Annotated in this window: 52 protein-coding genes, 1 tRNA gene and 8 pseudogenes (2 of these 61 running past the window's edge); 31 read left to right on the top strand and 30 right to left on the bottom strand. The window is 70.8% G+C overall.

Annotated features, from left to right (window positions below; genetic code table 11):
- Together OIU81_RS08595 and OIU81_RS08590 are read right to left on the bottom strand one after the other, a co-directional pair.
- A protein-coding gene (locus OIU81_RS08595; protein WP_329145520.1) for a PaaX family transcriptional regulator crosses the window boundary here: on the bottom strand, nucleotides 1-367 show its 5' portion. Its footprint begins 476 nt before the window's first position; only the first 367 of its 843 coding nucleotides appear in the window; it begins with the start codon at nucleotides 365-367; the stop codon falls past the left edge of the window.
- Between the two features lie 9 nt (nucleotides 368-376).
- Nucleotides 377-1,978 (bottom strand): AMP-binding protein, encoded by a 1,602-nt coding sequence (locus tag OIU81_RS08590; RefSeq protein WP_329145518.1) that lies wholly within the window; start codon nucleotides 1,976-1,978, stop codon nucleotides 377-379.
- A 207-nt stretch (nucleotides 1,979-2,185) separates the two neighbouring features.
- Between OIU81_RS08590 and OIU81_RS08585 the strand changes: the two genes are divergently transcribed.
- Together OIU81_RS08585 and OIU81_RS08580 are read left to right on the top strand one after the other, a co-directional pair.
- A complete protein-coding gene (locus OIU81_RS08585; protein ID WP_329145516.1) occupies nucleotides 2,186-3,319 on the top strand; it encodes an acyl-CoA dehydrogenase family protein in 1,134 nt (377 codons plus the stop codon).
- 162 nt (nucleotides 3,320-3,481) lie between these two features.
- Nucleotides 3,482-4,285, top strand: a complete 804-nt coding sequence (locus OIU81_RS08580; RefSeq protein ID WP_329145514.1) for a VOC family protein — start codon at nucleotides 3,482-3,484, stop codon at nucleotides 4,283-4,285.
- Between the two features lie 192 nt (nucleotides 4,286-4,477).
- Here the strand turns inward: OIU81_RS08580 and OIU81_RS08575 are convergent, their stop codons facing one another.
- Nucleotides 4,478-4,825: a transcriptional regulator gene (locus OIU81_RS08575; RefSeq protein ID WP_329145512.1), complete on the bottom strand. Its 348-nt coding sequence runs from the start codon at nucleotides 4,823-4,825 to the stop codon at nucleotides 4,478-4,480.
- A complete protein-coding gene (locus OIU81_RS08570) occupies nucleotides 4,822-5,346 on the bottom strand; it encodes a hypothetical protein (protein ID WP_329145510.1) in 525 nt (174 codons plus the stop codon). The genes OIU81_RS08575 and OIU81_RS08570 overlap by 4 nt, the downstream gene beginning before the upstream one ends.
- A 237-nt stretch (nucleotides 5,347-5,583) precedes the next feature.
- Here OIU81_RS08570 and OIU81_RS08565 point away from each other — a divergent pair, with 237 nt between their 5' ends.
- The 4 genes from OIU81_RS08565 to OIU81_RS08550 all read left to right on the top strand — a co-directional run bounded on the left by OIU81_RS08565 (nucleotide 5,584) and on the right by OIU81_RS08550 (nucleotide 9,961).
- Nucleotides 5,584-6,273 (top strand): response regulator transcription factor, encoded by a 690-nt coding sequence (locus tag OIU81_RS08565; protein ID WP_329145509.1) that lies wholly within the window; start codon nucleotides 5,584-5,586, stop codon nucleotides 6,271-6,273.
- A 76-nt stretch (nucleotides 6,274-6,349) separates the two neighbouring features.
- Complete coding sequence (locus OIU81_RS08560) at nucleotides 6,350-7,012, top strand: DUF4255 domain-containing protein (protein ID WP_329145507.1); 663 nt, start codon at nucleotides 6,350-6,352, stop codon at nucleotides 7,010-7,012.
- Nucleotides 7,013-7,059: 47 nt separating this feature from the next.
- Nucleotides 7,060-9,129 (top strand): ATP-binding protein, encoded by a 2,070-nt coding sequence (locus OIU81_RS08555; RefSeq protein ID WP_329154965.1) that lies wholly within the window; start codon nucleotides 7,060-7,062, stop codon nucleotides 9,127-9,129.
- A gap of 139 nt (nucleotides 9,130-9,268) precedes the next feature.
- On the top strand, nucleotides 9,269-9,961 hold the full coding sequence (locus tag OIU81_RS08550) for a DUF5701 family protein (RefSeq protein WP_329145505.1): 693 nt from the start codon (nucleotides 9,269-9,271) through the stop codon (nucleotides 9,959-9,961).
- 10 nt (nucleotides 9,962-9,971) lie between these two features.
- On the opposite strand, the gene OIU81_RS08545 is transcribed toward OIU81_RS08550, so the two are convergent.
- Complete coding sequence (locus OIU81_RS08545) at nucleotides 9,972-11,324, bottom strand: RICIN domain-containing protein (RefSeq protein ID WP_329154963.1); 1,353 nt, start codon at nucleotides 11,322-11,324, stop codon at nucleotides 9,972-9,974.
- Between the two features lie 365 nt (nucleotides 11,325-11,689).
- On the opposite strand from OIU81_RS08545, the gene OIU81_RS42310 reads away from it, so the two are divergent.
- From OIU81_RS42310 to OIU81_RS08485, 12 genes are all read left to right on the top strand, one after another.
- Nucleotides 11,690-12,163 (top strand): hypothetical protein, encoded by a 474-nt coding sequence (locus tag OIU81_RS42310; RefSeq protein ID WP_443073945.1) that lies wholly within the window; start codon nucleotides 11,690-11,692, stop codon nucleotides 12,161-12,163.
- A 56-nt stretch (nucleotides 12,164-12,219) separates the two neighbouring features.
- Entirely contained in the window at nucleotides 12,220-13,797 is a 1,578-nt protein-coding gene (locus OIU81_RS08535) for a phage tail sheath family protein (RefSeq protein ID WP_329145502.1), read from the top strand.
- A 76-nt stretch (nucleotides 13,798-13,873) separates the two neighbouring features.
- Nucleotides 13,874-14,317 (top strand): phage tail protein, encoded by a 444-nt coding sequence (locus OIU81_RS08530; RefSeq protein WP_329145501.1) that lies wholly within the window; start codon nucleotides 13,874-13,876, stop codon nucleotides 14,315-14,317.
- The gene (locus tag OIU81_RS08525) at nucleotides 14,317-14,829 is read left to right on the top strand and encodes a hypothetical protein (RefSeq protein WP_443073944.1); all 513 of its coding nucleotides are present in this window, start codon (nucleotides 14,317-14,319) and stop codon (nucleotides 14,827-14,829) included. The genes OIU81_RS08530 and OIU81_RS08525 overlap by 1 nt, the downstream gene beginning before the upstream one ends.
- Nucleotides 14,826-14,984: a DUF6760 family protein gene (locus OIU81_RS08520; RefSeq protein WP_189096418.1), complete on the top strand. Its 159-nt coding sequence runs from the start codon at nucleotides 14,826-14,828 to the stop codon at nucleotides 14,982-14,984. The genes OIU81_RS08525 and OIU81_RS08520 overlap by 4 nt, the downstream gene beginning before the upstream one ends.
- Nucleotides 14,985-18,375: 3,391 nt before the next feature.
- A complete protein-coding gene (locus OIU81_RS08515) occupies nucleotides 18,376-18,813 on the top strand; it encodes a phage tail protein (RefSeq protein WP_329145495.1) in 438 nt (145 codons plus the stop codon).
- Nucleotide 18,814: 1 nt separating this feature from the next.
- Nucleotides 18,815-19,597, top strand: coding sequence for a CIS tube protein (locus OIU81_RS08510; RefSeq protein WP_329145493.1), 783 nt, complete (start codon nucleotides 18,815-18,817; stop codon nucleotides 19,595-19,597).
- Nucleotides 19,594-21,513, top strand: coding sequence for a VgrG-related protein (locus tag OIU81_RS08505; RefSeq protein WP_329145491.1), 1,920 nt, complete (start codon nucleotides 19,594-19,596; stop codon nucleotides 21,511-21,513). The genes OIU81_RS08510 and OIU81_RS08505 overlap by 4 nt, the downstream gene beginning before the upstream one ends.
- 47 nt (nucleotides 21,514-21,560) lie before the next feature.
- Complete coding sequence (locus OIU81_RS08500) at nucleotides 21,561-21,983, top strand: GPW/gp25 family protein (RefSeq protein ID WP_329145489.1); 423 nt, start codon at nucleotides 21,561-21,563, stop codon at nucleotides 21,981-21,983.
- The gene (locus OIU81_RS08495) at nucleotides 21,983-23,992 is read left to right on the top strand and encodes a putative baseplate assembly protein (protein WP_329145487.1); all 2,010 of its coding nucleotides are present in this window, start codon (nucleotides 21,983-21,985) and stop codon (nucleotides 23,990-23,992) included. Before OIU81_RS08500 ends, OIU81_RS08495 begins: the two co-directional genes overlap by 1 nt.
- Nucleotides 23,989-24,537, top strand: a complete 549-nt coding sequence (locus OIU81_RS08490) for a phage tail protein (protein ID WP_329145485.1) — start codon at nucleotides 23,989-23,991, stop codon at nucleotides 24,535-24,537. The genes OIU81_RS08495 and OIU81_RS08490 overlap by 4 nt, the downstream gene beginning before the upstream one ends.
- Before the next feature lie 49 nt (nucleotides 24,538-24,586).
- Nucleotides 24,587-25,849, top strand: a complete 1,263-nt coding sequence (locus tag OIU81_RS08485) for an NADase-type glycan-binding domain-containing protein (RefSeq protein ID WP_329145483.1) — start codon at nucleotides 24,587-24,589, stop codon at nucleotides 25,847-25,849.
- A 2,378-nt stretch (nucleotides 25,850-28,227) separates the two neighbouring features.
- Here OIU81_RS08485 and OIU81_RS08480 read toward each other — a convergent pair.
- Entirely contained in the window at nucleotides 28,228-28,749 is a 522-nt protein-coding gene (locus OIU81_RS08480) for a DUF5994 family protein (protein ID WP_329145481.1), read from the bottom strand.
- Nucleotides 28,750-29,144: 395 nt separating this feature from the next.
- A pseudogene (locus OIU81_RS08475) lies at nucleotides 29,145-29,597 on the bottom strand (PP2C family protein-serine/threonine phosphatase); the annotation flags it as partial.
- A 1,025-nt stretch (nucleotides 29,598-30,622) separates the two neighbouring features.
- On the opposite strand from OIU81_RS08475, the gene OIU81_RS08470 reads away from it, so the two are divergent.
- Nucleotides 30,623-30,949, top strand: coding sequence for a MerR family transcriptional regulator (locus tag OIU81_RS08470; protein ID WP_329145479.1), 327 nt, complete (start codon nucleotides 30,623-30,625; stop codon nucleotides 30,947-30,949).
- 12 nt (nucleotides 30,950-30,961) lie between these two features.
- On the opposite strand, the pseudogene OIU81_RS08465 reads toward OIU81_RS08470, so the two are convergent.
- Nucleotides 30,962-31,309: pseudogene (locus tag OIU81_RS08465) on the bottom strand (hypothetical protein); the annotation flags it as partial.
- A 69-nt stretch (nucleotides 31,310-31,378) separates the two neighbouring features.
- Here OIU81_RS08465 and OIU81_RS08460 point away from each other — a divergent pair.
- The 3 genes and pseudogenes from OIU81_RS08460 to OIU81_RS08450 form a co-directional block, all read left to right on the top strand.
- On the top strand, nucleotides 31,379-32,059 hold the full coding sequence (locus OIU81_RS08460; RefSeq protein WP_329145476.1) for an HdeD family acid-resistance protein: 681 nt from the start codon (nucleotides 31,379-31,381) through the stop codon (nucleotides 32,057-32,059).
- 86 nt (nucleotides 32,060-32,145) lie between these two features.
- On the top strand, nucleotides 32,146-33,072 hold the full coding sequence (locus OIU81_RS08455) for a diacylglycerol/lipid kinase family protein (RefSeq protein ID WP_329145475.1): 927 nt from the start codon (nucleotides 32,146-32,148) through the stop codon (nucleotides 33,070-33,072).
- A gap of 2 nt (nucleotides 33,073-33,074) precedes the next feature.
- Nucleotides 33,075-33,317: pseudogene (locus tag OIU81_RS08450) on the top strand (tyrosine-type recombinase/integrase); the annotation flags it as partial.
- A 284-nt stretch (nucleotides 33,318-33,601) separates the two neighbouring features.
- Here OIU81_RS08450 and OIU81_RS08445 read toward each other — a convergent pair.
- Both OIU81_RS08445 and OIU81_RS08440 read right to left on the bottom strand, forming a co-directional pair.
- Nucleotides 33,602-34,420 carry an SDR family oxidoreductase gene (locus tag OIU81_RS08445; RefSeq protein ID WP_329145472.1) on the bottom strand — a complete coding sequence of 273 codons (819 nt, stop codon included), beginning with the start codon at nucleotides 34,418-34,420 and terminating at the stop codon, nucleotides 33,602-33,604.
- A gap of 239 nt (nucleotides 34,421-34,659) precedes the next feature.
- Entirely contained in the window at nucleotides 34,660-35,313 is a 654-nt protein-coding gene (locus OIU81_RS08440) for a peroxiredoxin-like family protein (protein ID WP_329145470.1), read from the bottom strand.
- A 125-nt stretch (nucleotides 35,314-35,438) separates the two neighbouring features.
- Here OIU81_RS08440 and OIU81_RS08435 point away from each other — a divergent pair, with 125 nt between their 5' ends.
- On the top strand, nucleotides 35,439-36,041 hold the full coding sequence (locus OIU81_RS08435; protein ID WP_329145468.1) for a TetR/AcrR family transcriptional regulator: 603 nt from the start codon (nucleotides 35,439-35,441) through the stop codon (nucleotides 36,039-36,041).
- 336 nt (nucleotides 36,042-36,377) lie between these two features.
- Nucleotides 36,378-36,701, top strand: a complete 324-nt coding sequence (locus OIU81_RS08430; RefSeq protein ID WP_329145466.1) for a DUF1330 domain-containing protein — start codon at nucleotides 36,378-36,380, stop codon at nucleotides 36,699-36,701.
- A 96-nt stretch (nucleotides 36,702-36,797) separates the two neighbouring features.
- Here OIU81_RS08430 and OIU81_RS08425 read toward each other — a convergent pair whose 3' ends face one another.
- Entirely contained in the window at nucleotides 36,798-36,971 is a 174-nt protein-coding gene (locus OIU81_RS08425) for a hypothetical protein (protein WP_329145463.1), read from the bottom strand.
- A gap of 155 nt (nucleotides 36,972-37,126) precedes the next feature.
- On the opposite strand from OIU81_RS08425, the gene OIU81_RS08420 reads away from it, so the two are divergent.
- Nucleotides 37,127-37,954, top strand: coding sequence for an alpha/beta fold hydrolase (locus tag OIU81_RS08420; protein WP_329145461.1), 828 nt, complete (start codon nucleotides 37,127-37,129; stop codon nucleotides 37,952-37,954).
- Nucleotides 37,955-38,545: 591 nt separating this feature from the next.
- Here the strand turns inward: OIU81_RS08420 and OIU81_RS08415 are convergent.
- Nucleotides 38,546-38,622: transfer RNA gene (locus OIU81_RS08415), tRNA-Gly, on the bottom strand.
- A 58-nt stretch (nucleotides 38,623-38,680) separates the two neighbouring features.
- Nucleotides 38,681-38,803, bottom strand: a pseudogene (locus OIU81_RS08410) (pyridoxal-phosphate dependent enzyme); the annotation flags it as partial.
- Nucleotides 38,804-39,052: 249 nt separating this feature from the next.
- On the opposite strand from OIU81_RS08410, the gene OIU81_RS08405 reads away from it, so the two are divergent.
- Together OIU81_RS08405 and OIU81_RS08400 are read left to right on the top strand one after the other, a co-directional pair.
- A complete protein-coding gene (locus OIU81_RS08405; RefSeq protein WP_329145459.1) occupies nucleotides 39,053-39,961 on the top strand; it encodes a LysR family transcriptional regulator in 909 nt (302 codons plus the stop codon).
- 217 nt (nucleotides 39,962-40,178) lie between these two features.
- Nucleotides 40,179-40,427, top strand: a complete 249-nt coding sequence (locus tag OIU81_RS08400) for an aminotransferase class I/II-fold pyridoxal phosphate-dependent enzyme (protein ID WP_329145457.1) — start codon at nucleotides 40,179-40,181, stop codon at nucleotides 40,425-40,427.
- A 232-nt stretch (nucleotides 40,428-40,659) separates the two neighbouring features.
- Here OIU81_RS08400 and OIU81_RS08395 read toward each other — a convergent pair whose 3' ends face one another.
- The 3 genes from OIU81_RS08395 to OIU81_RS08385 form a co-directional block, all read right to left on the bottom strand.
- Entirely contained in the window at nucleotides 40,660-40,947 is a 288-nt protein-coding gene (locus OIU81_RS08395) for a hypothetical protein (protein WP_329331001.1), read from the bottom strand.
- Nucleotides 40,948-41,091: 144 nt separating this feature from the next.
- Complete coding sequence (locus tag OIU81_RS08390; RefSeq protein ID WP_329145454.1) at nucleotides 41,092-41,895, bottom strand: tyrosine-protein phosphatase; 804 nt, start codon at nucleotides 41,893-41,895, stop codon at nucleotides 41,092-41,094.
- A 52-nt stretch (nucleotides 41,896-41,947) separates the two neighbouring features.
- On the bottom strand, nucleotides 41,948-42,385 hold the full coding sequence (locus OIU81_RS08385) for a VanZ family protein (protein WP_329145452.1): 438 nt from the start codon (nucleotides 42,383-42,385) through the stop codon (nucleotides 41,948-41,950).
- 529 nt (nucleotides 42,386-42,914) lie between these two features.
- On the opposite strand from OIU81_RS08385, the pseudogene OIU81_RS42305 reads away from it, so the two are divergent.
- A pseudogene (locus tag OIU81_RS42305) lies at nucleotides 42,915-43,133 on the top strand (transposase); the annotation flags it as partial.
- Nucleotides 43,134-43,202: 69 nt separating this feature from the next.
- Here OIU81_RS42305 and OIU81_RS42300 read toward each other — a convergent pair.
- Nucleotides 43,203-43,478, bottom strand: a complete 276-nt coding sequence (locus OIU81_RS42300) for a hypothetical protein (RefSeq protein WP_443074187.1) — start codon at nucleotides 43,476-43,478, stop codon at nucleotides 43,203-43,205.
- Here OIU81_RS42300 and OIU81_RS08375 point away from each other — a divergent pair.
- The 3 genes and pseudogenes from OIU81_RS08375 to OIU81_RS08365 all read left to right on the top strand — a co-directional run.
- A pseudogene (locus tag OIU81_RS08375) lies at nucleotides 43,434-43,919 on the top strand (GTP-binding protein); the annotation flags it as partial. The gene OIU81_RS42300 and the pseudogene OIU81_RS08375 sit on opposite strands and share 45 nt — an antisense overlap.
- A gap of 57 nt (nucleotides 43,920-43,976) precedes the next feature.
- Nucleotides 43,977-44,219 (top strand): 30S ribosomal protein S18, encoded by a 243-nt coding sequence (gene rpsR / locus OIU81_RS08370; RefSeq protein WP_329145448.1) that lies wholly within the window; start codon nucleotides 43,977-43,979, stop codon nucleotides 44,217-44,219.
- Nucleotides 44,220-45,718: 1,499 nt separating this feature from the next.
- Nucleotides 45,719-46,648, top strand: coding sequence for a C1 family peptidase (locus tag OIU81_RS08365; protein ID WP_329145446.1), 930 nt, complete (start codon nucleotides 45,719-45,721; stop codon nucleotides 46,646-46,648).
- A 288-nt stretch (nucleotides 46,649-46,936) separates the two neighbouring features.
- Here OIU81_RS08365 and OIU81_RS08360 read toward each other — a convergent pair whose 3' ends face one another.
- The 13 genes and pseudogenes from OIU81_RS08360 to OIU81_RS08300 form a co-directional block, all read right to left on the bottom strand.
- Nucleotides 46,937-48,109, bottom strand: a complete 1,173-nt coding sequence (locus OIU81_RS08360; protein ID WP_329145445.1) for a GTP-binding protein — start codon at nucleotides 48,107-48,109, stop codon at nucleotides 46,937-46,939.
- A 6-nt stretch (nucleotides 48,110-48,115) separates the two neighbouring features.
- Entirely contained in the window at nucleotides 48,116-48,286 is a 171-nt protein-coding gene (rpmF, locus tag OIU81_RS08355; protein WP_329145443.1) for a 50S ribosomal protein L32, read from the bottom strand.
- A gap of 139 nt (nucleotides 48,287-48,425) precedes the next feature.
- Complete coding sequence (locus tag OIU81_RS08350) at nucleotides 48,426-49,268, bottom strand: metal ABC transporter permease (RefSeq protein WP_329145441.1); 843 nt, start codon at nucleotides 49,266-49,268, stop codon at nucleotides 48,426-48,428.
- Nucleotides 49,265-50,167, bottom strand: a complete 903-nt coding sequence (locus tag OIU81_RS08345) for a metal ABC transporter permease (protein WP_329145439.1) — start codon at nucleotides 50,165-50,167, stop codon at nucleotides 49,265-49,267. Before OIU81_RS08345 ends, OIU81_RS08350 begins: the two co-directional genes overlap by 4 nt.
- On the bottom strand, nucleotides 50,164-50,982 hold the full coding sequence (locus OIU81_RS08340; RefSeq protein ID WP_329154962.1) for a metal ABC transporter ATP-binding protein: 819 nt from the start codon (nucleotides 50,980-50,982) through the stop codon (nucleotides 50,164-50,166). Before OIU81_RS08340 ends, OIU81_RS08345 begins: the two co-directional genes overlap by 4 nt.
- A gap of 95 nt (nucleotides 50,983-51,077) precedes the next feature.
- Nucleotides 51,078-52,034 carry a metal ABC transporter solute-binding protein, Zn/Mn family gene (locus tag OIU81_RS08335; protein ID WP_329145437.1) on the bottom strand — a complete coding sequence of 319 codons (957 nt, stop codon included), beginning with the start codon at nucleotides 52,032-52,034 and terminating at the stop codon, nucleotides 51,078-51,080.
- Between the two features lie 149 nt (nucleotides 52,035-52,183).
- Nucleotides 52,184-52,521: pseudogene (locus OIU81_RS08330) on the bottom strand (ArsR/SmtB family transcription factor).
- A gap of 88 nt (nucleotides 52,522-52,609) precedes the next feature.
- Complete coding sequence (locus tag OIU81_RS08325; RefSeq protein WP_329145435.1) at nucleotides 52,610-53,008, bottom strand: (2Fe-2S) ferredoxin domain-containing protein; 399 nt, start codon at nucleotides 53,006-53,008, stop codon at nucleotides 52,610-52,612.
- Nucleotides 53,009-53,066: 58 nt separating this feature from the next.
- A complete protein-coding gene (locus tag OIU81_RS08320) occupies nucleotides 53,067-54,101 on the bottom strand; it encodes a WD40 repeat domain-containing protein (RefSeq protein ID WP_329145433.1) in 1,035 nt (344 codons plus the stop codon).
- Nucleotides 54,098-55,123, bottom strand: a complete 1,026-nt coding sequence (locus OIU81_RS08315) for a CobW family GTP-binding protein (RefSeq protein ID WP_329145431.1) — start codon at nucleotides 55,121-55,123, stop codon at nucleotides 54,098-54,100. Before OIU81_RS08315 ends, OIU81_RS08320 begins: the two co-directional genes overlap by 4 nt.
- Nucleotides 55,120-55,419 carry a hypothetical protein gene (locus tag OIU81_RS08310; protein WP_329145428.1) on the bottom strand — a complete coding sequence of 100 codons (300 nt, stop codon included), beginning with the start codon at nucleotides 55,417-55,419 and terminating at the stop codon, nucleotides 55,120-55,122. Before OIU81_RS08310 ends, OIU81_RS08315 begins: the two co-directional genes overlap by 4 nt.
- Nucleotides 55,371-55,829: a Fur family transcriptional regulator gene (locus tag OIU81_RS08305; protein ID WP_329145426.1), complete on the bottom strand. Its 459-nt coding sequence runs from the start codon at nucleotides 55,827-55,829 to the stop codon at nucleotides 55,371-55,373. Before OIU81_RS08305 ends, OIU81_RS08310 begins: the two co-directional genes overlap by 49 nt.
- Nucleotides 55,826-55,914, bottom strand: a pseudogene (locus OIU81_RS08300) (HAD family hydrolase); its annotated part runs 588 nt beyond the window's last position; the annotation flags it as partial. The gene OIU81_RS08305 and the pseudogene OIU81_RS08300, both read right to left, overlap by 4 nt.

Raw genomic sequence — 55,914 nt, 5'->3', positions numbered from 1 at the left:
GTTTGTGCCGCTCCTCCTCGGGGACGGAGAAGACGGCGAGCACCCAGCCGTCGGACAGCCGCGCGGCCGGCCGGCCGAAGATCCGGCGGTCGCCGTCCTCCAGGAGCTGGCGGGCGTCGTCGGACAGCCCGTAGGCCGCCGCCCCGGTGTCCGTGCGCGCGGGGACCAGCAGTCCGCGCCGCTTGAGCCGGGAGACCGCGGAGCGCACCGACGGCGGATCCACCCCGAGCGCGCCGAGCAGCCGGATCAGGGCGGCGACCGGCACCGGAGCGGCCCGGCCCGCGCCGCCGGGCTCACCGCGGCCGTAGGCGCCGTAGAACGTCACGATCAGGGACCGTGGGGTGCGCTGCGTCTGCTGGTCGTTCACCGGGTCACTCTAGAGGGGGTCGCGCAGCCGGAAGCGCTGGAGCTTGCCGGTCGGGGTCCGCGGCAGGGAGGTGCAAAAGACGATCTCGCGCGGGCATTTGTAGGGCGCGATCCGGGTCTTGGTGAAGGCGCGCAGGGCCGCCACCGTCCCGTCGTCGTGGGCGACGCCCGCCCGGAGCACGACATGGGCGACGACCACCTGCCCGCGGTGCTCGTCGGCCCGCCCGACCACCGCCACCTCGGTCACATCCGGGTGCCGCAGCAGGGCGTCCTCCACCTCCGGACCTGCGATGTTGTAGCCGGCCGAGATGATCATGTCGTCCGCGCGGGCCACATAGCGGAAGTAGCCGTCGGGCTCGCGGACGTAGGTGTCGCCGGTGATGTTCCAGCCGCCCCGGACGTACTCGGTCTGCCGGGCGTCCGCGAGATAGCGGCAGCCGGTCGGTCCGCGGACGGCCAGCAGCCCCGGTTCACCGTCCGGCAGCGGGGTGCCGTCCGCGTCCACCACCCGCGCCTGGAAGCCCGGTACCGGCAGGCCCGTCGTGCCGGGCCGGATGGCCTCGTCGGCGGCCGAGATGAAGATGTGCAGCAGCTCCGTGGCGCCGATGCCGTTGATGATCCGCAGACCGGTCGCCTCGTGCCAGGCCTGCCAGGTCGCGGCGGAGAGGTTCTCGCCGGCCGAGACACAGCGGCGCAGGGAGGAGACGTCGTGCCCGGCGAGCTTGGGGAGCATCGCGCGATAGGCGGTCGGCGCGGTGAACAGCACCGAGATCCGGTGCGCGGCGATGTCGCCGAGCAGCCGCTCCGGCCCGCCCCAGTCGGCGAGATGGGCCGAGGCACCGGCTCGCAGCGGGAAGATGACCAGCCCGCCGAGGCCGAAGGTGAAGCCGAGCGGGGGGCTGCCGGCGAACACGTCGTCCGGCTCGGGGCGCAGCACCTGCGCCGAGAAGGTGTCCGCGATGGCGAGCACATCGCGGTGGAAGTGCATACAGCCTTTGGGGCGCCCGGTGGTGCCCGAGGTGAAGGCGATCAGTGCGACGTCGTCGGCCGCGGTCGGCACCGCCGGATACGGTGCCCCGCCCGGCCGGGCGAGCTGCCGCAGGTCGTCCGGGCCGTCCCCGCCGAAGGGGGTGATCCGCAGCTCCGGGACCCCGGCCTTGGCGAGATCGTCGACCGAGCGGACATCGCACAGCGCGAACCGCACTCGGGCGATCTCACAGATCGTGGCCAGCTCCTCGGGGCGCTGCGCGGCCAGCACGGTCACCGCCACCGCCCCCGCCTTCATCACGGCGAGCCAGCAGGCGGCCAGCCACGGCGTGGTGGGGCCGCGCAGCAGCACACGGTTGCCGGGCCGCACCCCCAGCGGGCCGGTGAGGGCGTGGGCGATGGCGTCGACCTGGGCCCGCAGCTGGCCGTAGGTCCACACCGGCCCGTCGGCGTCACGGATCGCGGGCCGGTCGGGGCCGAGCCGCGCGATGGTGGTGTCCAGCAGCTCGGCGCCGCAGTTCAGGCGGTCGGGATAGCCCAGATCGGTGAGCTGCGGCCACTGGTCGGGCGGCGGCAGCCGGTCGCGCGCGAAGGTGTCGGCGTGCGCCGAGGACCGTAGCTCCATGGCGGGTGCCCCCTTGGGCGGGTGGCCGACGGGCGGCCGGGGGTGGGAGGGGGGACTGTGGAGGCCGGTACGGAACCGGTGGGAAGGCTCGGGTGACTGCTCGTTCTGCGGGTCGCATACTGCCGTTCGGATCCGTCGTCAGCGTAACGTGTTCGTGACGGCAGTCAACAGACCGCGATAGAGGACCGTGAGCAGGGGAGCCGCCTCGTGACCGTATTCGCGCTGGGACCGGATGAGCGGAAATGGTGTGCCGAACTGCGCGCACTCACCGCCGAACGGCTGCGGCCGCTGGCGGAGAAGGGCACCGAGGGCCGGGTCAACCGCCCGCTCGTCGCCGCCCTCGGCGAACTGGGCCTGCTGCGACGCCTGTTCCCCGCCGACGGGGCCCTGCGCGCCCTGGACCTGTGCCTGCTGCGGGAATCCCTCGCCCAGGAGTGCACGGAGGCGGAGACCGCGCTGGCGCTCCAGGGGCTGGGGGCCTATCCGGTCGTGCAGTCCGGGACGGCGGAGCAGCGCGCGCGCTGGCTGCCGGAGGTCGGCGCGGGCCGGGCGGTCGCGTCCTTCGCGCTCAGCGAGCCGGGGGCCGGTTCGGACGCCGCCGCGCTGTCCCTGGCGGCCGAGCCGGACGGACCGGACGGCTGGCGGCTGACCGGCGAGAAGTGCTGGATCTCCAACGCCCCCGAGGCCGACTTCGCCACCGTCTTCGCCCGCACGGGCGGCGGGGCGGGCGCGCGCGGCGTCACCGCCTTCCTCGTCCCCGCCGACCGTCCCGGACTGACCGGCGAGCGCCTGGACATGCTCAGCCCGCACCCCATCGGCACCCTCGTCTTCGACGGCACGCCGGTGACCAGGGCGGACGTCCTGGGTGAGGTGGACGCCGGGTTCGCCGTGGCGATGGCCACGCTGAATCTCTTCCGGCCCAGCGTGGGCGCCTTCGCGGTCGGCATGGCGCAGGCCGCGCTGGATGCGGCACTGGCACACGCCGGCGCGCGCACCGCGTTCGGCGGCCCGCTGCGAGACCTCCAGTCCGTCGGCCACCAGCTCGCCGAGATGGCCACCCGGGTCGAGTCCGCCCGGCTCCTGGTGTACGCGGCGGCCTCCGCGTACGACACCGGGGCCCCGGACATCGCGCGCCGTTCGGCCATGGCCAAGCTGCTGGCGACCGAGACCGCCCAGTACGTCGTCGATGCCGCCGTGCAGATCCACGGCGCCCGCGCGCTGCGCCGCGGACACCTGCTGGAACACCTCTACCGGGAGGTCCGTGCGCCGCGCATCTACGAAGGCGCCACGGAGGTGCAGCGCTCGATCATCGCCAAGGAGCTGTACCGGGAGCGGACCTGAACCGCGCGCCGGCTGCGTACTGGCTCTCCCGTGGCCCTCTGGCCCTGTGGCCCTGTGGTGACCCTGTGATCCGGCCCCGAGGGGCCGGATCCCGGCCGACGGGCGAGTGTCAGTGCCGGATGTCAGGCTGAACAGCAGAGAGGATCCGCGAAGGGAATCGCCATGATCACTACCGACTTCGTCCCCGGCTCCCCCTGCTGGCTCGATCTCGGCGCCCCCGATGTCGAGGTCGCCACGGCGTTCTACCGAGCCGTGTTCGGCTGGCAGTCCGCGTCGCACGGTGGCCAGGAGGCGGGCGGCTACACCCTCTTCCGACTCGACGGCAGCGCCGTCGGCGCGGTGGGTCCGCTCACCGAAGGCGGCGCCCGCTCCGCCTGGACGCTCTACTTCCAGACCCCCGACGCGGACGCCACGGCCAGGGCGGTGGAGCGGGCCGGCGGCACAGTCCGCGTGGCCCCCGTCGAAGTCGGCGCGGACGACGGCCGGTTCGCCCAGCTCACGGACCCGCAGGGGGCCGAGTTCGCCGTCTGGCAGCCCCTGAAGGACCCGGGCCTCGAAGCCGCGGACACACCGGGCACGCTGTGCTGGACCGAGCTCTACACCACCGACTCGGCCGCCGCGCAGACCTTCTACTCCACCGTCTTCGGCTGGACCACCCAGGACATGCCGCTCCCCGGCGGTGGCGGCACCTACACCCTGCTCGCCCCCGCGAACTGCGGCGAGGACCGGACGCACGGCGGCCTCATGGAGGTCCCGGCGGATCTCCTCGGCCCCGGCGGAACGCCGTACTGGCACCCGGTGTTCTGCTCGAGGGACTGCGATGCCACCGTCGGCCTGGTGACGGGCAACGGCGGCACCCTGTCGATGGGTCCGGAAACCGCCGAGGGCGTCGGCCGCCTCGCCGTCTGCACGGACTCTGCGGGCGCGGAGTTCGTGGTGCTGACGCCGGAGGAGACGACGCAGTGAGGGGGACGGCGCAGGAAAGAGGCAGTCGCACATCTGACGGCCCATCATTCGCCAGTCCCTGCTGCCCGGTTCACACGGCCATCGGACGCAACCGGGCCGGACGCAACCGGGCCGGACGCAACCGGGCCGGACGCAACCGGGCCGGACGCAACCGGGCCGGACTCAACCGGGCCGGACGCAACCGGGCCGGACTCAACCGGGGAGGGCGGGCGGCTCGCTGCCGGTGTGCTCGTCGTCGTGAATGTGCCGCGCCGACCGGTCGGCTACGTCCTGCAGGGCCGCGAGATGGGCCTGCAGTGCGAGGTGGCCGGTGCGGCTCAGGTTCAGCCAGGTGCGCGGGACCTTGCCCACATGTCCCTTTTTGACCTGGACGTACTCGCGTTTGCTCAGCGTGCTGATCTGCTTGGACAGGGCCGAATCCGACAGGCTCAACGAGTCGCGGACGAACTTGAACTCGGCCCACCGCGTCGCTGCCAGCAGTGCCGTGATCGACAGCCGGGTGGGATCGAGCAGCAAGGGGTCGAACTCGGGAGTGGTCACGCGCGTGCGCCCTTTCTGTTCAGCCGCTGGAGCCACTGGAACCGCCGGGGAGAAGGGAACGCCATCGACAGCCCCAACGCGAGCCCCAGCAGCAGCCGCCAGCCGGGAACGTACGACAGCAGCCAGGCACTCAGTGCGCTCACGGCTCCCACCACGCCCACCACGAGGAGGAATCCGGCCCAGAGGTAGTGCCGCCCGGCCGATCCCGGCGCCCCCACGGGAAGGAACCCCCGTGGCCGCAGCTCCGGCGCCAGGCCGAACAGGACGCGTCCCCGCCGGGTGAACTGGCCGAGGAGAAGCACCACGGTCAAGGGTCCGAGGATCCCCATCCACCACGCGCTCCACCGCTCCAGGTGGAGCAGGGGCAGCAGGTCGGGCGTGGCGAAGGTCAGGAAGAGGTCGGCACCCCAGACGATCGAGAACCACCGGGGCGGGCGTTGCGCCGCTATCGCCTGGCAGCGCCGGTGCTGGACGTCCGCCAGTGCGCGGGCCGCCTGCTCGGCGTCGGGTTCCTGGGGCATGGGTTACCTCCTGGTTGTCGCGGAGGGCAAGCGGAAGCACTTGCCTGAGAAGAAAGTACCCACTCTTTTCTGCTCGGGCAAGTGCTTGCCTCTGGGGGAAGGGGGTGGTCGCGGGGCCGGTCCGCTGCCTCTGGGCGGGGGCGGGCCGGGGCGCGTTGATCGTCCGGTAAGTGATTGTTGATCGCTTTCCGGCACTCTGCGGCTGTCCGCCAACGGGGGATGAGATGAGGAACGCGAATGCCGCAGAAACGTGTCACGGTCACCGTGCATGCCTCTGACCCGCTCAGCCGGGCCGGTGTGGTCAGCCACTTGCAACTGGAGCCCTCCGTCGAGATCGTCCAGGACCGGGTCGGTGCGACGGACGGGGGATGGGCTGAAGGAGGAAGAGGGCAGGAGGGCGGGGAGACGGTCGGGGCCGTGGCCGTCACGCTCGTCGACCGGTTGGACGAGTCCGCCTCGGCCGAGCTGCGGCGCCTGGTACGCGGTGGCGAGCAGCGGGTGGTGCTGATCGCGCGGGATCTGCGCGAGCCGGAGCTGATGACCGCCGTAGAGTACGGCGTGCGGGCCATTCTCTGGCGCCACCAGGCCACCCCACGGCGGCTGTTACGGGCGGTGCAGAGCGCGGCGCGCGGTGAGGGGCATCTGCCGCCGGACCTGATCAGCAGGCTGCTCACGCAGGTGGGGCAGCTCCGGCGGTCCGCGGGGGCCGCCGCCTCTGTCGCGCTGACGCCGACGTTCGGAATGACGCCGCGCGAGGTCGATGTGCTGCGGCTCATCGCCGAGGGGCTGGACACCCGGCAGATCTCCGAGAAGCTCTCCTACTCCGAACGTACCGTCAAGAACGTTCTGCACGGCCTGATGACGCGGCTGCACCTGCGCAATCGCGCGCACGCCGTCGCCTACGCACTACGAGAGGGATACATCTGATGCGCTCCGGAGCGGAAGCGGAAGCAGGGCGGAAGGCAGGCGTCGCGTACGTGCGCCCGCGGGCGGGGGCGCGGGCGTGATGCACGAGGTCGACGAGGCGTTGCGGCGGGTGCTGCGCGGCGGGGCGCTGCCGGACGGCTCGGGGGACGTCGCGTTCGAGGCGCCGAGCCGCGACTGGGCGGCGCGGCGCAACACCCCCACGCTCAACGCCTATCTCTACGACATACGTGAGGACGTGGCCCGCCGCGAGCGCGGGGCGATCGCGGAGCGGGATGCGCGCGGCGTGGTGGTGCGCAGACGTCAGCCGCCGCGGTGGTTCCGGCTGTCCTACCTGGTCACGGCGTGGACCAGCCGCCCGGAGGACGAGCACCGGCTGCTGTCGGCCGCGCTGGGCTGCCTGCTCGGGCAGGAAACTCTGCCCCCGGCCGCGCTGACGGAGGCACTCCGGGCACTGGAGGTGACCATCCCGATCACGGTCGCGGTGCCACCCCCCGAGTCGCGCTCGATCGCCGACATCTGGTCCGCGCTCGGCGGCGAACTCAAACCGTCCCTGGACGTGGTGATCACCGTGCCCTTCCCGGTCAGGCCCTCGTACGAGGTGGCGCCCCCGGTCACGGAGGGTGCGGCGGTGGTCGTCCGGGGCGTGGACGGCACGCCGGACGACTCCCGGCTCCGCATGCTCCGGCCGGCTCCGGATGCCGTGCCGTCCGGGACGGGCTCTCGTGCGGGTGAGCGGTGAGCGACACGACGGTGCGTGGTGAGACGGCGGTGCGTGGTGAGACGGCGGTGAAGGGTGCGGCGGCGGGTGTGGACGCGAGTGGTGCGCTGCTCGGGCGGCTGGCGCAGCTGCGTGAGCGGGTGGCCGGGCTCGTCGAGCGGCGCAGCGACGGCGATCCCACGGCCTCGGACCCGCTGCGGGGGCTGTATGTGACCCCGGAGACGGCCCGACGGCTGGCCGCCCAGCCTGCGGAGTTCGGTACGGGGGAGGCGCGCGACGACGAGGTGTGTGCGGGGGAGGCGGCCGGGGGGACAGCGGATCGATCCGGGGCGCTCGCCCGGCGGTTCGGGCTGTCCGCCCTGGACCTGTCCCTCCTCCTGGCGGCGCTCGCCCCCGACGTCGACCGGCGCTTCGAGCCGCTCTACGGCTACCTCAACGACGATGTCGGGCGCCGGCGTGCCACCGTCGCCCTGGCGCTGGAGCTGGCGGGCACCGGCCCGCACGAGCCGTCGGCGCGCGCCCGTTTCCACCCCGCCGCGCCGCTGCTCGCCGGTGGGCTGCTCGTCCTCGAGGACGAGGACCGGCCGCTGCCCGGCCGCGCGCTGCGGGTGCCGGAACGGGTGGTGGCCCATCTCCTGGGGGACGACGGACTCGATCCGGAACTGTGCGGTGGTGGCGTGGAGTTGCTGCTGCCCCGGGAGTGCCGGGACGGCGACGGGCGGGCGTTCTTCGGGCGGCTGGCCGCCCTCGCGGGGCAGCGGCCGATCGCCGCACATCTGCGGGAGCGCCGGCCCGGTGCGGCCGCCGGGCCGGTGACCGATGCGCTGCGGGGCGCCGGTCTGCCCGTGCTGCGGTACCGGCCGGACGACAGCCAGGGCGACAGCCAGGACAGCCGCCGGGGCAGCCGCCAGGACGGCGGTGCGGGGCCGGTGGGCGCGCTGCTGCGTGAGGCGCGGCTGCGGCGGGCGGCGATCGTCGTGGGGCCGCTGCCGGAGCGGGCCGGAGGGCTCGTACGGGCGCTGGCGGGCCGGGAGGTGCCGGTGGTGTTCTTCGGGAGCGAGCCGTACGACCCCGGGTGGGCCCCCGACGCGGGGCTGCTCGCGCTGGACGCACCGGACGGCGCGGTGGCGGCGGCCGAGGTGTGGCACGACGAACTTGGCGCAGGGGAAACCGACTTCGATCTCGGTGCGGCCGTGGCGCCCTACCGGCTGGCCGCCGGGCAGATCCGACGGGCGGCCCGCGCGGCCACCGCCCTCGCCGCCTTCGACGGGACGCCGCTGACCGCCGCCCATGTCCAGCGCAGCGCGCGCCAGCAGTCCGCCCCGCTGCTGGACCGGCACGCCCGCCGCGTCCGGCCGGCCGTCGGCTTCGACGGGCTGGTCCTGCCGCCCGAACCGCTGGCGCTGCTGCACGAACTGGTGCAGCGGGCCCGGCACCGGGAGCAGGTGCTCGGTGACTGGGGGCTGCGTACCGGCGGCGGGCGCGGCAGGGGCGTGGTGGGCCTGTTCGCCGGGGAGTCCGGCACCGGAAAGACGCTCTCCGCCGAGGTCGTGGCCGGGGAACTGGGCCTGGACCTCTACGTGGTGGAGCTGTCCGCGGTGGTCGACAAGTACGTGGGGGAGACGGAGAAGAACCTGGAGCGGATCTTCTCCGAGGCGGACCGCACGGACGCCTTGCTGCTCTTCGACGAGGCCGACGCCGTCTTCGGCAAGCGCTCGGAGGTCAAGAGCTCACACGACCGCTACGCGAACCTGGAGAGCGCGTATCTGCTGCAGCGGCTGGAGTCCTTCGACGGGATCGCCGTGCTCACCACCAACCTGCGGGCCAATATCGATGACGCGTTCACCCGGCGGCTGGACCTGGTGGTCGACTTCCCGTTCCCGGACACCGAGCAGCGGATCGCGCTGTGGCGTTCCTGTCTGACGGCCACGCCCTGTGCGGACGACCTCGGACTGGACGCCTGCGCAAAGGAGTTCGAGCTGTCCGGCGGGGCGATCCGGTCGGCCGCGGTGACCGCCGGATATCTCGCCGCGGGCCGTGGCGCGCCGGTCTCGGCCGAGGACATACGGGCCGGAGCGCGGCGCGAGTACCGCAAGATGGGGCGGCTGGTGCCGGACGCCTCGCCGTTGTGGGACTGAGCCTCGGGGGCGGCGCCATCAGGGCGTGTACGGAGCGAGCCGCGCGCACGGGGCGGAGCGGGGCGGCAGCGGCGGGAATGTTCCGGCGGGGCGCTTCGTTGGCCCTGAGCCCGTCCACGCCGCCGTCCCTGGGAGCATCGTGCACGACATCACGCCCGCCACCCCCACCGCTCTCCCCGTCCTCCCGGCGCTGCCCGCACAGGCCGAGCGCCTGATCGAACGGGGAGTGCACAAGATCGCCGGGCTGTCCGCCGCCGAGCTGCATGCCTTCGCCGAGGCCGCCGAGACCGCCGAGGCTCCTGCGGGCGGCGGACGCGGCGGCGCTCTGCTCGCCGTCCACCCGGACCACGCCCCGGCCTCCGCCCTCGCGCCGCTGCTCCGCCGCGAGGGCACACCGGGCTTCGTCGTCACCGACATGCAGGACGTCGACCTCTTCACGCCGCTCGACACCCTCGCGCTGCCGGACGCGCCGCTCTATCTCGTCACCGGCCTCGACCGCGGCGACGCGATGGCCAACTGGAGCCCGAACGAGGCGCTGCCCGCCCTCACCGCTCAGGCCCGCACCCCGTTGCTGCTCACCGAGGGCGTCCACTGGGTGCTGCAACAGCCCGCCGTCCTGGCCCGCAACCACTGCTTCATGACCATCGGCTCCCGGCTGCGCAAGGCCAACGGCGCCCTGGACGCCCGCACCCCGGCGGTCTGGATCAGCAACGGCACCGGGCGGGACGGTCGCGAGCGCCGCAACGCCCCCAAGGTCGGCTGGTGCTGGGCGGGCAACCGGCACACCTGGCTGGGCTTCGCCTCCGCGACGGGCCGCCGCGGAGGGAACTGAGCGAACGGGCTCACTGCCCGTCGGAGATCTTCCAGTCCTGCCGGTCGTTGGGCCCGTCGCTGCACGCCCAGGTGATCGCACCCTTGTCGTTCTGCATATCGGTGAGGCACTCGTTGTTGGCCGTGTTGACGATGCGGGTGCGACCGTTGTCCGTGTCCACCAGCCGCCACTTCTGGTTCGGGGGCAGCTGGCCCGAAACGAGGTTCTCCGCGGAGACGGCCTCGATCTGGACCTGGTTGGTGTCGGCCTTCACGTCGACGACGCTGCCCGGGGCGCTGGCCGCCTCCAGGGCGACCGTGTTGTTCTCGGGGAAGTGGTGGACGACCCACCACTGGTTGCGGCCGAACTCGTCACCCGTCCACTTGGGGTTCTGGCCGACCTGTGTGCCGTCGGTCTGATCACCCTGGTTGACCTGGAGGTACCAGCCGCCATTGGCGGCGTCCCGGATGGTCTGCGCCTGCGGGCCCTCGTCCTTCTTGTCGTCGCCGCCCCCGGGCGCCTTGTCCGCGGGCTCCTGCTTGGGCGACGGGGCCTGCGACGGCTGCACGGACGGCGCCGGGGGCGCCGGCTTCTTGGGAGGGTCGATCGGGCGTGCGGTCGCGCCGGGCTTCTCCTTCGCGGCGGTGGTCACCGAGGGCTGGGCCGTGAACCACAGCGCCACGAACGCCAGCGCCGCCGCCATCAGCAGCGAGCACACCGCCATCGCCCAGCGCGGCAGCACGGACAGCTGAAGGTAGGTGCCGTGCAACTCCGTCGGCTCCGGCACGCCGGCGCGCTGCGCCGAGACGGTGAAGGGGTGCTTGTTGGTGCCGCCGATCCAGCTGACCGTACCGGGACGGATGTGGAGCTGCGCGAAAGCGGCGCGTCCCGGGGCGACCTGCACCGAGCTCGGCTGCGCCTCGACGCTGAGGGCGTCACCGTTCTCCCGGCCGGAGAGCGAGACCGTCAGCGGCTGGTTGCCGAGATTGTCGACGGCGACCGCCGCCTTGGCGCGCCATCGGCCGCGTACGGCCAACGGGACCAGCTCGCAGCGGAGTTCGGTGAACGGTCCGACCGTGACCTGTCCCTCGACCACATCGCGGATCTCCGGGTGCTCGGCCGGCTCGACGCGGATGCCGAAGGGCGTCGGCCCGGCCACGGCGTCCGGTGTCCGCGGGGGCGCGAAGGTGACCTGCGCGGTGCCCTCGGCCCCCGGGTACAGCCGCAGCACCTCCGGCTCCACCCGCGTCCATCCCGCGGGGTCGCCGGCCGGCCGCAGCCGGTATTCCTCGACGGTGTCGCCGGTGTTGCGGATGCGCAGCCGTACGCTCGCGGCGGCACCCGGGTCAACGGTGATCGCGGCCGGTTCCAGTGAAGTCCACATACTCACCCAGGCAGTCAACCCGCCCGGCGGACGCGGGGCAGTGTCCGCGAGGGCAGAGCAGGGGGCAGAGCTGGGTGTCCCGACGGCCGGGAGAGGCGGCGGCACTCCGGCCGGAGTGGGGGAGCGCCGCCCCGGGCCCCGAGGCACCAACAGCCCCGGCCGCCTCCGGACGTGGCCCCCGCCGCCCCCGGCCACGCGTCAGGTGGCGCCCTCGTGACCGAACGGGCAGCATGCTCTGCCCCCGGCGGCGCCCGTTCGTCTCTACAACGGGGCCCGCCCGGCCGCCAGGATCGGGAGAGAACGAATGGGAGCAGTGACCAGCGAGGACCAGCGCTGGTCGGCAGTGAGCGGGACGGGGGAATGCCATGGGGTCGCATGACCGGCGGCCGGAGTCCGGACGCGAGCACGCGGGGGCGGCTCCCGTGGCGCGTACGACGGCCCCGACCGTGGCCGAGGCTGCCCGCCGGACGGCGGCGACCGGGCATGCCGCACCGTCCGTGCAGCGCTCGCCCGTCGAGGACGTACCGCGCACTCCCGGCCGTTCGCCCGACGACTCGGTACGGGCCGACAGGAAGTCACGGCTCGGCGCCGACTTCTCCGACGTGCGCGTCCATCTCGACGCCGCGGTCCATGAGCTGACCCATGTCATCCAGCAGCGCTCCGGGCCGGTCGCGGGCACCGGCCGGGGCGACGGAACCAGGGCCTGCGACCCCGCCGACCGGTTCGCGCACCCTGCATGTGCGACCTACCTCCTCGAGCACTTGCTGGGGCCGCAGGCCACGCTGCCGAATGCGGCACGGATCGCCGAGGAAAACATTCCGTACCACGTTTCCACCTGAGCGCGATGGCCCCTCCATCCCAGTGACACCCCCATGCCGACTAGGAGCAATGTTCCATGCCCAACTACCTGTCGCCCGGCGTATACGTCGAGGAGGTCGCCAGCGGATCCCGGCCCATCGAGGGCGTGGGAACTTCCGTCGCGGCCTTTGTCGGTCTGGCGCCCACCGGCCCGCTGAACGAGCCGACGCTGGTGACGAATTGGTCCCAGTACGTGGCCGCCTTCGGCGAGTTCACGGAGGGGTACTACCTGGCGCATTCCGTGTACGGCTTCTTCAACAACGGCGGGACGGCGGCGTACGTCGTGCGCGTGGGCGGCGCCGCCGACGGCCCGCAGTCCGCCGGGGCCACGGAAGCGGCGCCCAGGGCGCTGACCGCCGGGGAGCCGGTGGCGCTGGGCACCTTCAAGGTCGCCGCGATCGCGGCCGGTTCCGCCGCCGGCGGTGCGCTCACCGTCGAGGTGCAGGAGCCCGAGGGTGAGGGCGGCGCCGACCGGTTCAAGCTGGTCGTCAAGGACGGCGACAAGGTCGTCGAGAGCTTCGACGTCAGCGCGAAGAAGAGCGCCCGGAACTATGTCGTCGCGCAGGTGAAGCAGCGGTCCAAGGTGATCGTCGTCGAAGAGGCCGTCGCGGCCGCACAGCTGGCGAAGCCGGACGCCCAGAGCGTCACGCTGACCCCGCCCGCCCCGGCGCCCGCCACCCCCGTCGCGCGCGGCGCCGTCGAGCGGCTGGACTCCGGCCGGTTCATCGGTGACTCCGCGGACCGCACCGGATTCGGCGGCCTGGAGGCGCTCGACGAGGTCAACATGGTCGCCGTGCCGGACCTGATGGCCTGCTACCAGCAGGGTCTCATCGACGAGGAGCAGGTCAAGGCCGTCCAGCTCGGGCTCATCGCGCACTGCGAGCTGATGGGCGACCGGATGGCCGTCCTCGACCCGCCGCCCTCCCTGAACGCCCGCGACATCCGTAAGTGGCGCCAGGAGATCGCCGGTTACGACTCCCGCTATGCCGCGCTCTACTACCCGTGGCTCAAGGTCTTCGACCCGACCTCCGGCCAGTCGCGCGTCGTCCCGCCGTCCGGCCACATGGCCGGCATCTGGGCCCGTAACGACTCCGAGCGGGGTGTCCACAAGGCGCCGGCCAACGAAGTCGTCCGTGGGGCGGTCGATCTGGAATTGCAGATCACCCGCGGTGAGCAGGACCTGCTCAATCCGGTCGGCGTGAACTGCATCCGGTCCTTCCCCGGACGCGGAATCCGGGTGTGGGGCGCGCGGACCCTGGCGTCCGATCCGGCGTGGCGCTATCTGAACGTCCGACGCTACTTCAACTACCTCGAGGAATCGATCCTCATCGGGACGCAGTGGGTGGTGTTCGAGCCGAACGACGAGGCCCTGTGGGCCCGTATCCGGCGCAACATCTCGGCGTTCCTGGTCAACGAGTGGCGCTCGGGCGCGTTGTTCGGCCAGCGGCCCGAGGACGCGTTCTACGTGAAGTGTGACGCGGAGGTCAACCCCGTCGAGTCCGTCGACCTGGGAAGGGTCATCTGCGAGATCGGTATCGCCCCGGTCAAGCCCGCCGAATTCGTGGTCTTCCGACTGGCGCAGTTCTCCGGAGGCGGCGGGGAACTGGAGGAGTAACCATCCTCCCCCTTCTCCCTCCTCTCCCCTCCTCTCCAGAACCGACATCCTCTTACCACAACAGGAGTGAACGCTCGTGGCCTTTCAGCCCGGTGACGCAATCGCCTCACACAATTTCGGCCTGCAGATCGACGGAGTCATGGTCGAATATCTGCAGGAGGTCAGCGGTCTGACCATGGAGCAGGACGTCATCGAATACCAGCAGGTATCGGCGGCCGGAAAGCCCGTCGTGAAGAAGATGCCCGGCACGAAGAAGGCCGGTGAGTGCACGGTGATCCGCGGTATGACGGAGAGCGCCGCGTTCAGCGAATGGATCAACAAGTCCATTGCGGGTGACATGGGTTCGGCCCGCAAGAACGCCACCATCATGATGATGGACTACCAGAATAACCCGGTGAAGCGTTACAACATGCGCAATGCCTGGTGCAGCAAGGTGGAGACCAGCGGGGTCAAGGCGGGCGACGCGGCCGCACTGACCGAGCAGGTCACCATCGTCTTCGAAGAGCTGGTCATCGAATAATGCGGCGCGCAGGCCCGGGGGTACGGACGGCCGCCTCGGCGAATACGGCACAGGCGGCGGAAGCTGCACGGGCAGCAGAGACGGCGGGCGCGGCAGCTGCGTCCCATGCGGCGGCTCCGTCCCGTGCGGCGGTGCGTGAACCGTTGCGGACGGAGTTCGAGTTCGAGCTGCCGCGCGGATTCGTCGACGAGTCCGGCACCGTCCACCGCAATGGCGCGATGCGTCTGGCGACGGCACGGGACGAACTGATTCCGCTGCGGGATGTGCGCGTACGCGAGAACCCGGCATATCTGTCGGTCGTGCTGCTCGGCCGGGTCATCACCCGGCTCGGCACGCTCGGGTCCGTGCACGACGGCACGGTGGAGAACATGTTCGCCTCCGACCTGGCCTTTCTGCAGGACTTCTACCGGCAGATCAACGCCGAGGGGCACACCCGCGCCGCCGTGGCCTGCCCGCATTGCGAGGAGTCCTTCGAGGTGGAGCTGGCCGGGAGCCGCCTGGGGGAATCGTGACGTACGCGGCTGGTCGCATCGAGGAGGAAGTCGCCTATCTGGCCTACCACTTCCACTGGGGGCTGGACGACATTCTCGACCTCGAACACGCCGACCGGCGCGCGTACGTGGCGCAGAGCGCGGCCCTGGTCGAGCGGGCCGAAGGGAAGCAGTGACGGGGGATGGGCTTGTTGGGGTGGCTGCGGGGGCCGCGGAGTGCGCGGGGCGCGGAGCGTGCGCAGGAGCCGGAGGCCGGGGCGTCGGTGGACGCCGCTGTCAGGAGTGAGGGGAGCCGGGCGAGTCAGCGGGCCCAGGGGAGCGGCCGGGCGGGTGGCTGGGCTGCCGTGCCTCCCGTCCAGCGGATCCTGGGGGCGCCGCGCACCGTCTCGGAGGCCGGCTTCGCCGCGTCGCTGAGCGCGCATCGCGATCCGTCCTTCGGGGGCGAGCTGGGGCACGACGTACGCGCCTCGGCACCTGGCGGGATGCTCCGCGGCGTCCTCACCCCCATTCCGGCAACCGGCGCGGCGGCCCCGGTCGGCCTCGACCTGCCGGCTTTGCGACTGCCGGTGGTGGGGCGGAGCGGGGAGGAGACAGAGGCTGAGGGCGAGGCGGGAGCGTCCGGTGAGGTGGGCGGGGGTGGGCTGTTCTCCGGGGGCGGTGTAGGGCCGACACGTACGGCTTCGAAGCGGTCCGTGAACGTGCAGCGTGTGTCGTCTGCCTCGTCTGCCTCGTCTGCCTCGTCTGCCTCGTCTGCCTCGTCTGCCTCGTCTGCCTCGTCTATGCCGTCTATGCCGTCTATGCCGTCTGTCTCGGCTGCTGCGTCTGCGCCCTCGGGGTCGTCCGCGTCGGCAGTCAGGGCGCGGGAGTCGGCACGTCCCGCGTTGATGTCGGCGCCAAGGGTGGCCGGCCTGCCGGTGCGCCGGGTGACGGCGGTGGGCGCAGGCAAGGCGGCCTCTGCTGTGCCCGCACCTTCGGCGCCGGTTGCCGCAGCGCCGACACCGGTTGCCGGGGAGCCGGCATCGGTTGCCGGGGAGTCGGCACCGGTTGTCGCCGAGCCGACGCCCGTGGTTGATGCCCGGCCCACAGCTGTCCCGGGCCCGATTCCCCCGCCGGGACCCGGGACATCCGCCGCGCCCTCCGGGAAGGCGGCGGTGACGCCGGCGCCCGTCGCAGTACGGCCTGATACTCCCGTGCGGGCCTTACAGCGACGGGCGGCCGTGCGCCGGGTACAGAAGGACGCACCGGAATCGGGAGGTGTCCCCGCGGTCGTCCCCGAGGCGAGTGGTCCTGGCCGTGGCCCGGATCCCGTGAGCGCGTCGCCGAGCAGGCCAGGCGGTGGGGGTGCGCCTGCGCCGGCATCCGAGCCTGCGGCGGAGTCTGCGCGTGTGTCGGTGTCCGGGCCTACGTCATCGCCCGCGCCTGGGACCGTATCCGCGCCCACCGCGGCACCCCCCTCCATGCCCATGCCCATGCCCAGGCCGATGTCCCCGTCCCCGTTCCCGTCGAAGTCCGTCCCCACCGTTCGGTCAGGCGCGCACGAGTCGCGGACGGAGCTGCCTCAGACGGGCAATGTCGTGCAGCGGTCGACGCCACCGCACAGTTCTCGGCCGGGACTTGGGGCGCCGATTCAGTCTTCCGGCAAGCCCGACGAGCCGGGAAGGCTGCCCGAGACCGGCGGCCCAGAGGTCACGACCTCACGCAGCGAGGTACGGACGCGGGCTACGGCTCAGGGAAACGTCACTGCCCCCGCACCCGCCGCCCCGAGCACGGACTCCACCCGTAACCCGATGAGCGTCGCGCCGGGGGAGGAGCGTCGGGTGGTGCAACGGTCGGCGAGCGCCGGTTCGTCCTCTGAACCCGCGCGCAGTGCCGAGAGGAACACCCCGCCCACAGCGCCCACAGCGCCTACCGGTCGCCGGCGCCCACTGATCGGCGCACCGTTCGTACCCCGTGAGCCGTCGGAAGGTGCGACAGCTCCGACACTCGTCCAGCGCGCGAGTGCACCGTCGGCCACGCCCTTGCGTGCCCCGGTGCCCCCGTCCGCTGTCTCCGAGGCCGGGTCGACGCCTGCTCAGCGCGTGAAGGTGTCGTCGCCTACGTCGCCTACGTCGCCTACGTCGCCTACATCGCCGCGTGATGCGGCGCCGCCGTCCGCCGTCTCCGAAGTGGCGGCGGCGCCTGTTCAGCGTGCGAGCGCACCGCCGGCCGAGACGCCGCGCGACGCCGCCGTCTCGGCCGCTCCCACCGAAGTCGGTCCCGCACCCGTGGGGCCGACACCGGATACGTCCAGCCGGGCCGTCGTACAACGTGTCGCCGCACGCACCGCACCACGCACCGCACCACGACCCGCACACCTAGAGGTAGCGGGGGACGCGTCGTCGCCGCAGGTCCCGGTCCGGGATGCCGGAGCGCCCCGGACTCCTGCGCCGACGAGTGAGGCGACGAGTGGGGCGACGAGTGAGGCGACGAACAGGAGCAGTACCGCGCCTGCCGCTTCCGGACCACAGTCCTTGCCGCGCAAGGTGGTTGAGGCCGGCCCGTCCGAGTCGGGCCCCCGGCCGGGTGTGCGGCGTGCTCCGCTCGCGACGGCTCGGGCGCTGGTCTCCCGGGAGTCCGGCCACCACAGCAGCGGTTACCTCGGACGCGGTGGAATACCTGGGGCGTCGGCCGGGTCTGGCACCACGCCCGCCGTGCCGCTGCGCGCGCGGCACACCAGCGCGCGCAGCGGGCCGGGAAATCCGACGCAGCAACCACCGGCTCCCCAGCCGCTCACCCGGCCGCAAACGGTCCAGCGAGCTCCTGCGGCCTCCTCCCCCTCAGCCCCGACTCTCGCTCCCACCTGGGCCCCGGCTCCGGCCCCCGCGCCGACCGTGCCCGTTGCCGCGACCACGGCTCCGGCGCCTGCCCTGGCCCCACCGGCCCCAGCCCTGGTGCCTCTCGCAGCCCCGACACCGGCGCCTGCCCCAGCCATGCCCTCAGCCCCGGCCGTACAACGGCGCATCCTCACATCACCCATGCCACCCATGCCACCCACGTCACCAGCCCCGCCGATCGCACCCTTGGCCGCGCCCGCCCCCCTGTCCTCACCCGTAACACCCCGCGCGCCGCGCCCCGTGCAACGCACCCGCCACGCCGCGACAACCTCCCCCACGGCCACTTCAGCCGGCACCCCCACACGTGCCCCTACAGCCACGTCGGCGAACACCTCGCCAAGCGCCCCCACCGGTAGCCCGGTAACCACCTCCGCACCACCCCCCGCCCCCCTTCAACGCACGTCCTCCACCTCACACCGGCCCCCCACCAGCACCCCCACCACACAGCCCTCATCCCCCGCTCCCACCCCAGCCCGAGCCCCCTCCCCAACCACCCCCTCCACCCCCGCCGAGCTGGACGAGCTGGCTCGCCGCCTGGTGACGCCGCTGTCCCGGCTGCTACGGGCCGAGCTGCGCAGCGACCGGGAACGGATCGGCCGACTACGCGATCGCGGCCGCTGACCACACCGGCCGGACGCCACCCCGGAACACCAGCCACACACCGAACGCCCACCCCACCCAGAAAGCCCACCCCATGCCCGCGTCCCAGGACCCCGGATCCACCGTCTTCTTCAAGCTGTCCATCGACGGCCAGGACCTCGGCCTGTTCAACGGCTGTGACGGGCTGGCCTCCGAGGTGGAGGTGGAGCAGCGGCAGGAGGGCGGCAACAACGGATTCGTCTGGCAGCTGCCCACCCGCGTGACGCACTCCACGATCCGTCTCACCCGCCCCCTCACCGCCGACACCTCCCGCGTGGCGGCCTGGATTTCCTCCCTCGCCACCGGTATCCGCCGGCCCACCGCCCAGATCGCCGCCCTGCGCGCCGACGGTTCGATCGTCGCGCAGTGGGGGCTGGTGGAGGTGCTGCCCGTGCGGTGGCAGGGGCCGAGTCTGGACCCGGCCAGTCCGGGGGTGGCGACCGAGACGCTGGAGATCGCGCACCACGGATTCACCGACGCGGGAGGTGCCTGAGATGCCCGCGCCGACCGGCGGCAAGGCGGGCGCGAGCCTCGTACGGGCCGCGCTCGCGATCCATCAGCCCCCCACCGACCTCGGCGGCTCCCTCGGCGGCCGCATCGGTGAGGTGGAGTTCCAGTTCAACCCGACCCAGTTGCAGCTCGGGCGGGAGGCGGAGTGGCACACCCAGGCCGCGGTTGCCTATACGCGCGGCGCACCGCCGAAGTTCACCGGCGCCCGGCCCGCCACGCTCCAGCTGGAGGTGTTCCTGGACGCCTCCGGCACCCCGAACGCCGGGAAGGTGCAGAAGCAGGTCGAACTCCTGCTCTCCTGCTGCGAGGTGACCCCGCAGAGCGTCAGCTCCAAACGCCCGTCGCCGCCATGGGTCCGCTTCTCCTGGGGGGCGTTCAACACCGTGCAGTTCGTCGCGTACGTGACGAGCGTCAGCGCGACCTACACCCTGTTCAACCCCACCGGGGAGCCAATCCGCGCCACCTGCTCGCTGTCCCTCACCGAGGTGGCGATGCCCACCAAGGGGCAGAACCCCACCTCCGGCGCGCTCTCCGCCCGCCGTATCCACCGCACGGTCGCGGGTGACTCGCTCGCCTCGCTGGCCTGGCGGGAGTACGGGGACGCGACCCGCTGGCGGCTGATCGCGGAGGCGAACGAGATCGACGACCCGATGCGGCTGCGGCCGGGCACCGAGCTGCTGCTGCCCGCCGCCGACGAGGGCCCGCCCGAGGGCGGTCCCGTACACAGCCCCTCCGGGCACCCCACCCTCCAGGAGGCCCACCGATGAGCGAGAAGACGTACACCAGCGTGCTGCACGTCGAGATCGGCGGCACGGTGCTGCCCGACAGGCTCGCCGCCCTCCTCACCGAGGGCTGGGTGGACGCCAGCGTCAACGTCCCCTCCGCCTTTCAGCTCACCTTCGCCGACCGCGGCTCCGACATCCTCCAGACCTTCCCGCAGATGAAGATCGGCGCGAAGGCGGTGCTGTCGCCCTTCACCGACGGGCAGCGCGGCACGCCCATGCTGACCGGCGAGATCACCGCCCTCGAAGTGGACGCGGACGCGAGCGGCAAGTCCCTGGTCGTCCGGGGCTACGACCCGGGGCACCGGCTGCTGCGCAACCGCCGCGTCGCGGGCTACCCCAACATGACCGCGAGCGACATCGTGCGCCGCCTCGCCGGCCGCAACCAGCTCGCCCTCGGCACGGTGGAGGCCACCCGCACCGTCTACGAGCTGGCCACCCAGCCCAACATCACCGACTGGGACTTCCTGCTGCGCCTGGCCCAGGAGAACGACGTCCACCTCTCCTTCGACCCGCAGGGCAAGCTGCGGTTCGCCGGGCTGGCCCCCGCCTCCTCCGCGCCCGCCGACACCACCCCGGCCGCGCAGAGCCCGTACGTCCTGGAGTTCGGCCACAACGCGCTGCACAGCCGGATCGCCGTCACCGCCGCCGGGCAGGTCGCCAAGGCGGGCGCGCGCGGCTGGAACATGCGCGCCAAGCGCGCCCTGTCCGCCGAGTCTCCCGCCACGACCAGCAAGGACATCGTCGCGGATATCGCGCCCGGAGCGCTCAGCAAGCCCTTCGGCGCCTCCGAACTGACCGCCACCGACACCCCGTTCACCACCCAGGCCCAGGTCACCCATGCCGCCCGCGCGCTCGCCGACGACGTGGCGGGCTCCTTCGCCGAACTGGAGGTGGCGGTCACCGGGAACCCGCAGCTGACACCGGGCCGGCCGGTCGCGCTCAAGGGCGCCGGCTTCCCGTTCGAGGGGAAGTACACCGCGACCGGCGTACGCCATGTCTTCGAGTCCGGCAGGCAGTTCACCACCTGGCTGACCGTCTCGGGACGGCAGTTCCGGTCGCTGTACGGGCTGGCGTCCGGCGGTGCGGAGGCCGCGCCGCCCATGCCGGGCGTGGCGATGGCGCTGGTCAGCAACGCCAAGGACCCGCTGAAGCTGGGCCGGGTCAGGCTGCGCTTCCCCTGGCTGTCGGACAGCTACGAGAGCGACTGGTGCCGGGTGGCGCAGCTGGGCGGGGTACGGGGCGGCGGGCTGATCCTGCCGGAGGTCGGTGACGAGGTGCTGTGCGCCTTCGACCGGGGCTCGCTGGAGCACCCGTACGTACTCGCCGGGCTCTACAACGGCATCGACAAGCCGACCCCCGACCCGGACGGGCTGCCCGCGGTGGATCCGACCAGCGGCCGGGTCAACTGGCGCTCCCTCGCCTCGCGCAGCGGCCACACCGTCGAGCTCGTCGACGCCAAGTCCCGGATGAAGAGCGGCATCAGGCTGCAGACCGGCAACGGCAAGCTCACCGTCCACATGGACGAGACGCGCACCCAGGTCACCATCCGCAGCGACGGTTCCGTCTCCATCACCGGGACCCGGAACGTGAGCATCAAGGCGGGCGGCAACCTGTCGCTGACCGCGGGCGGCTCGCTGACGATGAGCGCCGGCGGGGCGGTCGACATCAAGGCGGGCGCGAAGTTCGGCGTCATGGCGGGCGCCGTGGCGGACATCAACGCGACCGGCGCCATCAACCTGAAGTCGGCCGGCGCGGTGGCTGTCAACTCCGTCGGCGCGGTCTCCGTCAGCGCGGTCGGCGCGGTAGCCGTCAACGCGGGCGCCGCGGCAGCCATCAACTCGCCGGCCACGGTCACGCTGAACGCACCGGCCGTCCTGCGCAACGGCATTCCTTTCTAGGGACCTGAGGAAGGTGAGGGACATGCATCTCAAGGGGGGCACCGGACATGAGTGAACAGTTCGTGGGCGCGGGCTGGACCTTCCCGCTGCGTACCGACGCGGGCGGCGGCATCGCACTGGCCCGCCGGGAGCGGGAGATCGAGGAGTCGATCCGGCTCGTCCTGGCCACCGCGCCCGGCGAGCGGCCGATGCGGCCGGAATTCGGCTGTGCCGTGCACGACATGGTCTTCGCGCCGGTCAACGAGGCAACGGCCGGCCGCATCCGCTACGAGGTGCGGTCCTCGCTCGACCGCTGGGAGCCGCGCATCGAGGTCCAGGACGTCGAGGTGAGCCCGGCACCCGACGAGCCGTCCGTGCTGTTCATCGACGTGCGCTACAGCGTGCGCGGCACCAACAACCCGCGCAGCCTCGTCTTCCCCTTCTACGTGATCCCGTCCACGGAATCAGCGTCCACCGAAAGCGAAGCCTGATGGCCCTGCCCGCACCCCACCTCGACGACCGCCGCTTCCAGCAGTTCGTCGACGACGCCAAGCGCTATGTCCAGCAGCGCTGCCCCGAGTGGACCGACCACAATGTCTCGGACCCCGGTGTGACCCTCATCGAGGCCGTCGCGCACATGGCCGACCAGATCGTCTACCGCCTCAACCGGGTGCCGGAGAAGAACCATCTGGCCTTCCTCGACCTGCTCGGAGTCACCCTCTTCCCGCCCTCCTCGGCCCGCGCCGACGTCACCTTCTGGCTCTCCGCCCCGCAGCCCGAGGCCGTGGTGCTGCCCGCCGGGACGGAGGTGGCCACCGGCCGTACCGAGAGCGAGGAGGCGGTGTCCTTCGCCACCGAGGACGATCTGACCGTGGTGCCGTGCGAACTGGACGCCGTGCTGCGGCAGGAGGCGGGGACCACCCCCGAGGACTGCAGCCAGGACATCTTCGCCGGCAGCGATGTGGCCGTCTTCGCGGCCGCCCCGCAGCCGGGGGACTGCCTGCTGTTCGGGCTGTCGGCGGCGGTGCCGCGGTGCGCGGCCGTCCTGCGGCTGGACAGCCGGGTGGACGGGGTCGGCGTCGACCCGCGTCAGCCGCCGCTCGTCTGGGAGGCGTGGACCGCCGACGGGTGGACCGAGTGCGAGCTGGCGGAGGACTCCACCGGCGGCCTCAACCGGCCCGGAGAGGTCGTGCTGCACGTTCCCGCGGCGCACATCATCTCGCGCGTCGGCCGGACCGACTCCGCCTGGTTGCGCTGCCGGGTCGTGGAGGCCGCACCCGGTCAGCCCTTCTACAGTGCCTCGCCCACCGTCCGGTCCGCGTCCGCGTTCACCATCGGGGGCACGACCACGGTCGCGCACGCCGAGGTGGTACGGGACGAACCGCTCGGCGAGTCCGCGGGCGTGCCGGGCCAGCGGCTGCGCCTGGCGCAGGCACCCGTCGTCGCCGACCGCCCGCCCCTGAGACTGGAGGTCTCCGACGGGGACGGCTGGCAGGAGTGGCAGGTCGTCCCCGACTTCGCCGCCTCGGGCCCGCACGACCGGCACCTCACCCTCAACGCCGCCACCGGCGAGATCGCTTTCGGTCCCGCGGTGCGCCAACCGGACGGCGAGGTGCGGCAGTTCGGGGCGGTACCCCCCAAGGGTGCGGTCCTGCGGGCCGCGCACTACCGCACCGGCGGCGGGCGGACCGGAAACGTGGCGCGCGGCGCGATCCAGGTGCTGCGCAGCTCCATCCCGTATGTGGCGCGGGTGGAGAACCGCGAGGCGGCGCGCGGCGGGGTCGACGGCGAGACGGTGCAGGAGGCGAAGGTGCGGGCGCCGATCGCGCTGCGCGCCCAGGAACGGGCCGTGACCGCCCGCGACTACGAGGAGTTGGCGCGGCGCGCGGCCCCCGAGGTGGCCCGCATCGCTTGTCTCGCGGTCGATCCCGCGGAGCCCGCCGCGGGCGCGAGCACCGGCACGGCGGGCCAGGGCGGCGCGGCGGGCCGGACCGGTGAGAACGCCGTCCGCGTCCTGGTCGTTCCCCAGGCCGTCCCCGACCGCGGCGGACGCCTGCGCTTCGAGCAGCTGGTGCCCGGCGAGGAACTCCTCGGCCGGATCACGCGGTTCCTGGACGAGCGCCGCCCGCTGGGCACCCGCCTCGCCGTCGGCCCGCCCTTCTACCAGGGCGTCACGGTCGTCGCGACGCTGCACTCCTTCCGTGCGGCGCGCGCCGAGCGGGTACGGGCCGAGGCCCTGGACGCGCTGTATGCCTACCTCGACCCGCTGACCGGCGGCGCGCACGGGGAGGGCTGGCCGTTCGGCCGTCCCCTGCGCTCCGGTGAGATCTTCGCGGCCCTGCAGCGCGTACCCGGCGTGGAACTCGTCGACGAGGTCCTGCTGCACCCCGCCGACCCGCTCACCGGCCGCCGCGGCGACGCCACCGACCGCATCGAACTCGCCCCGTCCGCCGTGCTGTTCCCGTTCGACCACCGCGTCCGCGTGATCGAGGCACGATGAGGGGCTCCTTCGCGGGGGCGGTGACCCCGCACCCCCTGGGCGCGGCGCTCCCCGGCGTCTACGCCGACGACGACTTCACCCAGCGCTTCGTGGCGGGCCTCGATGTCGTCCTCGCCCCGCTCTTCCACGTGCTCGACTGCCTGGAGAGCTACTTCACGCCCGCCCTCGCCCCGGAGGACTTCGTCGACTGGCTGACGACCTGGGTCGGCACCGAACTCGACGGCACGGAACCGCTGGCCACCCGCCGCCGCGCGGTGGCCACGGCCGTCTCGCTGCACCGCGTCCGCGGCACCCGGCGCGGCCTGTCCGAGGCCGTCCACCTGGCCTTCGGCGTACGCCCGGAGATCACCGAGAGCGGCGGCGCGACCTGGTCCGCACGCCCCCTCGGCCCGTTCCCCGGCTCCCCGGGCCCGGGCCTACGGGTGACCCTGCGGGTCCACGACCCCGCCGCCACCGACCCCCACCGCCTGCACGCCGTCGTCGCGGCGGCCCGCCCCGCGCACCTCCCCTTCACGGTCGAGGTGACCCCACCCCTCGCCCCCTGAAGCCCTCCCCGACGCCACGCCCGAAGTCACCTCCGAAGGAACCTGCCTCATGGCCACCGACCACACCACCTGCCCGGACTGCGGCGCCCCGGCCCCCCAGACGGGCCAGTCCTTCTGCGACTCCTGCGGAGCCTTCCTCCGCTGGGACCGCCCCACGACACCCACGACACCCACCGCACCGCCGTCCACGCCGCCGGCACCCGCACCACCCGCACCACCCGCGTCCTCGCCGTCAGGGCCCCCGCCGGACGCGGCTCGTGCACACCCCGCGACGAGCGGCCCGGACGACACCCCTGTGCGCCCCGCCGCTCCGAACGACGCCGTACGGCCCGACGCCGGCACTCCTTCCCCCCTCCCGCATCAGGCCGGCGACGAGGACCCGACCACCCCGCTCCCGGCCACCGACGGCGACGGGGCAGCCCCGCCCCGGCCGGCCCCGACGCACGCTCCGCCCGGCGAGCGGAAAGTCTCCGAGACCGGCATCCGCGCCCTCCTGGTCCCCGTCCCGGATGCCGTGCCCACGGCGCCCCCGGAGGCGCCCGGCGGTGTGCTGCCCGGCCGGCCCGATGCGGCCCGGCCCCGGGTCCGCACCCCACACGCCGCCCCCGAGCCCGTGGACGGAACGCCCTGCCCGACCTGCGCCAAGCCCAACGCCCCAGGCCGCCACTTCTGCCACAGCTGTGCCACCCCCCTCACCCACTCCACCCGCCCGGAGGCCGAGGGCCCGTACGCCGGAGAGCGCCCGCGCCTGCACCGTGACCGCACCCGGTGGGTCACCCGTGCCGTGGTGGCCGCCGCCCTCGCCGCCGTAGTGGTGGGCGGCATCATCGGGGGGCCACCGGCCGCACGGGCCGTCCAGGACCACTTCGCCGACCGCGTCCAGGTGCCCGCCGCCACCTGGAAGGCCTCGCACTCCGGCCCCGAACACGGCGCGAAGCTCGCCTTCGACACCTACTCCAACACCTGGTGGGGCACGGGCTACTCGGGCGCTTCCGACGGCCAGTACCTGGAGGCCGGATTCGGCCAGCCCACCGACCTGCTGAACCTGGTGATCACCCCCGGCGCCTCCCCCCGCACCCCACAGGCCGCCGACCCGGCCCGCCCCCACGAGTTCGACGTCCTCGTGACCGACTCCGCAGGCAAGCAACACCTCTCCCACTACCGCCTCAACGACGGCGGCCCACAGAACATCGACGTCCACGTACGGGACGCCCTGACCGTCCGCCTGATCCTGCACTCCGCCTACGGCGCCACCGACAAGAAGCAAGTAGCCATCGCGGAGCTGGAGTTCTTCGGACGGTCAGGGGGCTGACGTCGGTCGTGCCACGAACGCCACGACTGCCGCGCGCACTTCGCACACACGGATGCCGCCGCACCCCCTCCTGACCCCTGTCCCTGCAAGTCAGGAAGAGTGCGGCGGTCTCCACGTGAGGGTTGTCAGATGTCCCGGAAGAGACCAGGCGGCCCAGTGACCTGCCTCCATGGGTGGCTTCGGGGTGCTGACCTGCGCTGATAGCCTTTCGGCTGTTTCACGGTCATGCCAGTTGATGCGGCCGGAAGTCCCAGAGGACCCCCAGAGGACTCCCACCTGTGATCGCTCTCTTGCGGCTCTATGCAGCGCGAGGGGGTGCGGTGTCGGCTGGGAGCCGCACATCGGTGGTCTCCTGTGAACGAATGGCAGCGCGTGCTCCTCGAACGACTCCCGCCTGCAGTGGGGAGAACGGGTACCTCAATGAGAAGTGGCACATCGACCGCGGACCACCCCGCCTGCGCGGGGAACCTCCTCGTGCGTTCCGTCGTGGTTGGGTTCGGCAATCATTGCGACTGATCTCGGTTGGCAGCAGGCCCCGTGAGATCCGGCGGGGTCTGCTGCCCTGCGGGCCGCCGCCTACGGGTGGTGCGTTGCTGAGACCGATGCCGAGTGCGATGGCGTCGTGCCGACCGGTGCCTTGCTGCCTGTTCCCGGCCCGCCGGCCACGGCCAGTAGTAACAGGAGCAACAGGAGACATCCTCCTCCGGTGCCCGCTGCCACGAGGGTGCGAGGGCTGATGGACCGGTGATGCCCGCGTACGCGGGTGCCGTCCGAGCGGTAGTAGGCACGGACACGGGTCGTCGGACTGGTGGGGACTGGTCGGGGCCGCGACACGGGAGCGGGACGCGGGGCGGTACGTCGGGATGCCGTATAGGGCTGGGCGGTGCGGGGGCGGGTGCGGCGGTTGTGGCCTTTGACGTAGGTGCCGTCACGGCGGTGGTGCGGGCGTACGTAGGTCACGGGCGGTCCTCGGCGGTGAAGGGGGGAGTACCCCCAGACGGGGGCCGGGTGTTCCTCGGCTCAACATTCGACGGTAGCGACCGGCACTGACAATCCAGGGCGGCCAACTCATCGACTGTGCGCACCCGGTGGGCAGGGGCCAGCGCTTTTCGGGCGGGTGATCGCGACGTTGGGCCCCTGTCAGTGCCAGGCGCTGTCATAGAGGTGGGGGGAACTGCAGAAGAGAGGGGACCGTGCCGGGGAGCAGGGATACAACCACACCGATCGCACCGACCAGGGCGTGCGCAGGGCGCCGTGCCCCGGGGCGGCCGAGGTGCATCGGTGAGCCTGCGTCGCCGGCGGCGCAAGAGCTTGGCCAGCTGGATGCCATGCACCGCAGCGCTTTCGAGGCCGCTGTACGCGATCTGCTCGCCGGGGACGGCTCACGCGACGCGCTGCGTTGTGGCAGTCGGGACAGCGATGACGTCGTCGTGATGGTGACGAACGGGGAGATCTCTGGGCCTGCTCGCGACTTCTCCCGACGGCGGCAACTGCACCTGGATGACCGGCATCTGCGGGAACAGTGGGCTCGGGGCAGGCGACCGCTGCGGGAGATCCTTCCGGCTGTCGCACCACCCGGAAGCCTCCGTGTCTTCGCTGAGCCCCATAACGCTGTTGGGCGGGCCAAGGTTCACCCCTTGTCGACCGCCGAGCGCTGTGTGACCGGGGCGTCCGGCTTGCTCTCGCCGGGGGAATTGTCGCCGTTGGTGACAGCAAGAGGGGTCTGCTCGCCATCGGACCCTCGCTCTCCTCCGCCAACCTCCGCTTTGAGAAAGCGAATTCGGGGACTCGAATTGACCAGGTGGCGCAGGTCACCAAGAAGGCGTCTCGCAATTCGGCGCGGGTGTTCGCCGGTGGGGCGTGAATGGGGCGCCATGTCTCCTCCGCTCAGGGCATTTTGACGAGATGGGGCACGCGAACCTCTGGGAGGTCTAGACGACAAACAAGGCCCAGGCCGCCTTAAGCATGGAGCGGGTGAGGGGAATCGAACCCGCGCTCTGAGCTTGGGAATCAGGGGGCTTTCGGGAGCTGGGTGCCTTCCTGGCCAGCGAAGATGCCGCAGCTGGGGCGGTGTACTCGGTCGAATCTCTGACCGTCGTGGATCGCTGTTCACCGCTCCCACCGGCACGACACCGGCACCGTGGTCGACACGGCCCGGGAAGGGGGCGATGTGTGTGGTGAACCGGACCGATGTGCGAAGTGGTGCTGCTGCCGACGGCGGGTGGATTGCTTGGGCGAAGCGACGAGCCAGGAAGAGGCAACGCGTGCTGGGCCGGCATCATCGTGTCCGGCTGGGGTGAAGCGGCCGGGCGTCCCCTCGCCGTTGCCACGACCTGATCGGGAGGTCGAGCTGATGCACGGCGCGGGTCGCTGTGGCGTCAGTCCGCGTCGCGATTCTCCAAGGCGGGTCCGAGATCCCCGGTGAGCGGGCGGGCACGTCCGGTGCCGGTGTCGATGAGGATCTTTTCGGCCTGGTCAGGGTTGTCGGCCCGGACGGCTCTGGCCATCGCGGACCGTGCCGCCTCGGGCGTCGCGTGGGGCGGGACCACGAGCAGGGTGAAGTAGTCCTGATCTCCGCGGGTGATCAGGACGGTGTCGTCACTGACCGGGAACGAGTCGATGTGCACGACCCGCTCGTCGATGACCAGCCGTGTTGGCAGTCCTTCCCAGCTGTCGGCGTCCAGACCGATGCGCGTGACCGGGCCGAGATGCTCGGTCAGCGCGGTGACCAGGCCGGGAAGCTCGGTGCTGATGTCGCGGGAGCGGGGCCACCATGCTCCGTCGAGAATCCCCTCGCGGGCATGCGTCGTCTGCAGCCGGACGAGCACCGTCCCGGCTTTCACGGACTGGTGGACCGCGTCGGGCAGCTCGGCGCCGTACGGGATATCGGATTCGGCCATGGTGCGCGCCGCCCCTCTGCGGGAGGCCGGTACGTCTGCTGATGGTCGTGTGAGGACCGCGTGGCTGTGCCGGCCGTCATTTTCTTCTTCACCGTACTTCGCATACGGGCCGGGGGACGGGCAGGCGGGTCGCCCAGCGCACCCACGGAGAGTTCCTCGGGCGCCACGGAGAAGCCCGGGATTCGCGCACCCGGCTTGGAGAGCCGTGCGCGGAACAGGGGGAACGCACCGGGAGCTCTTCGCGCACCGGCTCCCATGCTGGTGTCGTTCCCCGTGGCAGGAACACCGGGACGCGGCAGAGGCAACCGGGGACCAGGTCCACACCATGACCAGGTGCCGACCACGGACGAGGGCCGGTGGCCGGTGCTGATGGCGCAGGCCGGGTGACTGCGCTCCTAGACGGCCGGTCGGCCAGCTTTCGTGGCGCCGCGCCACTCGATCAGGAGGAGAGTCGCATCGTTGGTGGTGATTCCGTCCCGTTCCCGCATGAGGGTGTGGGAGAGGGAGCGGACTGCCGTCCGCACTTCCGTCCCGGTGCGGGCGATGCGGTCCACCCAGTCGATGAGCTGTTCTTCCCCGAACTCCGCCCCGCCGGTTTCGTGCTCCTCGATCAACCCGTCCGCGAAGCACAGGACGCGGTCGCCCGGCTCCAGGGCGAGCTCGCTGATCCGGGGTTCCTGGCCGCCGAATCCGACCGGCAGTGTGGTCGGGCTGCGGAGCGGCCGGATGGCGTGCTGTCCGCGGAGGAGCAGGGGCGCGGGGTGTCCCGCGCCCACCCCCTGGAGGTGCCCGGTCGCCGCGTTGAGCCGCATCATCTGGGCGGTCACGAAGTGGTCGGGGCCGAACTGGCCGTGGCCCGCGCCACCGCGGGCGCCACCCCTGCAGGCTGCCGGCAAAGGGCCGGCGATGGCGGGAGGTGAACGCCGGCCCCGGACAGCGGGCCCGGGCCGGTCGGAAGCGTTCGGGGAGCAACTTCTGGGGACCTATGAGAGCAGCGTGCAGCGGCTGTCGGACCTGCCTGACCCATTGCTCCGCAGGCGGCATGTCACGCGAGGGATCCGCCTCCGTGGCGCAGGGCGTTGGGGCGAGTTCGTAGACGACCAGGGCGAGGGTCTCCGCAGCCTCGGAAGCCAGGGCCGGGTCGAGGCTGCCGGCGAAACGACGGGCGACGCCGCGGGCGTGTGGGACGCCGGCGGGGGTGTCGTCTTCGCGGGCGACAGGGCGCCTCGGGACTGTCGTGTGGGTTGTCGTCGTGTCGTTCATGCGCTCACCACCCCGCTTGGGTCGGTTGTGCCGCCGGGCTCAGCTTGTGCCCGCCGGGCCGGCACACCCGGATGGCACTCTTCCGGGTGCGTATGAGGCAGAAGTCCACTCATTGGCTGTTGAGAAAATCTGTCACAGCAAGAGTAGACATGGGTGCGTGCGGGGGTTAGTGTTTCCCCGTACCCAAGAAGTCGAAGAGGGCACGGCAGAGCTGAACTGCCGTGCAAGCAGGTCAGGCAGGATGTGGAACGGCAGTGGAGCGGCGGAGCCGGAAATGGTGGGTTCCTTCGCTGACTGCCGGGCCGAGCGGCCCCAGGGGCCGCATGCAGTACCCGCGATATCCAGCAGTACGACCGAGTAGCCGAATGAGGTAAGGAGCAGACGCCATCAGGATCGCCCGGGCGAGGAAGAACACCGCTCGGGTACCGCAGGCCCCGGATTGGAAGGTGGTCCCCGGTCACGCATCCGCGATCCCCGCGCCTCCGCCCTCCCAGGCGGACACGCGGAACAAGAAGGCCGGCGCAGTCAGCCGGTAGATGGTGTTGAAAGCTCGGGGCCCGGGTGCCGTACGGCACCCGGGCCCCTCGACGCGTCCCGAAAGAAGAGGTCTATGCCCCCTCACAGTCCCCGCCCCGTCGACCATCTCGACGACGACGATTACCCCGCCTACACCATGGGCCGGGCCGCCGAAATGATCGGCACCACCCCCGCCTTCCTCCGCACCCTCGGCGAGAACCGCCTGATCACCCCGCTGCGCTCCGAAGGCGGCCACCGCCGCTACTCCCGCTACCAGCTGCGCATCGCCGCCCGCGCCCGCGAACTCGTCGACGCCGGCACCCAGATCGAGGCCGCCTGCCGCATCATCATTCTCGAAGACCAGCTCGAAGAAGCCCAGCGCATCAACGACGAACTCCACACCCGCGGCGCCACCTCGTAACAGCGTTTCGAGGTCGATGTCCAGCCGTCCGCTCTCGGCGGCGGCCTGCAGATCACGCCTCGCCTGCGGGGCCAGGCCGCTCCCGGAAGTCAGGTACGGCATTCCGGTGCGCACGAGGTTCCTGCCGACGGTCTCCCGCCCGAGGCCGACGGGCTGGCCGGAGCGGCCCTGCAGAACTTGCGGATATCCGACGACGGTGGAGGAGGCGTCGGCGGTCGGGGCGCCTGTGCCGCCGCTCAGATCGGCGTCGAGCACAGGGACATCACGCTCTAGAGCTGGCACTTTGTCCCACCTGGTCAGGGGGGTGTTCCGTACTCGTGGGAATTTCGACCGACGAACCCTCCGTTTTCGCCGGGCCATACAGAGCCGACGGGGGGACGATGGAGGTGGACTGATCTGACCACGCTGTTCCTGAGAGGAGCAGACGGAATGACCTCTTCCTTCGATTCCTCAGGTGCCGGTCCGCCGCGCGGCACCGAGCCACAGGACGCCTCCGGCACCGAAAGCCTGGGTGGCTTGGCCAACATGGGCTGGCAGGCCCTTCTCACCATGGGCCTGGCTGCCATCGCACTGGGTGTCGTGGTCCTTGCCTGGCCACAGGAGACGCTGCGGGTCGTTGGCGTGCTCTTCGGCGTCTATCTGCTGGTCATCGGTGTCTTCCAGCTGGCCGCTGCCTTCGGCACGCATGTCCCCCGGCATCTTCGGGCGCTGCATTTCCTCGCCGGTGCGGTCTCCGTCCTCCTCGGTCTGATCTGCTTCCGGGGCACGTTGGAGTCGATTCTGCTGCTCGCCCTGTGGATCGGCTTCGGTTGGCTGGTGCGCGGCATCATGGTGACAGCAACGGCCGCCTCCGCACCCCGGGAGATGCCGGCACGAGGCTGGATGCTGTTCTCCGGAATCCTCGGCTTGTTGGCAGGCACCGTGCTGATCGTCGCGCCGTTCACCTCGATCGCCGCGCTCACCCTGACGGTGAGCATCATGGCCATAGTCCTTGGGGTGGTTGAGGTATTCCACGCCATAAGGATGCGGGCCGACGTCGGCCGCCTCGCTCCCGGCACCACTGCCGAGCGACGGCCGCTGTTCCACTCCCGGCCGCACCCCCAGCACTGATTTCTTGCGACTGCCGTGCTCCGCTGAGTGCGGCAAAAGTGGGTGTGGTGATGGCTGGAGCTGAGGCGCGTACTCGGGTAGTGGTCGTGATGAATCCACGCTCGGGCGGCGGCAGTCCTGCTCGTTTCGACCTGGCCAACCAGGTCGAGGGCATGGGAGCGCGGGTCTGGTCGACCAGTGTCGATGACGACGCGGCGTCACTCGCGAGGCTCGCCGTCCGGGAGGGGGCTGAGGTACTGGGAGTGGCGGGCGGAGATGGCACGATCTCGGCCGTGGCTGCGGTGGCCGCCGACACGGATCGGCCGTTGTTGGTGCTCCCGGCAGGCACGCGCAACCACTTCGCCCGGGATCTTGGCCTCGACATCCGCAACCCGGTGTCCTCACTGAGCGCCCTGATCGATGGCGTGCCCACACGTGTGGATCTCGGCTTGGTAGGCCCGCGCGTCTTCATCAACAACGTCTCTTTCGGCCCCTACGCCGACGCCTTGCTGGAGCCTGGGTACCGGGAGGACAAGGTGCGCGCCCTCGCTTCGGTCACACCCGATTACCTCACGGGAAGGCAATGCGTCGAAGCCGACGTGGACACCCCGCGGGGAGCCGTCCACTTCCCGCAGGTGGTGCTGGTCTCCAACAACCCTTACCACATCGCCACTCCCCGCTACCTTGGGCGTCGCTTCACGCTCACCTCAGGACTGCTCGGCGCCCTCGTGCTGAAGCGTCCGACCGACACCCCACCAGACCTCCTCCGACACCTGCGTAGTGAGCTGCTGCGGCAGCAGCCCGGTCCAGGTACGGCAGGTGATGCAGCGAGCGCCTGGCGGGCGGCCAGCATTACGTTGCGCGGCCGGGGGCGGCAACTGGATGCAGGGATCGATGGCGAAGCCGTAACGCTGCCTCTTCCGGTCACGTGCGAAACCTGGCCAGGTGCACTGCAAGTGCTGCTGCCGAGAGACCGACCAGGAATCCCATCGGAGCCGGTGCCCGGGCTCCAGCGAGCACCGCGTGGCCCCTGAACCGCTCGTTCTCCCGGCTCACTGCCTCGGCCGGCCTCCGCACCATCCGTCTCCACGACGCCCGGCACGGCTGGGCCACCCTGCTCACCGCGGCCGGCGTCGCTCCTCGCGTGCTGATGGAGATCCTCGGCCACAGCCAGATCAGCATGACCATGGACGTCCACACCCATGTCGCCCAGGACACCCAACGGGAAGCGATCAGCCACATGGACCGGCTACTGAAACGGCGGCTCAACCGGGACTGAGCGACCGACCGCGCCCGTTGATGTCACCCGTAGATGTCAGAAGCCCCAAGCCATCCCCAAGCCATCCACCGGCTCGGGGCTTCCTCCCTGTTCAAGCTGAGAGCCCCCTGTCGGATGCGAACCGACGACCTGCGCTTCACAAGTGGGGTCGAATCCATGATCAGGGGTGTGGGATCAGGCTGGGTCCTGCTGTCCTTGCAGGTCAGCACCACCCAGCCTGATGCCGGGTCCTGCTTTCGGCACCCGCGGTCGGCACCCGGCTTTGTCGGCGTCCGCGCTGGTGGTCAGTCTTCCGAGGCCGTCGGGCGCACCACCATCTCGTTGATCGCGGCGTGCCGAGGCTGGGTGATCATGAAGGTGATGGAGCGGGCGATGTCTTCGGCCTGCAGCCAGGCGTCCTGCGGCATGCCACTGGCGGCGGCGAGCGCGGTGTCCACCGTCATCTCTGTTGCGGTGAAGCCCGGCTCGATCAGGCCGACCCGGACGCCCCGGGCGGTCACTTCCTGGCGCAGGGCCTCGCTGATCGCGCCGACCGCGTGCTTCGTCGCCGAGTAGACGCCGAGGTATTTACGTGCCCTCCGGCCCGCGACCGAGCTGACATTCACGAGATCGGCGACCCCGCGCGGGCCATCGGCCGCAGCCCGCAACAGGTGCGGCAGGGCCGCCTGCGACGTGTGCAGGACGGTCGTGAAATTCAGGTCGACCATCCGCTCCAAGTCGTCGGGGTTGCTTTCTTCCACCGCGCCCAGTGCTACGTATCCGGCGCTGTTGACCAGCACGTCGAGTCGTCCGAAATGGCTCGCGGCCTCCTCGACGGCTCGCCGCGCCTGCGTCGTGTCACTCAGGTCGGCGGTGAGGGCGAGGCACGAGCCGCCCTGGTCGCGGATCGCGTCGGCCAGTTCCTCCAACCGCTCGGTGCGACGGGCGACCAGTGCGAGCGCTGCGCCCTGCCGGGCCAGAGCCCGGGCGGTGGCCGCCCCCATGCCGCTCGATGCACCGGTTACCAGGGCCACACATCCCGCCAGTGGTGCATCGGCGGCAGTGCCCGCCGCGGTCTGGTCCGCGGTCCTGGTGGTCAGGGCGTTCGTATCCATGGCGTTCATGGTTGGCCTTCACAGTTCATCCCGCTCAAGGCGGGTATATCGGGGTGGTTGTGCAAGCGAGGTCGATGCGGTTTGCGGTCGGTGGTGACAGCGCTCTGTGTCGCCGCAAAGCCAAGGTCGGCCTGTACGCGGCGATCCGACATGGCCACCGGCGGGCTGGCCGAAGCGGGCCCGAGTTGCCCGGCCGGACGCGTCGTTGAGCCCACCGGGGCGAGCGCGAGGGCTGCCAGGTGCTGGGTTCAGCTCAGGGCGTCGAGTGTGGCCAGGATGTCGGCGGGTTCGGCGCGCACGGTGTGGTCGGTCTCGACGAACGCCCATTGGATGACGCCGGTGCGGTCGATGACGTAGGTGGCGGGCAGGGGCAGGGTGCGGGAATGGCCGGCGTTGACGCGCTGGAGGTCGATACCCAACCGGTCGTACAGGGCGCCCAGTTCGTCGGAGAGATCGAAGGCGATTCCGTACTGCTTCGCGGTGTCGGAGCCGATGTCGCTGAGGACGTCGAAGGAAAGTTGTTCCTTCTCGGCCAGCGAAAGGGAATCGTCGGGGCTCTGTGGCGAGACGGCCACCAGGCGTGCGCCGCGGGCGGTGATGGCGTCGTGGTGCTGCTGGAGGGCGCGCAGGGCGAGGTTGCAGAACGGACACCATGCGCCGCGGTAGAAGGCCAGGACCACAGGGCCTTCGGCGAGGAGACCGTCCAGCGCGACCTGCTGTCCGACGACTGCGGGAAGCACGAAGCGCGGGGCTTGCGCACCCACGCCGAGGGCGCGGTCCGCCAGACCGGCTGCGGCGAGCTCGCGCATGCCCCGGTCGATGATCTCAAGGGCGTCCGGTGGAAGCTTCCGCCCGTTTTTGTACTGGTCGCGCAGGCCGCGCAACTCATCCTGGAGGCTCACTGTCCCTGCCTTTTCGTGCCGAGGCCAAGATTTTGGAACGTACGTTTCAAGTTAGGCACAGGGGTGCTCCGCGCGTCAAGGAGTATCGTGGAATCATCATTTCAAGAACTCTGGAGCGGTACGTCATGCCCGACATCAAGCACTTCAACCCGGACACGGCGCTGGAGCGCGTGGAGCGGCTGTTCTGGCAGCACGGCGCGGCCGAGGCGTCGATCCAGGACGTCGCCGACGTGACGGGCCTCAACCGCTCCAGCCTGTACTCCACCTTCGGCAGCAAGCGCGACCTATACCTGGCCGCTCTGCGTCGCTACGTGCAGCAACGCGCGCAGCCCAGGTGCCGGCAGCTGGCAGAGGACGAGCAGGGGCTGCCCGCCATCCAGGACTTCTTCACCGGGCTGATCGAAGCGCGCTGCTCGGGCGAGTACGCAGGCTGGGGCTGCATGATCGTCAACGCCTACATCGGCGCCGAGCGCGGCGACCCCGACGTCCGCACCCTCCTGGACGACTACCACCAGTGGTTGCGGGACGCGATGCGCGCCGTGCTCGAAACAGCCCGCCGACGTGGACAGCTGTCCCCGGCCGTCCCCGACGCCACGGCCGAGACGCTGGTACTGCTCGCCTACGGCGTGAACGTGCGCTCTCGCGCCGGAGCCGACGCCGATTCGCTCCTCGACACCGTCACCGCCACCCTCGCGCTCCTCGGCCTGGAGGCCCAGGACTCCATCTGAAAAGCCACAGGGTCTGACGACTGCGGGGCAGCGCGAAGCGCGACGGGGCTTGCGCACCCACGCCGAGAGCGCGAGCCGCCAGCCCGTATGCGGCGAGCCCTCGCACACCTCGGCACATGCCCGCAGGGTGCCCGATAGGAGCTTCCGCTCGGGAGTTTCTTGCATGGATCGCGCAGGTCACGCACCTCGTCGCAGGCTCACCACCCCTACCCCTTGCCTGAGTTGGATGAGCGCAAATCTTGGAATGCTTGTTTCGAGATAGGCCCTGTGCGTGTTACGTTCCTCCTCGCCCGCACCGACCGGCCGCGGGCGGCAAGTACGCCACGGAGGCATCCCATGACCGCATACGCCATCGTCCATGCACGCAAGATCACTATGGGCCCGTCGATCAAGGAGTACCTGGAGCGGATCGAAGCCACCTCGCAGCCCTTCCGCGGACAGTTCCTGGTGCACGGCGGGGACGTCGAGGTAGTCGAGGGCGACTGGCCGGGCAGCGTGGTCGTCATAGCCTTCCCGGACCTCGATCTGGCCCACGCCTGGTATGCGTCGGCCGCCTACCAGGAGATCCTCCCGCTCCGCACGCAGAACGCGGAAGCCGACATGATCTTCGTCCAGGGGGTCTCCGCCGAGCACCGCGCCACCGACCTCCCCGCGCACTGAGTCACGACCGGGTAGCGGCTCCGGCCGGGGGCGGGAACGGCAGACGGTATGAGAGGAACACCGTCCAGCGGTGGCACTCGGCTCCCTTGGCGCCCCTCACCAAAGGAAGCACGAACTGACCGGCTGATCGGACGAGATCAGGTACGAGGAGATCGGCGGCATGGTGCCGCTGATCACTGCGAACGACGCACCAAGGATGCCCACCGCGAGGGTGCCGGAGATTCCGGTAGCCCAGATGGAGCCGCTTGGTGGTTCGCGTTTGCGGATCATGCCGAAATCCGCACGATGGATCTGGTAAGTGCCGACCGTCTTGCCGGCTCTCCGAAGTCTCCTCATACATACCGCCAACCGTCAGCACCGGCCCCTCCGCTTCGACAGGCGGGCGGGCTCCCTGCTGCCCGGCGCCCCTGACAAGGACGAATGCCATGCCTACTGTGACCACACGTGACGGTGTCGAGATCTTCTACAAGGACTGGGGCCGTGGGCGCCCGGTCGTCTTCATCCACGGCTGGCCGCTGAACGCGGACGCGTGGGAGGACCAGATGAAGCTGGTCGCCGATAACGGCTTCCGCGGCATCGCCCATGACCGCCGGGGCCACGGCCGGTCCGGCCAGCCCTGGGACGGCTACGACTTCGACACCTTCGCCGACGACCTGAACGACCTGATCACCTCGCTCGACCTGCGAGAGGTCACCCTGGTCGCCCACTCCATGGGCGGCGGCGAACTCGCCCGGTACATCGGACGCCACGGAACCGACCGGATCAGCAGGGCCCTGCTGCTCTCGGCGATCACACCCCTGATGCTCCAGACCGACAGCAACCCCGAGGGTGTGCCGGCCGAGGTGTTCGAGAGCATCAAGAACGGCATCATCAAGGAACGCTCGCAGTTCTGGAAGGACTTGGCGCCCGCCTTCTTCGGTGCCAACCGCCCGGGCAACGATGTCACGCAGGGCAACCAGGACGCGTACTGGTTCATGGCCATGCACCAGAGCATCAAGGCGGGCGTGGACTGCGTGACGGCGTTCGCGGAGACGGACTTCACCGAGGACCTGAAGAAGTTCGACATCCCCACCCTCCTCGTGCACGGCGACGACGACCAGATCGTGCCGATCGACACCACCGGCCGCAAGGCCGCGCAACTCATCCCCAACGCCGTCCTCAAGGTCTACGAGGGCGGCTCCCACGGCATCGCCGCTGTCCCAGGAGAGAAGGAGAAGTTCAACCGGGACCTCCTGGACTTCCTCCAGAGCTGACCTCACCAAGGCGGCGCCGCATGCTCAGGGCAAAGGCCACCCTGGACGCATCGACGCCGGGCCGGAGGCGGCGGACCCTGTGTCTTCGGCTGTGCCCCCGGCGGGCACATCCAGGGCACAGCACAGCGGAAACCTGCGGGCCAGTGAGAACTACCGAGCGTAGCTTTCCTTGGTCCGTAGGGTTTCGTCGCGCACTCGTAGGTCAGCCCCCACCCCACCCCACCGCCAGCTACGGCACCGGATGAGGAGCGACCTGGGCGTCGCGCGAACCCTCCACGGCTGCAGGCCGGTGACCGTGCCCGCTGCCTCCTGGCCCCGTACGAGGCCGATCTCCAGACCGCGGAATCCGGCGAATGCGCCCTTCCGGTCATGCACTGCGAGGACGCCGAGGAAGGCACCTGCCGGAGTCTGTCCCACGAGGCCGGCGTCACCGACCTCTACGCGGCTTATCACAGCCGCCGAAACCCACCCCGGACCGGTTCCAGTCGGACGGATCCACCTTCTCTGCCCCGGGTGTCCGACAGCCCGCCGAGACCACCAAACGGCCTCTGACCAGCAAAATACCCTCCCCGCGGGGAAGGTCTCGCCTGTCGCCCCCGGCAGGACTCGAACCTGCGGCCAAGTGCTTGGAAGGCACCTGGTGGTTACCGGCATGAGGTGGCTCTGGCCTGCAACGATGGCTGGGATTGAAGAGCCGTGAGGCGGATTTCCGGCGCTCAGGCCGTGGTTGCCCGCGGATGCCGTGACCACGCGAGTGCCCTCGGGGACAGCGGAGAGCGCGGTCAGCGCACCGCGGACCTTGAAGGAACCGGTGGGCTGCCGGGTCTCCAGTTTGAGCGCGAGGTCCATCCCGGCCGGGCCCCCGGCACCGGGGTCGACCGCGTGGGAGGCAGGTGGGCTCTGACCGTCCGCCACGCGCGGTCCAGGTCATCGGCCGACGGCGGCCGGACCAGGCGCGCAGTAGGTAGTCGTGCCGGGACGTCGGGGGGTGTGGGCAGCATGGGCTCTCCTGGAGTTCGTCGTCGTGTGGACCGACGCTTCCCGACGGCAAGCATCAGGAGAATACCCCTCTCCTTCATTTGAGCTGATGATCTTCTTGTGCTCGATCCTCGCAGGCTCAGTCTGCTCCGCGACGTGGCCCGCACCGGCTCCATCGCGGGCGCCGCGCAGCACGCCGGCTGCACCGCCTCGGCGGCCTCTCAGCAGCTGTCCGCCCTGGAACGGGAGCTGGACGCCGCCCTGCTGGAACGCTCCGCTCGGAGTGTGCGCCTGACCGAAGCCGGCCGCATCCTGGTCGAGCACACCCACCACATACTGGACGAACTCAACGCCGCGGAGGATGCCGTCCACGCCGTTTCCGGTCTGCGCGGCGGCAGATTGCGCGTCGCCTCGTTCGCCACCGCCGCGACCACCCTGGTCGTGCCCGCGCTCATGGCCTTCCGTCAGCGGCACGGCGAGGTCTCCCTGTCCTTCACCGAGATCGAGCCCGAGGAGGCCATCCCCGCCGTGGCTGCCGGGGAGATCGACCTGGCCGTCACCCACCATTACGAGCAGTTGTCCCGGCCCGATCTGCGCGGGCTGAATCAGCTCCACCTCCACCGCGACCGGCTGCTGCTCGCCGTGCCCCCGCACCTGCACCGTGCCGGCCAGACGACTGCGCTGCTACGCAATTACGCCGACGCGACCTGGCTGTCGACCGTGCCGAGCGAGGGGTTCCAGGCGGTCACTGAACTCCTGTGCCGCTCCGAGGGCTTCGAACCGGATATCGCCTTCCGTTCCGACCACTACGGGATGCTCCTCGACCTGGTGGCGGCCGACTTCGGCGTGGCCCTCGTTCCCGGGCTGGCAGCGGTGCCCCGGGCGAGTGTGACCTACCTGGAGATCACCGAACCTGCGGGGGTGACCCGTGACATCCACATCACCACCCGCGCCGCCGACTCCTCGCCGGCGACCCAGGGCCTCATCGGTCTGCTGCTACGGCGCCGCACCTCCGACGGTCCGTACTGACGGCCGCTTGCTTCACCGCGTGGGGCCGACGGGTTCAGCACGCCTTCCGGCGAGCCGGCCACGCCGCTGTGCGACGGCCGGTCGCGCGCAGGGTCGTTCCCGTCCTGGCGGTCAGGGGATGCGCAGGGTATTGAGTTCAGCCACCCGGATGAACGTGGCCGGACTCTCCCCAAGGGCCGCGTAAGCGTAGGGGCGGTTGCTGGCCAGGCGGGCGGAGGTGCCGGTACGCAGGGAGATCACCCCGCCCCAGGCCCCCGCCCTGGCCTTCGTCCGCTACCACCTCGACCGCCCCAGCCTGGAGATTGCCCACGTACTGCGGCAGAAAGGCAACGTACTCGTCGGCGCCGGCGCCCACTTCGGCGTCGAACAACACCTACGCATCACCCACGGCCTTGAACCCGCCTACCTCGACGCCGCGCTGACCAGCATCACCCGAGTGCTTGCCGCACTCAACAGCCCCATCTGACCAGACAGAAGACCGCGCGCCACACCGAATCGGCTGCGCTCCCTGGACCGTCCCACGATGGCCGTCGGCATCACCCTTCGACTACCGCTATCAGGTGATGCCCCCTGGAACCCGAAAGGCGGGCTGGCGCAGCAGCAAGCGCTCAGCTCGCCTCCTCGGCGTCTCAGACGGCAGCGCCGGAACGCCAGGCGTGGTGCTGGCGAAGCCGCCCCGGGACGCCACTCCGACGCTTTCAACCCCCGCTGTCCCTTTGCGACTTGCAGGCGTGGCGCTCGGCGTTGAGGACCAGCACGTTGGAGGCGCCCGGCCGCACGACGAACACCGCGAACTCGTCGTTATCTGGTGTGCACGGAATATGTGCACCGAGTGAGCCATACGCGTCGTTCCGAAGGACGAACTCGATACCGTTGGACAGAGTGATCCAGATCTCGTCTGCGGTAATGTCGGTGGAGGCTCCTTTATGCACTGCGCGGACGCGCAATGGGTTCACGGAGGTCCCGGCGTTCCTTGTCTCGTTCATGGCGCATCCCAGCGCTTCGTGATTCTGTCGCCGTTACATGATTGCGCACGGCTCGGGTTCGGCCGTCTGTCGGCCGCCCGTTTGCATGGCGCCGTTGCCGACGAAGTGGATGTCGCTGCTGTGCAAGATGAACAGATGAAGCGGTCAGTTGCCGGGAAGTGGACCCGAACGCGTTCCTGACGGATTCGCCTGCGGCTCGATCAGGGCGGTACGGAGAGTGGCCAGTGCGTCGGCAGCCAGCCCGTTGGCGAGGAGGTACTCGGCGGCGGACCCCCAGCCGCTCTCGATCCGGTCGATGACCTGCTCGATCAGACTGGCCGGGCTGGCTGTCAAAAGGTCGATCACGGCTGCGCCCGGTTGGATGCCAGAATTGCGCAGCAATTGCAGCATCCCCTCAAGCCATGCGCCGGAGAGGAGATCCTGGGTCGCGGCGTAGTCAGCAACCACGGCTTGCCGTTCGACGCCAACCGCCAGCAAGATCAAGGCGATCAGCACACCGGTGCGGTCTTTCCCCGCAGTGCAGTGGATCAGTGCAGGGGCCCCGGTCATGGCGGCGACCAGGGAGACGGCGTGCGCCAGTTGGGCACCACCCTGGGTGATCAAAGCCGCGTAGGCATCTTCGAGAGTGACGTCGTGGACGGAGGCGACGGAGGCGACGGAGGGGTTGTCGCCGAAGACTGAGACCTCATGCACCTTGATCCCGAAGTCCTCGACCCGGGTGGGGGCCATCCGTCGCTCGCCCGGCGTGCGGAGATCGATGACGGCAGCTATCCCGAGGTTGACCAAGGACTGATGGCTCTGTTCCGTCAAGTCATGCAGAGAGTCGGAACGGAAGAGGCGCCCCCAGCGCGTCTTCCCCTCCGCCGCCGGATAGCCGCCGACGTCGCGGAGGTTGTATGTCCCCTCTACGTTGAGCTGAAGAGCATTGGTGGACTGAGTGCCTGACATGCGGCCTCCCCTTCTAGCGCCGTCGGTGTCGTCGGTATTGTCCGACCGCATTTCATTCAGCATTGGGTGCCCGGCGAGACGTCGTTTTCCGGACCGCTGCGGCACACAGGTAGCCGATGATGCAGCCCGCCGTGTTGGCCAGAAGGTCATTGATGTCTGCCGTGCGCCCGGATGCGGTCAGGTACTGAGTTACCTCGATCGTGAGGGAACCGAGAGCGCCGACGATGCAGGCCCACCGGTACCCGGCGTGTGCGGCGGCAAGGAGAATCCCACCAGGGACGAACATGGCTATGTTCACGAGAAAGTCTTTGATGTCTGCGGTATTGCCCACATTGAGCAGCTCCACATTGATGGCCTGACCACCACCGGGTGGCGTGCCGAAGGTAAGGCCCACAATTCCGGCGGCCCACAGCCAGCCCAAGGCCGCAGTCACACGATGTGCGGCGCGCCGGGGACGGCCGGTCACGAATGTCAACACAGCGATCACCACGCTGCCTACTACACCTACGCTCAGAGCGGCGCTCAATGACACGCGAATGTCTCCCTTCCAAAGGATGCTGGGCTACTCACTGTCCTAGGCGATCTGCCGGTGAAAGGTCGCGGTGCTGCACGCCATAGTGCGAAATCAGCAGAGGCAGTGACATATGTAACGATCCGAAATCTGTAGAGAAGGACGCCTGACGCATATTGGTCGTTCTCGCAAGTCGGGACGGGCGCTGCGGGTTCGGTCACAGGCGACGGCTCAACCGCTGTGGGGCACAACGGAGGCGTCCGTTATGCCCCTGCACATGCGGAACGTGTCAGGTGCTTCCAGACTGTCCCTCTTTCCGCATCGCCGGAAGAAGCATCTCCTGGCGCAGCGCATAAGCGCTGCTTACGCTTGACGCGGCCGCACACTGGCTGATCGCAACTGAGGGGTGTCCGGCGGCTCATGACCGAGCGACCGTGATCCGCCGGACCACTAGGCAGTTTCGCTTGGATCAGCCGGTCGTTGGTCCGGGTGTGCCGTAAGTGATGCGCACTGGGCGCGAATCGAGCCGTTGCTCTCGGACAGGACGCCGCAGCCGGGTGGCCGCCGGCGGGATCACCGGGTGGTGATCGACGCGATCGCCGTCAAGTTCCAGACCGGAACACAGTGGTGCATCTGCCGGAGAAGTACGGAAACTGGCGAGGCGTTTACAACCTGCTGCGGATGTGGGCCCTGGATGGCACGTGGGAGCGGGTTTTCACTGCGCTGATGGCCCAAGCGCCGACGCCGACGAGGACCTGACCGGGGCCGTGTCCGTGGACTCCACGATCGTGCGAGCTCACCAGCACGCGGCCGGGGCCTGCAAAAAAGGGCCCCGGCCGGCGAACCAGCCGACCACGCCATCGGCCGGTCCCGCGGCGGACTGACCACCAAGATCCACCTCGCTGCCGACGCCCGCTGCCGCCCCCTCGCGTTCGTTCTCACCCCCGGACAGGCCGGCGACGCACCCGCTTTCACGGACGTAATGGCCCGCCTGCGCGTTCCTCGCCACCGCGGAAGGCCGCGGACCCAGCACCCCGCATGCGCGCTGCTGCCGCAGGAGTGTGACGAGCATGGCGTGAGCACCCTCGTGTGGCGCCGCGAATGGCCCTTCCACCCGCAGCGCCTCTACGCAGCGCTGGAGGATCTGGCCTGTGCCGCAGCCCGCAGCCGTGGGCGATTCTGGCTGGCCGACCGCCCCGACACACTGCTGTCATGGGACGCCGCGGGCGGCGCGCTGTGCGTGGAGTCGGCCGGACCCTGGCTGGCCGCGCTGCCCGAGGCCGCCTGGGAGATGGTTCCGGCCGAACGCCGCGTCGCCGCTTCCCTGGACTGGCACCCCGAACACGGTGACCGCTGCCAGTACCTCACCTTCACCTCGCCCGGCCTGGACGGCGACGCTCTCGTGACCCTGCTCGACTCATGCCTGCTCACCGACGACGAGTACGCGGCGGGCAGGGCCGGATGGAAAGAACTGCCGCACGCCTTCGACGATCTGCTCGACCCAGTGGCTTGAACCGCGGCCCCGTTCATCCCCACCAGCCATCCCAAACGAGAGAGGACCAGCCTGACCATGCCCCGACGCACAAGCACCCGGCGGCAGGCCGCCCAGCGTCAGCGCGCCAACCCGCTGGACGCAGCCGGGATCACGTACATCGACTACAAGGACACCCACCTGTTGCGGAAGTTCAGCTCCGACCGCGGCAAGATCCGCAGCCCCCGGGTGACGTATGTGACGCGTCAGCAACAGCGGCAGATCGCGCAGGCCATCAAGAACGCACGCGAGATGGCCCTGCTCCCCTGCAGCTCCCGATAGCACCGTAGGCGCGAACCCAACGTTTCTCGTACGGGACCGACGGCTCCTCGACCTGCCTGCCGGTCTTCGCGACCAGCACCGGAGGCCACGCCCGCCGACAGCCCTGGCTTGCCCTTGGGTGCCAGGTACCGGTCATCCGTCACCGACGTGTCCGTCATCGACGTGTCCGTCACCGACGTCTCCGTCACCGGCGCGTCCGCGCCGTGTACCTGTACCTTGCCCGTCGTTGTGGCTTGGAGGGCGCGGTGGTTGGCGACATCGACGCAGGGTGGCGCTCTGGGCGGGCGAGGTGAGCGTGGCGGCGCCGGCGATGAGGTGGTCGCGGTCGCGGTGGTCGATCAGGTCGCGCATCGTCGCCGCGCCAGACCTCGGCGAAGTCCTTTGATCAGCAAGTGCTGTGACCGGAAAGAGCCTTGAGGAGTCCGCCCTCCTGACTCGTCGTCCTTGGCGGCGAGCCGCAGCGGCCCGGCGTCCTTCATGTGCATGCCCAGCCTATGAGAGAGAAAAGGGAAGGGAAAAAGAAGGAGGCGCAGCCGGTGCCTGCCGCGCTTTCCTCCGGGCCGGTCCCGCCCCTCGATCCCGCCCCCTCCCGACGGCGGCATCGACCCGGCCCAACCGGTTACCCCGGCCGCATCTCGCCTGGTCACGGAAGTGAATCCACGGTCGGCGCCATCCCGCACACCGCTGGCGCCACCTTGTCGGCAGCGGCGAACAATCCCCCCTCTCATCGCCTCACACCAGCGCACTTGAGATCTTTAGGGCATTCCCGTCGTCTGGGCCCCAACTGCGCGCCACCCATGGGTTTTCGGCCATTGACGCCCGATGCGGGAGCGCATACCTTCCTGCCCCAGTCGGCCCGTCGAACGGAAGTTCCACCGGAATCAGCGAGGGACTCTCCAAGATCGGCAGCCGGCGCTTCAGGCTCCTTACCCCCCACACCCATGGGAGCCGCCCGGGCACCACGACCGCTCCCGGCGGGCGGCGGGTACGGGCTGCTGCCCTACGCAAGGAGACTCAGTTGCGGACCTCGCCCGGATCCCGACCGCGCCGCCCCCGCGCGCCCGCCGCCGCACCCCGGCCCCTGGCCACGGGCAGCCCTGGTGCCGTCCCGGGGGCCTGTCCCCGCGCGATAGCCACGCGCCCCTCGGCCCGCCTCTCCCCGGCCGCGCCGCGTGCCGCCGTACAGAGCACCTGCTGAACTCCCCTGTCTCACAAGGGCGTTGAAGCGGCGCTCCATGTCGCAGGTCAGCAGGTCAGCAGGTCGGCAGGTCGGCAGGTCAGCAGGCCCTGAGGGTCCGCTCCGGCCACCGCGGCACGACACGCGCCGATTCCGTACGAGCACCGGCCTCCGCGACTCCGTAGCCCGCGTCCGGCACCACCGGATTCCAGGCGCACCCACCTCTCCGCCCCTCCAAGCTCCGCCGGCCGGCCCCGGTCGGCGGCCCCTGACCCGCACCGGGTCGCAGCACATCCGTCGGTCCCTGAGGAGACAGCCCCACATGACCCCCTCGCACAAGAAGAAGACGAACACGAGAACGAGAACGCGCGCCGCCATCGCGGTGGCCGCCGCCGGCGCCATCGCCGCCGTGTCCGCCGGCATCGCCTCGGCCGCGGGCACCTTTGACACCCACGCCGGCGCGCACCACCACTTCGCGCTCGGCGCCGAGCTGCCGTCCGGCGGCAAGGCGAGCGCGCTCTCCGCGCACACCTCGGTCGTCTCCCGCCTCGCGGCCCTCTCGCCCCACAAGGGCGCCGCGGCCAAGGACGTGCCGGACAGCGTGGACCTGAGCCAGTACGCGATCGCCCCGGGCAACCAGGGCAAGGTGGGCTCCTGCGTGTCCTGGGCCATCGACTACTCCGGCTACAGCATCCAGGAGAAGCAGCAGGGCATATCCGGCGGCCCGCAGGCGCCCATGTACACGTACGCCCAGATAGCCAAGGGCAACGACCAGGGCAGCACCCCGGACGACACGTTCAGCATCGCGGAGTCGCAGGGCGTCGACTCGAAGTCGGACTACACCCAGGGCGACTTCGACTTCACCACCCAGCCGACCGACGCCGAGCGCCAGAATGCCGCGAAGTGGAAGCTGTCGGGCCACACCAAGCTGCACACCAGCAACCAGATCCAGGCCGATGTGAAGCAGGCCCTCGCCGACGGCGAGCCGGTCGCCATCTCCCTCCCGGTCCACCAGAGCTTCGAGGACATCACTCAGCAGACGGCGGTCGACTACTCCTACCAGCCCGGCGGCGCCGAGGACCCGGTCCTCGGCGGCCACGAGATCACCATCGTCGGCTACAACGACCAGGGCGTCCGCGTTGAGAACTCCTGGGGCGGCAACTGGGGCGACGGCGGCTACATCAATCTGTCGTGGGACTTCCTGGCCGGCCAGGTCGAAGAGGCCAACGCCATCGGCAAACTCGTCCAGTAGTCCCGGCGGTTCCCGACCGGACGCCCGTGTGCACGTGACCGATTCTTCCCGGCAGGTCACCTACGGGCGCGGCGGGCAGTGACCGTACGTCACCTGCCTATCTGTCGGTAGTACGGGGCTCGCGTTGGTGGGCGCGGGCCCCGTACTGCTTCCGCGGGCGCCGTGGCGGTCAGCAGCCGCGGAACGTGGGTGACTGACTGAGGATCTGGGCGTGCAGCGAGGTGCTTGGGCAACCTGCTGCCGGGCCGGGCGGCGCCGTGGCTGCGTTCGCCGCCCGGCCCGGGGTCTTCAGGCCCCCGCTACGAGTTCGGGGTGCTCGTGCTCGCAGGTGTCGTCGATGCCGTAGGTGTCCCAGGCAGGGAACGGGTCGACGCGCGGCAGGCTCTCGCCGTCGGTCATGAGGCAGTCCGCCAGTGCCGCGCGCAGCGCGTCCGCGTGCAGATGCGTGCCGATGAAGACCAGTTCCTGGCCGGCGGAGCTGCCGGTGTCGCGAGCGGCGGAGGGCTCGAAGCGCGCGACGGAGCCGGCCTGTGACCACAGCCCCGTCACCTTCGGGCGGCTGGCCAGTGTGAAGAACCCCTTGGAGCGAAGGATCTGCCCGTACGCCCCGCTGTCGAGCTCTTCGGTCACGAACGTCCACAGACGACCGGGGTGGAAAGGCATTGCGGAGCGGAAGACGGTCGACGAGATCCCGTACTCCTCCGTCTCGGGGACATGGTCGCCGTTGAGCTCCCTCACCCAGCCGGGAGCCTGTTGGGCGCGTTCCAGATCGAACAGCCTGGTGCCCAGTACGTCACCGACCTTCACGCGGCCGTGGACGGTCGGGACGACCCGCGCGGCCGGGTTGAGGCGGGAGAGCGTCGCCCGCAGCCGGTCGGCCGACTCCTGGTCGACGAGGTCGAGCTTGTTGAGGACGATGACGTCGGCGAACTCGATCTGGTCCATCAGCAGGTCGCTGACGGTGCGTTCGTCGTCCTCGTACTGGTCCAGGCCGCGCGCGACGAGCTCGTCGCCGCCGGTCAGCTCGGGCAGGAAGCCCGCGGCGTCGACGACCGTGACCATGGTGTCCAGGCGGGCGAGGTCACCGAGCGTGGCGCCGTCGTCGCGGGCGAAGGCGAAGGTGGCGGCCACCGGCATGGGTTCGGAGATGCCGGACGACTCGATGAGCAGGTAGTCGAAACGGCCCGCGCGGGCGAGTCGGTCGACCTCTTCCAGCAGGTCGTCGCGCAGGGTGCAGCAGATGCAGCCGTTGGTCATCTCGACCAGGCGTTCCTCGGTGCGCGAGAGGGCCGCCTGGCCGCCGCGCACCAGAGTGGCGTCGATGTTGACCTCGCTCATGTCGTTGACGATGACCGCGACGCGCAGTCCCTCGCGGTTGCCGAGAACATGGTTGAGGAGTGTGGTCTTGCCCGCGCCGAGGAATCCGGACAGGACGGTGACGGGCAGTCGGTCGGAAGTCATGAACGATCAGCCCTCGGGGTGAAGCAGCCCGCGCTCGTACGCCTTCACCAGTCGCTGCGGTACCAGGTACGGGACGCCGTCGACGGTGATCGGTACGAGTGTCGGCGTGGTCGCCTTCCACTGGGCGCGGCGGTGGCGGGTGTTGCTGCGGGACATCTTCCGCTTGGGTACGGCCACGGGGTCCTCCTGGATGGATGGGTGTCGGGAAGCGGTGGTGAGCAGCAGACGCTATATGAAAATGGAATCCATTACCAAATGAACTGGCGGGGTGAGTGGTGGTTGGTCGTCGGTTCCGGGTCGTCGGCCTGTGTGCTCATCACGCCTGCGCGAGACCGGTTCGGACGCGGGAGTGGGGGCGTACGGCGACGAGCGCCATCGCGTAGACGGCCGTGGCGACCGCCATGATGGCGAAGCTGGGCGGCAGTTGGGGCACGGCGTAGCTGAGGGCGAGGCCGGTCCACATCTCCGCCACGGCCAGTCCCGCGGACAGGGCCAGGGCGTGGTAGGGCCGGTCGGTGAGCCGGTGCGCGGCGCCGGCGGGGGCGGCGAGCAGGCCGAGCAGCAGCAGTGAGCCGACCGCCTGTGTCGCCTCGGCCGCGCACGCGCCGACCAGGATCAGGAAGGCGAGGCCCAGCAGCCGTACGGGCACCCGGCGGGCGGCGGCCACCGCCTCGTCGAGGGAGGCGAACAGCAGGGGCCGGGCCATCGCGAGCACGGCGAGGCAGATGACGGCCGCGACGACGGCTGCCAGCCTTGCCTGCCCGGTCGACAGGCCGAAGATCGACCCGAAGAGGACGTTCACTCCGGCGGTGCCGTTCGCCGTGTTCCGGGACGTCGTGTAGAGGGTGAGGAAGAAGACGCCCAGACCCAGGATCCAGGAGAAGACGCTGCCCATGGCGATGTCGTCCGCCCGCCCCCGGCGGCCCATTGCACCGATCACCACCGCGATCACCACGGTCGCGGCGAACAGCCCCAGTCGCGGGTCGTAGCCCAGCGTGAGTGCGGCCAGCGCTCCGGTGAAGGCCACGTGGCTGAGCGCGTCGCCGGTGAAGACCTGGGCGCGCAGCACCAGGAAGTAGCCCACAAGGCCCGCCGCCAGGGCGATCGCAGTGCCGGCCAGCAGGGCGTGGATGAAGTACGGATGCGTGAACGCGTTCATGCGGCAGGACCTCCGGCCCACCGGTACGTGCCGACGACCGTGGCCAGGGCGCGGCCGACGCGGACCAGGACGTAGAGGGCGAAGGCGAAGGTCGTCACGTAGAAGCCGATCGGGTACGGCGAGTAGTAGGCGGCGATCAGCCCGGTCCAGGTCACCGTGATGGCGATGAGTACGCAGAGCGCCAGGCTCGCGGCGGGCCGCGCCGTGAGCTGCTGCGCGGCCGCGGCGGGCATCACCAGCAGGGCGAACACCAGCAGCGTGCCGGTGATCTGACTGGCCTCGGCGGTCGCCGCCCCGAGCAGCACCAGGAAGGCGACGGACAGCGCCCGCACCGGCACGCCCCGCCCTGCGGCGACGTTGTCGTCGACCGAGGCGAACAGCAGCGGCCGCCCGATGACGGCCAGTGCACCCAGCGCCACCACAGCAACGGCGGCCAGGACGGTCACCTGGGTGGTCGTGATGCCCAGGAAGCTGCCGAACAGCAGGGAGTTGACCCCGCCGAGGAAGCCTTTGTAGAGGGCGACGAAGAGGAATCCGCAGGCCAGCAGGAACGCCTGGACGGTGCCGGTCAGCGCCGACTCCTGGCCGCTGCCGCCCTGCCCGGCGCGCGGTATGGCGGCGATCACCAGGGCGCCGCCGACGCAGAACGCGAAGAAGCCGAAGCCCGCGCTGATGCCCAGCAGTGTCGCGCAGGCCGCCCCGGGAAAGCTGACCACGGCCAGGGTGTGTCCGGCGAAGCTCTGCCGCCGCAGCACCATGAACCAGCCCATGACGGCGGCCAGTACGGCCACCACCGTGCCTGCCCTGAAGGCGTTGACCATGAAGGGGAACGCCCAGATCTGCTGCAGGTCGGTCAGCGGGTTCCAAGGCCAGCCGCCGGTGGCGTCGGCCCAGTTCACGCTCCGCTCCCCTCGGCGTGCCGGTCGGTGTGGACGGCGGGCGGCTCGGGCTGGCCGACGACCACCAGCCGCCCGTCGCCGGTACGCAGGACCTCCACCGACACCCCGTACAGCCGCGACAACGTCTCGGTGGTGATCACCTCCTGCGGGCGGCCCGCGACGGCGCCGCCCTCGGCGATGTACACCACCCGGTCCAGCCACGGCAGGATCGGATTGACGTCGTGCGCGACCATGACGACGCTGACGCCGGCCTCGCGGCAGATCCGCCCGATCAGTGCGGCGACCGCGCCCTGATGGGACAGGTCGAGGCTGTCCAGCGGCTCGTCCAGGAGCAGCACCTCGGGGTCCCGCACCAGTGCCTGGGCTATGAGCAGTCGCTGCTGCTCACCGCCCGAGCACTGGCCTATCGGCCGGTGCGCGTAGGCGCTCGCCCCGACCAGCTCGATGACCTCGGCGATACGCTCCCGGGCCGCCCGCCGCCGGGCGCTGAACCGGGCGGGCACCGGCAGCGGCACGCCCCAGCGGTCTCCGTCGAGGCCGAGCCGGACGATGTCGACGCCGCGGATGCGCAGGCTCGCGTCGAAGCTGCGGCGTTGTGGCAGGTAGCCGACGCGGTGGCCCGCGCGGCCGGGCTCCTCGCCCAGCACTCGGACCTCACCGGCGGCGGGCGGCAGGATGCCGAGCAGCATCTTGATCAGGGTCGACTTGCCGACCCCGTTGGGGCCGAGGACGGCCACGAACTCTCCGGCGCCGACCTCCAGGTCGACACCCGACCACAGGGTGCGGCCGCCGACGCGCACGCCCGCGCCCCGCATCGACACGACGGAGGACCGTAGCTTCGCCGCAGCCGTTTGCGCGGGGACCCGGTGGCGGACCATGTCACCCGGCCGGGCGGCCGAATTCACCGCCCTCACCTGCCCGTCGCCTGGCCCAGGGCCTTCTCGATGTCCTTCAGCTGCCGCACCTGCCACGCCTGGAAGGACGCCCCGGCGGGCGTGAGGGTCTCGGTCACCGTGGCGACGGGGATGCCCTTCGCCTTGGCCGCCTTGACCTGGGCCCGCACGTCCGGCGTGGCGTTCTGGCTGTTGTAGACGTAGACCTTGATCTGCTTCCCGCTGATCTGCTGGTCGATCGCCTGCTTGTCCTTGGCCGTTGGGTCGGTGCCCTCATTGATGGCGTCCAGGAAGGACTCGGGCGTGCGCATCTTCAGGCCCAGCCCCTCAGCGAGCGGGCTCACGATGGACTCCGAGGCGCCGATGGGGGTGCCCGCGTACTTGGCCTTGATGCCGGCGATCAGCTTGGTGTACGGCGCCAGGGTCTTGGTCTCGAAGTCCTTCTTGCGGGTGTCGAAGTACGCGGCGTCGGCCGGGTCCTTCTTCTTGTAGTCGGCGGTGATCTTCTCGATGACCTGGTGGACGTCGTCCGGCGAGTACCAGCGGTGCGGGTTGCCACCCGGCTTGAGGCCGACCAGGTCGCCGACCTTCAATTCGGTACGGCCTCCGCCGGGGTTGGCGGACAGCAGCTTGTCCGCCCATGCGTCGTAGCCGATCCCGTTGACGATCGTGTACTGGGCGGTTGCCACGGCCCGGCCGTCGGCCGCGGTCGGCTCGTAGTCGTGCGGGTCGGCGTTCGGGTTGTCGATGATGCTCTTGACCTGCACGTGATCGCCGCCGAGCTGAGCGGCGATGCTGCCCCAGAAGTTCTCCGCCGTCACGACCTTGATGGTCTTGTTCGCCTTCGTCGACCCGGCGTTGTCGGAGGAGGAGGCGGTGGAGCAGCCGCTGACGGCGGCCAGTGCCGCGATGGCGGTCACGCCTCCGGCGGCCATGCGGGCGGAGCGGGATATGGAGGTGCCGGCAGTACGCACGACGCGTTTCTCCTTGCGGGTGATGGGCCTCACACGCAGGCAGGGCCCGGTAGAGAGGAACGATTTTGAGCCTAGATGGAAATGATTGTCGCCACCATGACGTGGAGATCCACAATGAAAATCATTACGGAAGCTTGACTTCTGTCCCGTCAACCGGGGCCGCGGACACCGAGCCGCAGGTGCTCGATGTGGTGGACGGCCTGGCCGAGGAGCTGGGCGACGTGGTCGTCGTAGACGGGGTGGAGATGCGGCGGCCATCGCGCTCTCCGGTGACCAGGCCCAGGGCGCGCAGGAGACGCAACTGGTGGGAGACGGCGGACTGCTCCATGCCGACGGCGGCGGCGAGTGCGGTGACCGAGGAGCCCGCGGCGGCGGCTTGCCGCAACGTGGTGAGGATCAGCAGCCGGGAGGGAGTGGCCGGCGCCTGGAGCGTGGCGGCGACGGTGGCCGCAGTGGTCTCGTCGAGCGGAGCGCAGGCGGAGCGAATGGGGGTACCTCCCGTGCCCGAAGGGCTACGGGGGAGGGCGGCCGCGATGTCACCGCGGCCGCCCTCGGTCTCGTCCGGGCGTGCGGGATCACCGGCGTGCACGGGCCCGGGCCTCGCGCGGAGGCCGGATGAACTGCAGCGCCAGCGCGGCCGGGGGCTCCGCAACGCCGGGCCCGCCCGCGCCGGCCCAGCGCAGGACGTCGTCCGTGCAGTCGTCGTCCCTCGCGAAGCCGATCCAGGTCGCGCGTCCGCCGGCCAGCCGGCCGGTGGTGGAGGGCTGGACGACGATGACGTTGGCCTGGCCGCAGGGGCCCAGGCAGTCCGTCGTACGGACCTCGAAACCGCCGTCGGAGCCGGCGGCGCCGGCGCGCAGCCGCGCCAACTGCCAGGCGTGATCGGTGCCGGGGAACTTGCGCGCATTGCCGCAGCAGCAGCCCCGGCAGACGATCACCGTGCAGGGCCGCTCGCGAGCGGCGCCGATCGTCACCGTACGGGGCGTACGCGGCGTGCTGCACGGGGTGCGAGAGCGGGCGGGCGGCGAGGGCTCACAGGGCGGTCCGGGCGGGCACGCCGTACGTCCTGACCCGGCCGTCCCTCCAGGCGACGGCCAGCAGGTGCGGTCCGGCCCAGGCCAGCGCAGCGACCGGCGAACCCCCTCCGGCCAGCGCCCTGACCGGGCGCAGTCGTTGCTGCGGCCGCCCGGCGGTGGCGTGCCACAGGGCTACGGTCCCGTCGGCGCCCCCGCTGGCCAGATGCCCGGCAGCGCCCGGCCGCCAGGTCAGCGCGGTGACGGTCTCGTGGCAGCGCAGCGAGCGGGGCGCGGTCCCGGCGGGGCCTTTGCCGGAGAAGTCCCAGACCGTCACGTCGGGGGCGCCGTCGGCGGCGAGCCAGAAGCCGGTGTCGTCGAAGGCGAGACGGGAGACCTTCTCCGGGTAGCCGGACATGGTCAGTTCGCTGCCGTCCCGGGTGCGCCAGATGTGGATGGAGGCGTCCTGGTTGCCGCTGCAGATCCAGCGGCCGGTGGGCGCGATGGCCAGGGCCAGGTGCGAGCCGACGTACGGGTAGGTGACCACCGGCTTGGTGGTGTGCCGTTCGTAGCAGCGCACCGCGCCGTACGCGGCGACGGCCAGCCGCCTGCCCTGGCGTTGCCAGGCCAGGTCGGTGACGGTCGAAGCGGCGGGCGCGGTGGCCCACAACTCCTTGCCGTCCGGGCCCAGTACGAGCGCGCGGCGGCCCGAAGCGACCGCCACCCGGTCGTTGTCCGCCCAGGCGGCGGCCGATGACCAGCGCCCGGTCTCGCGCACCGTCGTCCGCCCGTCCTCCGGCCGCCACCGCGCGTACCCCATGGGCCCGGTCGCCACCAGGGCCCGGGCATTCGGGGCCAGCGCGACGCTCAGCGCCCCACCGGGCAGCTCCCATGCCCCGATCTTGGCCCCTCTGGCGGCGTCCAGCACCGTGACCGTGCCTTCGGCTCCCGCGACGGCGACCAGTTCGCCGCGTGCGCTGAGCGCGACCGGTGCGTCATCGACGGCGGTTTCCCAGGCGGTCGTCAGCGTCTCATCGGGTGCGGCGATGCTCACGCGGCCGCTCCCGCCGTGGCCAGGCAGTCGGTGAAGCCGCGCTCCAGGGCGGCGCGGTCGAGGTTGCGGCCGATGAAGACCAGCCGGTTGCGCCGGTCCTCGCCGTCGCGCCAGTCGCGGCCGAACTCACCGTCCAGCAGCATGTGCACGCCCTGGAAGACGTACTGCTTGGGGGCGCCCGCGAGGGCAAGGATGCCCTTGGAGCGGAAGAGGTCGACGCCCTTGGTCCGCAGCAGGTTTCCCAGCCAGCGGTTGAGCCTGTCCTCGTTGAGTTCGCCGGGCAGGTCGATGCCGACGGAGGTGACGGTGGTGTCGTGCTGGTGCTCGGTCTCGGTGAGGAAGGACGGGTCGTCGGCGAGCACCCGCTCCAGGTCGAACGCGCCGACGTCCAGCACCTGCTGGAGGTCGAGCTCGGCGTGCTGGGCCGGGATGATCCGTACGCCGCTGTTGATGGCGCGGACGCGGGCGATGACCTCGGCGACGGTTTGGCCGTCGGCCAGGTCGGTCTTGTTGAGCACGATCCGGTCGGCGAAGGCGATCTGCTCGACGGCCTCGTTCTCCACGCCCTCGGGCTTGACCTCGTCCAGGTGCTGGAGGACGTGCGCGGCGTCGACGAGGGTGACGATGGCGTCCAGCCGCAGTTGGGCGGCGATCTCGTCGTCCATGAAGAAGGTCTGCGCGACCGGCGCGGGGTCGGCCAGCCCGGTGGTCTCGATGAGGATGTGGTCGAACTTCTCGCGCCGCCGCATCAGGGCGCCCAGGATGCGGATGAGGTCCCCGCGCACGGTGCAGCAGATGCACCCGTTGTTCATCTCGAAGATCTCTTCCTCGGCATCGAGGACGAGGGCGTCGTCGATGCCGACCTCGCCGAACTCGTTCTCGATGACAGCGATCCGCAGCCCGTGCTGCTCGGTGAGAATGCGGTTGAGCAGGGTCGTCTTGCCCGAGCCGAGGAAGCCGGTCAGCACGGTGACGGGGACGCGTTCGTCTCGGGGCTCGGTGAGCGGTTCCGGCGTGGTCATTCACGGGCTCCTTCGTCCGGGGCATCGTTCGTGGCGTCATGTGGGGTGGCGAGCAGTGCGGTCCGCAGGTGCTCCTCGGTGATCTGCTCGGCGGGGTGGTGCAGGGTCCAGCGGCGGGCCGGGGCGTCCATGGGAAGGACGGCGATAACCGTCTCCAGAGGTGGGCATCCGGGCTCGGTGCAGGCGAGCTGCCGCACCACCACGGCGGTGTCTTCGCCGAGGCCGAGAAGCGCGCGTACGCTCTCCTTCAGCTCACACAGCTTCGGGCTCGGTCGCGGGCGGGATCCCAGTGGCATGGCGCCGGTTCTCCTTCGTCCAGATCGGGTTGGCAGCCGGCGCAGATACCGGTGAGTTCGACGGTGTGCTCCACCGCGGCGAACCCGGTGTCCGCACCGATCCGCCCGGCCCACAGCTCGACGGCCTCGGAGTCCAACGGCCGGCTGCGGCCGCAGCAACGGCAGATCAGGTAATGGCGATGCCCGTCCGCGGGCCGCTCGCGGTAGAGCCGCTCCCCGGCGTCGTCGCGTACGACGTCCACGCCGCCGGCCGCTTCCCACTCCCGCAGCGCGCGATAGACGGTGCTCAGCCCTATCCGAATCCCGGCGTCGGTCATCAAGGCATGCAGCTCCTGCGCCGACACGAAGTCCTGACAGGTCGACAGAACCCGCAGGACGGCTGCTCGCTGCCAGGTCGTCCGGCCGCTCACGGCGGATCACCCCCAGTGGTGCTGGCTGTTTGTTCGTGCACCCACGTTAAATGAAAATGAAAGTCATGTCCATATGATCCATGGT

Origin of the sequence: Streptomyces sp. NBC_01454 (genome assembly GCF_036227565.1) — a bacterium.
GTDB lineage: Bacteria > Actinomycetota > Actinomycetes > Streptomycetales > Streptomycetaceae > Streptomyces.
The sequence above is the reverse complement of the archived record's forward strand: the minus strand, read 5'-3'. Positions and strand labels throughout refer to the sequence as shown.

Coding starts and splice junctions, on each gene's coding strand:
- OIU81_RS08365 (WP_329145446.1), top strand. CDS start 45,719: ATGACCCCCTCGCACAAGAAGAAGACGAACACGAGAACGAGAACGCGC.
- OIU81_RS08445 (WP_329145472.1), bottom strand. CDS start 34,420: ATGAACGCCATGGATACGAACGCCCTGACCACCAGGACCGCGGACCAG.
- OIU81_RS08360 (WP_329145445.1), bottom strand. CDS start 48,109: ATGACTTCCGACCGACTGCCCGTCACCGTCCTGTCCGGATTCCTCGGC.
- OIU81_RS08435 (WP_329145468.1), top strand. CDS start 35,439: ATGCCCGACATCAAGCACTTCAACCCGGACACGGCGCTGGAGCGCGTG.
- OIU81_RS08315 (WP_329145431.1), bottom strand. CDS start 55,123: ATGACCACGCCGGAACCGCTCACCGAGCCCCGAGACGAACGCGTCCCC.
- OIU81_RS08525 (WP_443073944.1), top strand. CDS start 14,317: ATGCGGCGCGCAGGCCCGGGGGTACGGACGGCCGCCTCGGCGAATACG.
- OIU81_RS08425 (WP_329145463.1), bottom strand. CDS start 36,971: ATGATCCGCAAACGCGAACCACCAAGCGGCTCCATCTGGGCTACCGGA.
- OIU81_RS08545 (WP_329154963.1), bottom strand. CDS start 11,324: ATGTGGACTTCACTGGAACCGGCCGCGATCACCGTTGACCCGGGTGCC.
- OIU81_RS08480 (WP_329145481.1), bottom strand. CDS start 28,749: ATGGCCGAATCCGATATCCCGTACGGCGCCGAGCTGCCCGACGCGGTC.
- OIU81_RS08395 (WP_329331001.1), bottom strand. CDS start 40,947: ATGAACGAGACAAGGAACGCCGGGACCTCCGTGAACCCATTGCGCGTC.
- OIU81_RS08535 (WP_329145502.1), top strand. CDS start 12,220: ATGCCCAACTACCTGTCGCCCGGCGTATACGTCGAGGAGGTCGCCAGC.
- OIU81_RS08420 (WP_329145461.1), top strand. CDS start 37,127: ATGCCTACTGTGACCACACGTGACGGTGTCGAGATCTTCTACAAGGAC.
- OIU81_RS08390 (WP_329145454.1), bottom strand. CDS start 41,895: ATGTCAGGCACTCAGTCCACCAATGCTCTTCAGCTCAACGTAGAGGGG.
- OIU81_RS08460 (WP_329145476.1), top strand. CDS start 31,379: ATGACCTCTTCCTTCGATTCCTCAGGTGCCGGTCCGCCGCGCGGCACC.
- OIU81_RS08490 (WP_329145485.1), top strand. CDS start 23,989: ATGAGGGGCTCCTTCGCGGGGGCGGTGACCCCGCACCCCCTGGGCGCG.
- OIU81_RS08590 (WP_329145518.1), bottom strand. CDS start 1,978: ATGGAGCTACGGTCCTCGGCGCACGCCGACACCTTCGCGCGCGACCGG.
- OIU81_RS08510 (WP_329145493.1), top strand. CDS start 18,815: ATGCCCGCGCCGACCGGCGGCAAGGCGGGCGCGAGCCTCGTACGGGCC.
- OIU81_RS42310 (WP_443073945.1), top strand. CDS start 11,690: ATGGGGTCGCATGACCGGCGGCCGGAGTCCGGACGCGAGCACGCGGGG.
- OIU81_RS08570 (WP_329145510.1), bottom strand. CDS start 5,346: ATGCCCCAGGAACCCGACGCCGAGCAGGCGGCCCGCGCACTGGCGGAC.
- OIU81_RS08470 (WP_329145479.1), top strand. CDS start 30,623: ATGCCCCCTCACAGTCCCCGCCCCGTCGACCATCTCGACGACGACGAT.
- OIU81_RS08505 (WP_329145491.1), top strand. CDS start 19,594: ATGAGCGAGAAGACGTACACCAGCGTGCTGCACGTCGAGATCGGCGGC.
- OIU81_RS08515 (WP_329145495.1), top strand. CDS start 18,376: ATGCCCGCGTCCCAGGACCCCGGATCCACCGTCTTCTTCAAGCTGTCC.
- OIU81_RS08340 (WP_329154962.1), bottom strand. CDS start 50,982: ATGCGGGGCGCGGGCGTGCGCGTCGGCGGCCGCACCCTGTGGTCGGGT.
- OIU81_RS08495 (WP_329145487.1), top strand. CDS start 21,983: ATGGCCCTGCCCGCACCCCACCTCGACGACCGCCGCTTCCAGCAGTTC.
- OIU81_RS08430 (WP_329145466.1), top strand. CDS start 36,378: ATGACCGCATACGCCATCGTCCATGCACGCAAGATCACTATGGGCCCG.
- OIU81_RS08565 (WP_329145509.1), top strand. CDS start 5,584: ATGCCGCAGAAACGTGTCACGGTCACCGTGCATGCCTCTGACCCGCTC.
- OIU81_RS08350 (WP_329145441.1), bottom strand. CDS start 49,268: ATGAACGCGTTCACGCATCCGTACTTCATCCACGCCCTGCTGGCCGGC.
- OIU81_RS08310 (WP_329145428.1), bottom strand. CDS start 55,419: ATGCCACTGGGATCCCGCCCGCGACCGAGCCCGAAGCTGTGTGAGCTG.
- OIU81_RS42300 (WP_443074187.1), bottom strand. CDS start 43,478: ATGCTCGTCACACTCCTGCGGCAGCAGCGCGCATGCGGGGTGCTGGGT.
- OIU81_RS08500 (WP_329145489.1), top strand. CDS start 21,561: ATGAGTGAACAGTTCGTGGGCGCGGGCTGGACCTTCCCGCTGCGTACC.
- OIU81_RS08485 (WP_329145483.1), top strand. CDS start 24,587: ATGGCCACCGACCACACCACCTGCCCGGACTGCGGCGCCCCGGCCCCC.
- rpsR (WP_329145448.1), top strand. CDS start 43,977: ATGCCCCGACGCACAAGCACCCGGCGGCAGGCCGCCCAGCGTCAGCGC.
- OIU81_RS08580 (WP_329145514.1), top strand. CDS start 3,482: ATGATCACTACCGACTTCGTCCCCGGCTCCCCCTGCTGGCTCGATCTC.